53 protein-coding genes (1 of these 53 cut by a window edge) are annotated in these 57671 nt (G+C 61.2%); 27 read left to right on the forward strand and 26 right to left on the reverse strand.

The genetic code is table 11. The features are described from left to right. Both NF78_RS19260 and NF78_RS19265 read right to left on the reverse strand, forming a co-directional pair. On the reverse strand, positions 1–1002 hold the 5' portion of the coding sequence (locus NF78_RS19260; protein WP_081972766.1) for an efflux RND transporter periplasmic adaptor subunit. It extends 267 nt beyond the left edge of the window; only the first 1002 of its 1269 coding nucleotides appear in the window; the start codon lies at positions 1000–1002; its stop codon lies beyond the left edge, outside the window. 397 nt (positions 1003–1399) lie between these two features. After that, entirely contained in the window at positions 1400–2350 is a 951-nt protein-coding gene (locus NF78_RS19265; protein WP_081972767.1) for an SDR family oxidoreductase, read from the reverse strand. 48 nt (positions 2351–2398) lie between these two features. Here NF78_RS19265 and NF78_RS19270 point away from each other — a divergent pair, with 48 nt between their 5' ends. The 6 genes from NF78_RS19270 (at position 2399) to NF78_RS19295 (ending at position 8693) form a co-directional block, all read left to right on the forward strand. Then, positions 2399–3802, forward strand: coding sequence for a mechanosensitive ion channel family protein (locus tag NF78_RS19270; RefSeq protein ID WP_081972768.1), 1404 nt, complete (start codon positions 2399–2401; stop codon positions 3800–3802). A 186-nt stretch (positions 3803–3988) separates the two neighbouring features. Further along, entirely contained in the window at positions 3989–5062 is a 1074-nt protein-coding gene (locus NF78_RS19275) for an endonuclease/exonuclease/phosphatase family protein (RefSeq protein WP_052050754.1), read from the forward strand. After that, on the forward strand, positions 5059–6273 hold the full coding sequence (locus NF78_RS19280) for an anion transporter (protein WP_052050755.1): 1215 nt from the start codon (positions 5059–5061) through the stop codon (positions 6271–6273). Before NF78_RS19275 ends, NF78_RS19280 begins: the two co-directional genes overlap by 4 nt. Before the next feature lie 85 nt (positions 6274–6358). Then, positions 6359–7027, forward strand: a complete 669-nt coding sequence (locus tag NF78_RS19285) for a MarC family protein (RefSeq protein ID WP_035990925.1) — start codon at positions 6359–6361, stop codon at positions 7025–7027. Positions 7028–7361: 334 nt separating this feature from the next. Beyond that, a complete protein-coding gene (locus NF78_RS19290) occupies positions 7362–8027 on the forward strand; it encodes a hypothetical protein (RefSeq protein WP_035990927.1) in 666 nt (221 codons plus the stop codon). Between the two features lie 189 nt (positions 8028–8216). Continuing rightward, positions 8217–8693, forward strand: coding sequence for a YbjN domain-containing protein (locus NF78_RS19295; RefSeq protein ID WP_072016193.1), 477 nt, complete (start codon positions 8217–8219; stop codon positions 8691–8693). A 38-nt stretch (positions 8694–8731) separates the two neighbouring features. Here the strand turns inward: NF78_RS19295 and NF78_RS19300 are convergent, their stop codons facing one another. Together NF78_RS19300 and psaK are read right to left on the reverse strand one after the other, a co-directional pair. Continuing rightward, complete coding sequence (locus NF78_RS19300) at positions 8732–9943, reverse strand: site-2 protease family protein (protein ID WP_035990929.1); 1212 nt, start codon at positions 9941–9943, stop codon at positions 8732–8734. A 148-nt stretch (positions 9944–10091) separates the two neighbouring features. Beyond that, on the reverse strand, positions 10092–10364 hold the full coding sequence (gene psaK / locus NF78_RS19305) for a photosystem I reaction center subunit PsaK (protein ID WP_035990931.1): 273 nt from the start codon (positions 10362–10364) through the stop codon (positions 10092–10094). Between the two features lie 180 nt (positions 10365–10544). Here psaK and NF78_RS19310 point away from each other — a divergent pair, with 180 nt between their 5' ends. Next, on the forward strand, positions 10545–11222 hold the full coding sequence (locus tag NF78_RS19310) for a phosphoribosylanthranilate isomerase (RefSeq protein WP_052050757.1): 678 nt from the start codon (positions 10545–10547) through the stop codon (positions 11220–11222). Positions 11223–11245: 23 nt separating this feature from the next. On the opposite strand, the gene nblS is transcribed toward NF78_RS19310, so the two are convergent. Beyond that, entirely contained in the window at positions 11246–13264 is a 2019-nt protein-coding gene (nblS, locus tag NF78_RS19315; RefSeq protein WP_035990933.1) for a two-component system sensor histidine kinase NblS, read from the reverse strand. Between the two features lie 72 nt (positions 13265–13336). After that, positions 13337–13696 carry a hypothetical protein gene (locus NF78_RS19320; RefSeq protein WP_035990935.1) on the reverse strand — a complete coding sequence of 120 codons (360 nt, stop codon included), beginning with the start codon at positions 13694–13696 and terminating at the stop codon, positions 13337–13339. A gap of 348 nt (positions 13697–14044) precedes the next feature. On the opposite strand from NF78_RS19320, the gene NF78_RS19325 reads away from it, so the two are divergent. Continuing rightward, positions 14045–14629: a Uma2 family endonuclease gene (locus NF78_RS19325; RefSeq protein WP_035990936.1), complete on the forward strand. Its 585-nt coding sequence runs from the start codon at positions 14045–14047 to the stop codon at positions 14627–14629. A 331-nt stretch (positions 14630–14960) separates the two neighbouring features. Here the strand turns inward: NF78_RS19325 and ahcY are convergent, their stop codons facing one another. Both ahcY and panB read right to left on the reverse strand, forming a co-directional pair. Continuing rightward, on the reverse strand, positions 14961–16235 hold the full coding sequence (gene ahcY / locus NF78_RS19330; protein ID WP_035990938.1) for an adenosylhomocysteinase: 1275 nt from the start codon (positions 16233–16235) through the stop codon (positions 14961–14963). A 92-nt stretch (positions 16236–16327) separates the two neighbouring features. After that, entirely contained in the window at positions 16328–17113 is a 786-nt protein-coding gene (panB, locus tag NF78_RS19335; protein WP_035990940.1) for a 3-methyl-2-oxobutanoate hydroxymethyltransferase, read from the reverse strand. A 130-nt stretch (positions 17114–17243) separates the two neighbouring features. Here panB and clpP point away from each other — a divergent pair, with 130 nt between their 5' ends. Further along, positions 17244–17849 carry an ATP-dependent Clp endopeptidase proteolytic subunit ClpP gene (gene clpP / locus NF78_RS19340; RefSeq protein WP_035990942.1) on the forward strand — a complete coding sequence of 202 codons (606 nt, stop codon included), beginning with the start codon at positions 17244–17246 and terminating at the stop codon, positions 17847–17849. Positions 17850–17966: 117 nt separating this feature from the next. Here the strand turns inward: clpP and NF78_RS19345 are convergent, their stop codons facing one another. Further along, positions 17967–18689, reverse strand: a complete 723-nt coding sequence (locus tag NF78_RS19345) for a hypothetical protein (RefSeq protein WP_052050758.1) — start codon at positions 18687–18689, stop codon at positions 17967–17969. Positions 18690–18885: 196 nt separating this feature from the next. Between NF78_RS19345 and NF78_RS19350 the strand changes: the two genes are divergently transcribed. Continuing rightward, a complete protein-coding gene (locus tag NF78_RS19350) occupies positions 18886–19704 on the forward strand; it encodes a TerC family protein (protein ID WP_035990944.1) in 819 nt (272 codons plus the stop codon). 125 nt (positions 19705–19829) lie between these two features. On the opposite strand, the gene NF78_RS19355 is transcribed toward NF78_RS19350, so the two are convergent. Beyond that, positions 19830–20648 carry a sulfurtransferase gene (locus NF78_RS19355; RefSeq protein WP_035990945.1) on the reverse strand — a complete coding sequence of 273 codons (819 nt, stop codon included), beginning with the start codon at positions 20646–20648 and terminating at the stop codon, positions 19830–19832. Between the two features lie 172 nt (positions 20649–20820). Here NF78_RS19355 and NF78_RS19360 point away from each other — a divergent pair, with 172 nt between their 5' ends. After that, the gene (locus NF78_RS19360) at positions 20821–21405 is read left to right on the forward strand and encodes an HdeD family acid-resistance protein (protein ID WP_225885377.1); all 585 of its coding nucleotides are present in this window, start codon (positions 20821–20823) and stop codon (positions 21403–21405) included. Between the two features lie 15 nt (positions 21406–21420). Then, on the forward strand, positions 21421–22311 hold the full coding sequence (locus tag NF78_RS19365; protein WP_035990949.1) for a serine aminopeptidase domain-containing protein: 891 nt from the start codon (positions 21421–21423) through the stop codon (positions 22309–22311). A gap of 28 nt (positions 22312–22339) precedes the next feature. Here NF78_RS19365 and NF78_RS19370 read toward each other — a convergent pair whose 3' ends face one another. The 4 genes from NF78_RS19370 to NF78_RS19385 form a co-directional block, all read right to left on the reverse strand. Beyond that, positions 22340–23320 carry a hypothetical protein gene (locus tag NF78_RS19370; protein ID WP_035990951.1) on the reverse strand — a complete coding sequence of 327 codons (981 nt, stop codon included), beginning with the start codon at positions 23318–23320 and terminating at the stop codon, positions 22340–22342. A gap of 144 nt (positions 23321–23464) precedes the next feature. Further along, positions 23465–25312 (reverse strand): precorrin-3B C(17)-methyltransferase, encoded by a 1848-nt coding sequence (gene cobJ / locus NF78_RS19375; RefSeq protein WP_052050759.1) that lies wholly within the window; start codon positions 25310–25312, stop codon positions 23465–23467. 100 nt (positions 25313–25412) lie between these two features. Further along, complete coding sequence (locus NF78_RS19380) at positions 25413–25616, reverse strand: hypothetical protein (RefSeq protein WP_035990952.1); 204 nt, start codon at positions 25614–25616, stop codon at positions 25413–25415. Further along, complete coding sequence (locus NF78_RS19385; protein WP_035993358.1) at positions 25616–27340, reverse strand: diflavin flavoprotein; 1725 nt, start codon at positions 27338–27340, stop codon at positions 25616–25618. The genes NF78_RS19380 and NF78_RS19385 overlap by 1 nt, the downstream gene beginning before the upstream one ends. A 315-nt stretch (positions 27341–27655) precedes the next feature. On the opposite strand from NF78_RS19385, the gene NF78_RS19390 reads away from it, so the two are divergent. Then, positions 27656–28552 carry a tRNA (5-methylaminomethyl-2-thiouridine)(34)-methyltransferase MnmD gene (locus NF78_RS19390; RefSeq protein ID WP_035990954.1) on the forward strand — a complete coding sequence of 299 codons (897 nt, stop codon included), beginning with the start codon at positions 27656–27658 and terminating at the stop codon, positions 28550–28552. Between the two features lie 53 nt (positions 28553–28605). Further along, a complete protein-coding gene (locus NF78_RS19395) occupies positions 28606–29649 on the forward strand; it encodes an HD domain-containing phosphohydrolase (protein ID WP_225885378.1) in 1044 nt (347 codons plus the stop codon). An 11-nt stretch (positions 29650–29660) separates the two neighbouring features. On the opposite strand, the gene NF78_RS19400 is transcribed toward NF78_RS19395, so the two are convergent. The 3 genes from NF78_RS19400 to NF78_RS19410 form a co-directional block, all read right to left on the reverse strand. Then, positions 29661–31640: a DUF3352 domain-containing protein gene (locus NF78_RS19400; protein WP_081972769.1), complete on the reverse strand. Its 1980-nt coding sequence runs from the start codon at positions 31638–31640 to the stop codon at positions 29661–29663. 375 nt (positions 31641–32015) lie between these two features. Next, entirely contained in the window at positions 32016–33278 is a 1263-nt protein-coding gene (gene mutY / locus NF78_RS19405) for an A/G-specific adenine glycosylase (protein ID WP_318655491.1), read from the reverse strand. Continuing rightward, positions 33275–33622, reverse strand: a complete 348-nt coding sequence (locus tag NF78_RS19410; protein ID WP_035990958.1) for a DUF760 domain-containing protein — start codon at positions 33620–33622, stop codon at positions 33275–33277. Before NF78_RS19410 ends, mutY begins: the two co-directional genes overlap by 4 nt. A 548-nt stretch (positions 33623–34170) precedes the next feature. Here NF78_RS19410 and egtB point away from each other — a divergent pair. The 7 genes from egtB (at position 34171) to NF78_RS19450 (ending at position 42915) form a co-directional block, all read left to right on the forward strand. Next, entirely contained in the window at positions 34171–35454 is a 1284-nt protein-coding gene (egtB, locus tag NF78_RS19415; RefSeq protein ID WP_035990959.1) for an ergothioneine biosynthesis protein EgtB, read from the forward strand. A gap of 135 nt (positions 35455–35589) precedes the next feature. Then, the gene (gene egtD / locus NF78_RS19420) at positions 35590–36561 is read left to right on the forward strand and encodes an L-histidine N(alpha)-methyltransferase (protein WP_035990961.1); all 972 of its coding nucleotides are present in this window, start codon (positions 35590–35592) and stop codon (positions 36559–36561) included. 83 nt (positions 36562–36644) lie between these two features. Further along, positions 36645–37478, forward strand: coding sequence for a 1,4-dihydroxy-2-naphthoyl-CoA synthase (gene menB / locus NF78_RS19425; protein WP_035990964.1), 834 nt, complete (start codon positions 36645–36647; stop codon positions 37476–37478). A 136-nt stretch (positions 37479–37614) separates the two neighbouring features. Beyond that, positions 37615–38352, forward strand: a complete 738-nt coding sequence (locus NF78_RS19430) for a DUF4336 domain-containing protein (protein ID WP_035990965.1) — start codon at positions 37615–37617, stop codon at positions 38350–38352. Between the two features lie 570 nt (positions 38353–38922). After that, positions 38923–40344: an NAD(P)/FAD-dependent oxidoreductase gene (locus NF78_RS19440; RefSeq protein ID WP_081972770.1), complete on the forward strand. Its 1422-nt coding sequence runs from the start codon at positions 38923–38925 to the stop codon at positions 40342–40344. A 16-nt stretch (positions 40345–40360) separates the two neighbouring features. Further along, the gene (xylB, locus tag NF78_RS19445; protein ID WP_035993367.1) at positions 40361–41827 is read left to right on the forward strand and encodes a xylulokinase; all 1467 of its coding nucleotides are present in this window, start codon (positions 40361–40363) and stop codon (positions 41825–41827) included. Positions 41828–42117: 290 nt separating this feature from the next. Further along, complete coding sequence (locus tag NF78_RS19450; RefSeq protein WP_035990969.1) at positions 42118–42915, forward strand: intradiol ring-cleavage dioxygenase; 798 nt, start codon at positions 42118–42120, stop codon at positions 42913–42915. A 96-nt stretch (positions 42916–43011) separates the two neighbouring features. Here the strand turns inward: NF78_RS19450 and NF78_RS19455 are convergent, their stop codons facing one another. From NF78_RS19455 to NF78_RS19465, 3 genes are all read right to left on the reverse strand, one after another. Beyond that, the gene (locus NF78_RS19455) at positions 43012–43986 is read right to left on the reverse strand and encodes a carbohydrate kinase family protein (protein ID WP_035990971.1); all 975 of its coding nucleotides are present in this window, start codon (positions 43984–43986) and stop codon (positions 43012–43014) included. Between the two features lie 63 nt (positions 43987–44049). After that, positions 44050–45039 (reverse strand): sugar-binding transcriptional regulator, encoded by a 990-nt coding sequence (locus NF78_RS19460; protein ID WP_035990973.1) that lies wholly within the window; start codon positions 45037–45039, stop codon positions 44050–44052. A 256-nt stretch (positions 45040–45295) separates the two neighbouring features. After that, positions 45296–46096 (reverse strand): SDR family NAD(P)-dependent oxidoreductase, encoded by an 801-nt coding sequence (locus tag NF78_RS19465; protein ID WP_035990975.1) that lies wholly within the window; start codon positions 46094–46096, stop codon positions 45296–45298. Positions 46097–46287: 191 nt separating this feature from the next. Here NF78_RS19465 and NF78_RS19470 point away from each other — a divergent pair, with 191 nt between their 5' ends. From NF78_RS19470 to NF78_RS19500, 6 genes are all read left to right on the forward strand, one after another. Continuing rightward, a complete protein-coding gene (locus NF78_RS19470; protein ID WP_035990977.1) occupies positions 46288–47625 on the forward strand; it encodes an ABC transporter substrate-binding protein in 1338 nt (445 codons plus the stop codon). A gap of 225 nt (positions 47626–47850) precedes the next feature. Then, a complete protein-coding gene (locus tag NF78_RS19480) occupies positions 47851–48768 on the forward strand; it encodes a carbohydrate ABC transporter permease (RefSeq protein ID WP_035990980.1) in 918 nt (305 codons plus the stop codon). A gap of 1 nt (position 48769) precedes the next feature. After that, complete coding sequence (locus tag NF78_RS19485) at positions 48770–49591, forward strand: carbohydrate ABC transporter permease (RefSeq protein WP_035990982.1); 822 nt, start codon at positions 48770–48772, stop codon at positions 49589–49591. 104 nt (positions 49592–49695) lie between these two features. Beyond that, positions 49696–50898, forward strand: a complete 1203-nt coding sequence (locus tag NF78_RS19490; RefSeq protein WP_081972771.1) for an ABC transporter ATP-binding protein — start codon at positions 49696–49698, stop codon at positions 50896–50898. Beyond that, the gene (locus NF78_RS19495; protein ID WP_035990985.1) at positions 50852–52345 is read left to right on the forward strand and encodes a mannitol dehydrogenase family protein; all 1494 of its coding nucleotides are present in this window, start codon (positions 50852–50854) and stop codon (positions 52343–52345) included. The genes NF78_RS19490 and NF78_RS19495 overlap by 47 nt, the downstream gene beginning before the upstream one ends. 175 nt (positions 52346–52520) lie before the next feature. Then, on the forward strand, positions 52521–53414 hold the full coding sequence (locus tag NF78_RS19500) for a mechanosensitive ion channel family protein (RefSeq protein WP_035990987.1): 894 nt from the start codon (positions 52521–52523) through the stop codon (positions 53412–53414). A 192-nt stretch (positions 53415–53606) separates the two neighbouring features. On the opposite strand, the gene NF78_RS19505 is transcribed toward NF78_RS19500, so the two are convergent. The 6 genes from NF78_RS19505 to NF78_RS19530 form a co-directional block, all read right to left on the reverse strand. Continuing rightward, positions 53607–54038: a bacteriohemerythrin gene (locus tag NF78_RS19505; RefSeq protein ID WP_035990989.1), complete on the reverse strand. Its 432-nt coding sequence runs from the start codon at positions 54036–54038 to the stop codon at positions 53607–53609. A 103-nt stretch (positions 54039–54141) separates the two neighbouring features. After that, entirely contained in the window at positions 54142–54348 is a 207-nt protein-coding gene (locus tag NF78_RS19510) for a hypothetical protein (RefSeq protein ID WP_035990991.1), read from the reverse strand. Between the two features lie 2 nt (positions 54349–54350). Next, positions 54351–55226, reverse strand: a complete 876-nt coding sequence (locus NF78_RS19515; protein ID WP_035990995.1) for a DUF4388 domain-containing protein — start codon at positions 55224–55226, stop codon at positions 54351–54353. A 137-nt stretch (positions 55227–55363) separates the two neighbouring features. After that, positions 55364–55912: a GTP-binding protein gene (locus tag NF78_RS19520; RefSeq protein WP_035990997.1), complete on the reverse strand. Its 549-nt coding sequence runs from the start codon at positions 55910–55912 to the stop codon at positions 55364–55366. 86 nt (positions 55913–55998) lie between these two features. Further along, positions 55999–56370 carry a roadblock/LC7 domain-containing protein gene (locus NF78_RS19525; RefSeq protein ID WP_035991000.1) on the reverse strand — a complete coding sequence of 124 codons (372 nt, stop codon included), beginning with the start codon at positions 56368–56370 and terminating at the stop codon, positions 55999–56001. A gap of 78 nt (positions 56371–56448) precedes the next feature. Then, on the reverse strand, positions 56449–57003 hold the full coding sequence (locus tag NF78_RS19530; RefSeq protein WP_035991003.1) for a protoglobin domain-containing protein: 555 nt from the start codon (positions 57001–57003) through the stop codon (positions 56449–56451). Between the last annotated feature and the right edge of the window lie 668 nt (positions 57004–57671).

The raw sequence follows: 57671 nt of genomic DNA on the forward strand, positions 1-57671 counted from the left end.
GACGCGGGCCAGCAGACCGCTGCCAATGCGGCCGCCGGGGTTGGCGACGGTAATTTCTACGGGCAGCAGCCGGGAGGTGCTGTCGGCGACGGGCGAAATGCGGGTCACCTGGCCCGTGAAGCTTTCGCCGGGGAAGGCATCGATCGCGAGATCCACCGACTGCCCGAGATTAAATTCGCTGAGGTTGCTGTCGGCCACTTCAATCACGACCAGCACCTGGGACAGGTCGCCCAGGGTGAGCACGGCCTCGCCGGGGAGCACCAGGTCGCCGGGTTCGGCGGCCCGCTCCAGCACCACCCCAGACAGGGAGGCGGTGAGGTTGGCAAAGGAGAGGCGCTGCTGGGTTTCGCGCAAAATTGACCGCTGGGCCTCGACCCGCTGCTGGGCCGCTGCCACCGCCTGCTGCCGGGTCCGCACCTGCTCCTGAGCCGATTGCAGGGCCTGTTGGGCGGTCACCAGGGTGGTCTGGGCCTGCTCCGCCTCCTGGGCAGACACAGCCCCCTGACTGGCCAGGGTCTGGAGGCGCTGGGCATCGTTGCTGGCCTGCTGAAACCGAACCCGCGACTCTTCGATGGAGGTGCGAATGTCGGCCAGCTGGGCCTCGGCCTGGGTGACCTCAAACTGGCGGGCGGCGAGTTCGGCCTGGGCTTCACCCACGGCGGTTTGCAGCAGCACATTGTCAAGGTTGCCCACCACCTGGCCCTGCTGCACCCGATCGCCCACGTCGGCACTCAGGCCCAGCAACCGTCCTTCGGCCTGCGATCGCAGCGATACCTGCCGGGCCGGGCGCGTCGTGCCGGTGTAGGTGCGGGCAGTGGCTGCGTCGGCGGCAACGGCCACATCGACCACCACCGGTCTACCTTCCTGCTCGGCCTGGGCCTGGGCCGCTGGCTCTATCGGTTGGCCACAGGCGACGGTTACGATCCCAATGCCTCCGATCAGCAAAAACCCTGCCGTCCCCATCGGTGCACGCCCTGCCCATCGAAACTGTTTGACAACCATGGCTATTCCCCCTAACCGTTGCGTTTAATTTACTTTACAAATTTTGATTTGGGCTTCTACCTTTCAGGGGATGCTCAGTTGTGTGAGTTGAGCATGGCGGTGACCGGGTGTTGGCAGTAGCTACAAACCCAGCCGAGGGCTTGGTACTAGGGCTGGTCCGCTGGGCTACGGCTACCCCGAATCATCCCAGTCGGGGCAGCGCAGCGGTACTTGATTAAATTATTTGGTTGAGCAATATTAAATGAATTAAGGATGCCACAGGAAACGGTGATTCTGCTATCGATGCCCTAGGGCGTGTCATCAATTGTGGCTAAAAGCTCGGTATATCAAGCTTTGCCACGCCCGACCCAAACGACAGGCTAAGGGCTGTAACCCTTAGTTTTTGGGGATTTAGCAGCTAATTGATGACAGCCCCTAGGGCTTTAGTTGCTTTGAGCCCCGCCTCGACGTCCCGAGGGCAATAGCCCAAGGCAAAGGCGCGATCGCTGCGGGAGGACACATCCGGGGGGCGAGGGGCGGGCATGACGACATCGGCCTGCTTCCCCGGCACAATCAGGGCAGTCTCCAGGCCAAACACCGCCGCCATCCGCAGGCCAAAATCGTAGCGGCTAAGGCGCTCAGGGCCACCCAGATGCAGCAGGCCAGTCGCTTTTTCAAGGGCCAGCAGCAGGCCAGCGGCGACATCTTCAACGTAGGCGGGGGTCCGAAACTCGTCGGTAAACAGGTGCAGGGGCTGCCCCGCCCTCAAAGTGCGCACAAACCCCTGCAGGAAGCACTCCGCCGTCGGGCTGGGGGGACCGTAGAGCAGCGGCAGGCGACACACCGCAGCGAAGGGATGCAGGGCCTGAACCAGGGCCTCGGCCTCGACCTTGTGGCGACCGTACAGGCTGATGGGGCTGGGGGGAGAGTCCTCGCTGTAGGGGGCAGCCTGGCCGTCAAACACCTGGTCGGTGGAGGTAAAGGCGAGGGGAATGTTGGAGTTGCCGCAGAACTGGGCCAGCACCCGTGTCGCCTCTACATTCAGCCGGTGGGAGAGGTCCGGCTCCTGCTCGCAGCGGTTGGGCTGGGACAGAGCAGCGGTATGGATGACTGCATCGGGGGCAAGGGACTCTAGCCAGGGGGGGAGGGCCGCGAGGGCGGTGAGGTCAAGCTCGTATAGTTCCACTCCCGGCAGGGGTGGACGGTGGCGGTGGTAAGTGCCCACAACTTGCCAGGTGGCCTGGGCGGCGCGGCACAGGTGCCAGCCCAAAAAGCCGCTAGCGCCCGTAACCAAGAGCCGCCGGGGAGAGCTGGCGCTGCTGCCGGCAGGGAGCGCATCGTGCGGCGCTTTGGGGGATTGGTTTTCCATGGGGCCAGATATGGGATTGAATGGAAGCGGTCTAGCTGGCGGGTGGGTATGGCGCGGTATCGATGGGGGTTGCAGGGTAGACGGCCCTGGTCAGGAGTGCTCCGGGGCAGAATCGACCCCAAACGGGCCTCTCGTCCCGAGCGGCTGGTTTGGCGGTTAGCGCTGGGGCTAGCTTTGGGGCTAGCGCTGGGGCCTATGGGCGGGCTGCCCAGCTACTCTAGCGGTGCAGCTATTGCCCAGACACCCGCTGTCGAGGAGGCATTTTTTGCCGATGTGCTGGTGCGAGGGCAGCCGGTGTTTCAGGTGGGGGGCCTGCCCGATGTTAACGCGGCCGACCGGGCCGGGCAAATCAACCGCCGCATTGCCGCTATGCTCAACCAGGAGACCGATACAGCGCCCGTGACCGTCAGCGTGGACAACGAGCGCAACCTGGCCACGCTCCAGGTCAACGAGCGGCTGATCATGACCGTCACCGCCCAGGATGCCCTCGACTTCAATACCGACCTGGCCACCCTGGCTCAGCGCTGGGCCGACCTGCTCAACCAGGCCATGGCTCGCACCAACCTGGCGGCGGCGGCGGCCTACCGCATTCAAGGCACCGCCCTGCAGTTAGCCCGCAACACCCTGGACGGACTACCGGCCCTGCTGGGGGCTCTGGTGATGCTCGTGTTCACCTGGTTGGGGGCGGCGGCGGTGCGCCATGCCGTGCTGGTGTGGGCTCAAAAAACCGAGGGCGATCGCACCACCGAAGAGCTGATCAGCCGCCTGTGCTACGGGGCCGTGTGGACCCTTGGCAGCGTGGTGGCCCTGGGGGTGCTGGGGGTCAACTTCGCCGCCCTGCTGGGTACCCTCGGCCTCACCAGTGTGGCCATTGGCTTTAGCCTGCGGGATGTGCTGAGCAACTATATCTCGGGGGTAATTTTGCTGGCCACCCGGCCCTTTCGGATTGGCGACCAGGTGGTGATTGACAGCTACGAGGGCACCGTCACCCAAATTCAGCTGCGGGCCACCACGGTGCAGACCTACGACGGTCGCCTGGTGTTTATTCCCAACCAGGAGGTTTTCCAGCGCAGTATCACCAATAACACCGCCGCCCCGGTGCGGTTGAGTAGCATTACTATCGGCCTCGACTACACCACCGACCTGCCCAGCATTCTGCACCGCATCCAGCGGCAGATCATGGCCGTGGAGGGGGTGGAGCCCGACCCGGAGTCGGTGGTGCTGGTGCGGGAGTTGACCCCAAACACGGTCAATCTGGAGGCCCAGTTTTGGGTCAACTCCCGCAAGCAGTCCTTCCTACAGGTCACCTCCAGGGTGCTGGCGGCGATCAAGCTGACCCTGCCCCAGGCCCGCTCCGACGCGGCGATTGCCCCCGAGGACATGACCACGGAGCCGATTCCCGACGGCGGTGAGAGTCCTCCGGCGGGTGACCCGGCGGCAGCGGAACCCTAGAGCATGTCATCGATTGTGGTCAAAAGCTGGGTATATCATGCTTTGCCACGCCCGACCCAAACGACAGGCTGGGGGCTGTAACCCTTAATTTTTGGCCGTTTGGCAGCTAATTGATGACAGCCCCTAGGGGGGCGCTATGCTTAGGGGCACTGCTCCAATCCATCCTTATCCCCAGCAGCGGCTGCTATGGAACGCAACCAGTTTCGCGTCGGCACCTTCAACCTCAACAACCTGATGCTGCCCGATCGCGAGTTCTACCCCGGCGAAGCCCACTCCCAGGCCGATTACCTCAAAAAACTGGCCTGGATTGGCGGCCAGCTCGATCGCATGCGGGTCGATATTTGCGGCTTTCAGGAGGTGTTTCATCGGGGGGCGCTCAAAGAAGCCCTCCACCGCAGCGAGTACCACCAGCAGCACGAGATCGTTATGGCGGAAGGGTTTGGCCGGGGGCCGGGGGTGGCGCTGGCGACGGGGTTTCCGGTGTTGGGGCAGCGGGTGTACGACGAGTTTCCAGCCGAGAGCCTTTTAGATTTAGAAGGGGCTGAGATTCCGGTGCGGCGATTTTCCCATCCGGTGCTGGCGGTGGATCTGGCCCTGAGCGAGGCGATTCAGTGCACGGTATTTGTGGTGCACCTGAAGTCGAAACGGCCGATGATGGCCAACGGGGTAGACCGCAGCGACCCGATTGAAATTGCCAAGGGCCACGCCCGAGCGCTGATTCGCCGCACCGCCGAGGCCACCGCCCTCAGGTTTCTGCTGATGGAGGGACTGCGCGATCGCAACTACCCCGTCATCGTCGTCGGCGACGTCAACGACAACCACACCGCGGTCACCACCCAAATTGTGGCGGGCACCCCGCCCTGGGAATGCTGGCCCTACCGCAAAAAAGCGCCGGTGTGGGACGTGCTGCTGTACCAGGTCAAAGACATTCAGGCCCGCCTGGGCTACGGCGACCACTACTACACCCACATCCACAACGGCCACTACGACAGCCTCGACCACATCATGGTGAGCGAAGAATTTTCGGCCCAAAACCGCGATCGCATTGGCCGGGTCACCTACGTATCGGTATTCAACGACCACCTGTTCGATCAGACCCTGCTGGAGGACAATATCGAACCCTGGCAGTCCGACCACGGCCAGGTGGTGGCCACCATTGAACTCAACCCGCCCCTGTCGAGCCGGCCCCAGCTGGTGGAGCGCCTTAGCTCAGAGCGTCATGGGCCAGAGCGTCCTGGGCCAGAGCGCCCTGGACCATGACCACCCCGGTTGATCCCCTGACCCTGGTTCAGGGCCTGGTGCTGGCGATCAGCTACCTGAGTTTGGCTCTGGGCTACGTGCCGGGATTGCGTATGAACCGCGCCACCATCGCCCTGGTCAGCGCGGCGGTGCTGGTGACCCTGGGCACGCTGCCCCTGGACGCCGCCTGGGCCGCGATCGACGCCAACACCATCGTGTTTTTGCTCAGCATGATGGTGGTCAATGCCTACCTCTCCTACGCCGGTTTCTTTCAATTGGCCCTGGTGCAGCTGCTGCGCCTGACCAGCAGTCCCCTGGGTCTGCTGGTGCTGCTCACCGTGGGAACCGGGGCGCTGTCGGCGGTCTTCCTCAACGACACTCTGGCCCTGGTGAGCACGCCGCTGACCCTGCAACTGACCCGGGCCCTAAAGCTCAACCCGGTGCCCTACCTGCTGGCGATCGCAGGGGCGACCAATCTCGGCTCCCTCGCCACCCTCAGCGGCAATCCGCAAAACATTCTGGTGGGGTCGTTTTCGGGGATTGGCTACCTGGCCTTTGCGGGTGCGCTGCTGCCGGTGGCGCTGGTGGGGCTGGGGCTGCAGGTGGGGCTGCTGTGGTGCCTTTACCCGGAGCTGCGATCGCGGGTTCCCTGCCCACCGCCCCAGCTGCCCCGCCTGCGCCTGCACCGCCCCCTGCTGGTTAAAACCCTGGGGGTGTCTACCCTATTGCTGACCGCCTTTGTGGTGGGGCTGCCCCTGGCGGAGTCGGCGTTTCTAGCGGCGGCGGTCCTGCTGGTGACTCGCCGCATCAAGCCCCGGCGAGTGCTGGCGGCGGTGGACTGGTCGCTGCTGGTGCTGTTTTCAGGGCTGTTTGTGCTGACTGAGGCGGTGCAGTCGCTGCAGGTGCTGGACCGGGTGGCCCCCTGGGTGGCCCATCCAGCGGGGCTGCTGGCGGTCACGGCCGTGCTCTCCAACCTGATTTCCAACGTGCCGGCGGTCCTGCTAATTCAGGGGATGATTGACCCTGGCGATACCCAGAGCTGGCTGCTGCTGGCGGTGGGGTCGACCCTGGCGGGCAACCTTACCCTGTTTGGCGCGGTGGCCAACCTGATCATGGTCGAAGCGATCGCCGCCGAAGGCTACACCCTTACCTTCTGGCAGCACCTGCGCTTTGGCCTGCCCCTCACCCTGCTCACCCTGGCGATCGCCTACGGCTGGATTGTCCTGGTCTAACGACATAGACTGGCTATAGCGATAACTGATCCGAGCCGCTACAGACAGTATTCTGAGACAAAGACCTGTTGGGGGCAGTCCAGCGGTGCGCGTATTTTTTGACTTTGTCGTGGGCGGTATTGCGGCGCTGTTTCCGGTGGTAGACCCGATCGGCAGCGTGCCGATTTTTCTGGTGCTGACGACGGGGATACCCGCAGACCTGCGCCGCCGCTACGCCCTGCGCATTGCCCGCAACGTGGTGGTGCTGCTGGTGGGCACCCTGCTGGTGGGGGGCAGCGTGCTGCGGTTCTTTGGCGTTTCGCTGGCGGTGGTGCGCATCGCCGGGGGCATTGTGGTGTTCCACGCCGCCTGGCGAGCGATGAACTCCGACCCCAAGCTCACCAATGTCGATAGCCAGGAGGCCGTGCAACGGGTCGATGAGCACAAAGATATTGCCTTTATGCCGATGACCATTCCGCTGCTGGGGGGACCGGGGGCGATCGCCGTCACCCTGGGTCTCGCCGCCCAGGCGGGAGGCGATTTTTCGGTAGCCACAGCCTTGAACCTGCTGGCGATCGCCGCCGCCATCGGCCTGATCGGCCTGGCCATTTTTCTGTCGCTGCGATCGTCCACGCTGCTGCTCAAGGTGCTGGGAGCCAGCGGCATTCAGGCCATGAGCCGCCTGCTGGGGCTGTTCGTGATGGCGATCGGGGTGCAGCTCATTCTCAATGGCCTGGCCGACTGGATGGTGTCTTTGGGGTGGGTTACCCCTTAGTGGCCCGTGAACCTGCCGCCGCTGGGGCGAGGGGAGAGTTCTGCCTGGCGGCGCGTCGTCGTCGTGGTTTTGACTTAAACTTGGGGTGTTCCCTGAAAATGGCACTGGCGCGATCGCCTGGACAAGGGCTTAAGCAGCCCATCCAGCGCAGACTGACGACGATACGCCCTAAGGTTGGGTGCGGGTTAGAGACAGCAACCCGCTGGGGTTGAGCGAAGCCAGTAGATGGGCCGCTAACCATAGCATTTTCCCCATCATTACCCTGGGTAATTTGCAATGCTCCCTCGTTGCTGTGTCCTGTTTGCCGCAAGCCTTCTCAGGGAACCATTGACCCATGAGCTACCCGAGCTTTCACAGTTTTATTAAATTGCTGCGCAGTCTGCTCAAGCGCAGGCAGCCCTGGCTGTTTGAAGAATCTATCTTCTTAGCCGACCTGTGTCTGGCCTACGGCACCATTGCCGGGCTGAGCGATCGCGATAAAAAAACGCTGTTTCTCGCCGCCCACTTCAAAAACCTGGGGGCCATCTACCTCGAAGATCGCCTGCTCAAGCAGGAGTATACCGACCACCAGGATGCCGTGCTCCAGATGGAGGTCCTGTTTAGGGAAAGCGCCCAGCTGGCCCGCGATGCAGGGCTAGACGAAGTCGCCGACGTGCTGGAGCAGTACCACCTGCGGGCGATTCCACAAAACTCCCTGGCCCGCATTTTTCAGGTGCTCAACGCCTGGGTGTCGTGCCGTCAGCGCAAGGGGTGGCGCAGCTCCATGAGCGACAAAGAGGCGCTGATCATTCTCAAGCAGCGGGCCGAGATGAAGTGGTCTGACCCCAAGGTGGTGTTTCACTTTATTGAGCACCTCTGCCGCTACTCGTCACGGGCGGAGCGCCGCCAGGCCTGCACCATCACCGGCTTTGAGGTGCCGCCCGAAGTGCCGGAAATTCGCGATTACAGCTTTGATACCCTCGAAGACCAGTTTCAAGAGCAGATCGAAGCCGCAGGCTAACCCGGCCAAGACGGGGATGGTCAGCGGCAGTCCGAGGGGATACAGTTGGAGCAGGCATCGCCATCCCCCCCACAGGAGGTTGTTTCTGGGCCGGTTGGTCCTAGAATTTTGACATTACTGGGCCATACTGCGGTTTGCAGGCTGGCCCTCTGAATCAGTTCGTTTGGCAATAGCTACCAAAGGTTTGTCATGGCTAATGACGTGATCGATATGGAACTGTCCTACGTCAATTCGTTGACTGAGCAAGACATCGATGCAGTGCCTTGTGTGGAGACCGTGGAGGCGGTCATTGCCAGTCTTGACCAGGGCGATGGAGCGATGGTGAGCCAGACGACGGAGGGACACCTGTGGCGGTTTAAGTACGGCAGCGTCGATGTTTACGTGCAGCTCACGGGCGAAACCGAGACCGATACGCTAACCGCCTGGTCCCCTGTGCTGCGCCTGCCCGCCAAAGACGAACCCAGGCTCATGAAGCTGCTGCTGGAGAAAAACTGCAACGAAACCCTGGAGGCCCGCTTCGGCATCTCAGGAGATCAGGTGCTGGTGATCTCCAGCCGCATTCTCAAAGATATTTCCGCCGCCGAAATTTCTCGCCTACTCACCATTGTGGCCACCATCGCGGACGACTCGGACGAGGCACTGGTGGCTGAATTTGGCATGGCCTAGGGGTGAGGGGTGTTGGGTGATACCTATCCCCCAATCCCCTACGCCCTTGCCTCTTCAATCACGGCCTTGGCAATCGAAGGCAGCTGCAACCCCGGCGGGTACTGTCCCTCGTCTTTGATTCGCTGAATCATGGCGGGGGAGACGCGCAGACCCAGGTGGTCGGCGATCGCGCGTACCACATCCCCCCGGTCCAGGGTACCGGCGACGGCATCGGCGGGGGTAAGCACCGTGAGGCGAGGAATCTGAAGCGCTTCCAGCTGGTCGATGGCCTCGGTAAGGGGCGTCCCCTCCCGCACCGAGGGAATGTCTAGCAGCGGTTTGGCGATGTGGCTGAGGGGCAGCGTTTCCCACTGGCTGCGCTCGATCGCGCGCATGTCGTCAATGCTGACCAGGCCCCGGTAGCGCCCGTCGGAGGCGGCGAAGTAGGCGGGGGCGCGGTTCTCTTCGAGCAGGTAGGTGTCGGCGAACTGCCGCAGCGACAGGGTGGCATCGACCACCTTAAAGTCTCGGGCCATGGCATCGGCAGCGGTGAGGGCCAGCATGGCCTCTTGCAGGTTGGTGACCTGGTTATAGGCGGCGGCGTTGCGCAGGGCAAACCAGCCAATGGCGGCAATCCAGAAGCCCGAAAATGCCTGGTAGGCCAGGGCCATGACCAGGCCAAAGGTAATCGCCAACCAGCCCAGTAGCTGACCGGAGCGCGCCGCCCAGCGAATGCCCTTGATGCGGCTGCCCGTCCCTTTCCACACCAGGGCTTTGAGCACCTGACCGCCATCTAAGGGCAGACCAGGGATCATGTTGAACAGCGTCAGCACCAGATTGATCTGAGCGACGCTGCCGGTAATCACCGATACAGGGGTCGGCAGGGTCGGAATGTACGAGACGGCGGTGAGCAGCAAGAACAGGCCAAAGCTGACCAGCGGACCTGCCACGGCTACCTTGAGCGCATCTCCAGGGGTCTTGGACTCTTTGTCGATGGAGGCAATGCCGCCAAACAAGAACAGCGTGATCGAGTTGACGGCGATGCCCTGGGTTTTGGCGGCCAGGCTGTGGCCCAGTTCGTGCAGCAGCACTGAGGCAAACAGCAGCAGCGCCAGGGCAAAGCCCATCGCCCAGGCCAGGTTGCCCCAGGCCGAGTGCCAGCTCGGCTCCAGCCCGTAGGACACCGTCACCAGCAGCAGAATAATGAACCAGGAGCTATCGATAAACAGGGGAATACCCAAAATAGCCCCAATACGCCAGCTAGATTGCATTGCCTAACCCCTACTTAACAGCCGCAAAACAGTCTCAAATGCTAAACCAGACCCGGTACCCCATCGCAGAAATGGGCACTCGGGTCTGGGATATGACTCTATTGTATCAACTGGCCCATCACCCCGCTGGGCGGTGCAAGGGGGGATACTACAACAATCCGGCGTTGCCCAGACCGAGGATCATGCCGGCACCGAGAATGTGGCCAAAGCTGGCGATCGCCAGCAGCTCGGGCAGGCCAAAGCCTTCAAACAGCATCGGCAGGCCCACGGGCAGGGCTGGACCCGCCCCAGGCTTGCGGATGGCGTACTTGCCGATGGCCAGCACAAACAGGTTGCAGGTAATCATGATCAGCGCCACTTTGGGCGACCACTCAGGGGTAGTGGGCACGGTGTAGGCGGCAAGCAGGTTGGAAAACAGCAATGTTATTTCTCCGCTAGAGGTCTAAAATTGGGTCTTGAGAAACAAAATTTAACGGCGATCGCTTAACGCTTATGCTTGAGTGCGACGGCTTTAAGTGCGGCCTTAGCATGGGCATTTAAGCCTAGCTGGATTATAAAAATCCGGCGACACCTCCTCAGCGAAATGTTCAACAGAGTTAACATGCGGGTCAAGATTTGTGGCATTACTCAGGCAGAGCAGGCGATCGCGATCGCCCGGCATGGGGCCACCCACCTAGGGTTTATCTGCGTGCCCCAGTCGCCCCGCTACCTGACTCCCGCCGCGATCGCTGAAATTACTCGTGTTCTCGATGCCGCTGGAGTCGTGACTAAAACCGTGGGTGTGTTTGCCGATGCCCCTCTGGCGGAGATGTCTGACATCGCCCGGCAGGCCAACCTCAGCCACCTCCAGCTCCACGGCCAGGAAACCCCTGAGCAGTGCCAGCAGCTGCTGACCGAGCTACCCGGTATCTTTCTAATCAAGGCGATTCGGGTGCGCACCGCCGCCGACCTGGTGCGGGCCGAAACCTACGCTCCCTACGTCGATGCCCTGCTGCTCGATGCCTACCACCCCCAGCAGCTCGGCGGCACAGGGCTAACGCTGGATTGGGAGGCCCTGGTGTCATTTCGCCCCGCCTGCCCCTGGATGCTGGCGGGCGGGCTCACGCCAGAGAACGTCGCCACAGCGCTCTCGACCCTCCAGCCCGACGGTATTGACCTCTCCAGCGGCGTTGAACACCAGCCCGGTGTGAAGGATTTGGCGTTGGTTCAACACCTATTTGAGCAATTGCAGCCCTGGTTGCACCCCGCCGCTGAGGAATTATTGAACGCTAGTCAGTAACCGCTAATAGCATGGCTCTACCGTTAATTCTGGTCAGCTTTGGGGTTCAACAGTGAGGTTTCTGAAGAGGACGGGCTGATGGCGGCGATCGCCAGATCCTTGTCCTCTGCTCTCGCGTGGGTCGTGTCTTTCGCCAGCACCTCGATCGCATCGGGTTGATAGGCGGCGACATCGAACCAGAAGGTGGTGCCGATGCCCACCTCGCTGACCAGGTGGACCTGGCTGCTGTGCTTTTCGATGATATTTTTGACGATGGAGAGGCCCAGGCCCGTGCCCTCCAGGGTGTGGACGCGGTTTTCGACCCGAAAGAAGCGATCGAAGATGGCCTGCTGGTCTTCGGGAGCGATACCAATGCCGGTGTCAGAGATCTCAATGCGGATGTAGCCGCCCTCGTCGAGGCCTTCCCCTGGGGGCACGATCTGGTGCGCCCGCAGCATCACCTGGCCACCGGGTTCGGTGAACTTGAGCGCGTTGCCCACCAGGTTGCTAAACACCTGGAGCAGCAGGTCGTAGTTGCCGATTACTGGCGGCAGGTTGGGTTCGACATCCTGTAGCAGCTCGATCTGCTTGTCGCGGGCATTGAGGCGGTGGGTGCGCAGGGTCTGCTCAATGGGCTGAATGATATCCACCGCTTCGAGCTGGTACTGGCGGCTCGACTCCAGGCGTGACAGGTCGAGCACGTCGTTGACCAGGCGGGTGAGGCGATCGGTTTCGTGGTTGGCGGTTTCGAGAAATTCTTTGCGCTCGCCGTCGCTGAGGTCCTCGCCATACTCGTGCAGGGTCTCGATGAAGGATTTGATGTTGAACAGCGGCGTGCGCAGCTCGTGGGAGACATTGCTGATGAACTGGGCCTTGGCTTCGTTGAGGGCCACCTCGCGGGTGATGTCCTGCACGGTAATGGCCAGCCCCTTGACGTTTTCTCGGGCCTGGTCGAGCACGGTGTTGAGCAAAATGCGCAGGGTGCGGTGGCTGGGCTCGGTAATCGGCACCCGAAATTCCATCGCCTCTGAGTCGCCCTTGACTGCCTGAAACAGAGGCCGGGTGAGCTGCACCCGCACCGGAGCGGGGAAGTGTTCCAGAATGTTCTCGCCGTCAAGGTACTGGTGCTCCCAGCCGAAGATGCGGCGGGCAGTGGGGTTGACCAGCACCGCGTGCATATCGCTGTCGAGCAAAATTGCGCCGTCGGCAATGGTGGAAACCAGGGTTTCAAGCTTGGCTTTTTCGGCAGTAAGCTCTTCAATATTTTGCTCTTCGTAGCGCTCCAGGCGCTCGGCCATATCGTTGAAGCTGTAGATCAACTCGCCCAGTTCGCCCCCCAGGGGCAGGTCGATGCGCTGGTTAAAGTTGCCAGCGGCAATGTTTTTGACCCCCACTACCAGCTCTTTGATCGGTTGGGTAATGGTGAGGGCGTTGAACACGGCCCCCAGAATCACCATCACCCAGATCGAGACAAACACCGCAATGGTGACGTCGCGGGTCAGGTGCGACGAGGCGACCACGGTGGGGTTAGGGTTAATACCCAATGCCAGTACCCCCAGGTGCTGGCCGTTGTAGTTGAGCGGCACAAACACGTCGGTGACTTCGCCCACGGGGGTGAGGTGCTGGCGCACCAGGGGGCGATCGGTGTTTTGGGCGTAGCCCTCGGGCAGCTGCATCCGCCGCCTCAGGGTGAGAGAGCTTTGCACCGATGCCTCTGAGAAGGGAATGCCAAAGAAAATATCGCCGTTCTCATCGGCGTACAGCATGTAGCGGACGCTGGAGGTGCTCTGGTAGAAGCTGTAGGAGAACCGGGCCAGCTCGGTGCGATCGGCCTCGTTGACCAGGGGGGCGACATTGGCAGCCAGCAGCAGGCCCAGGTCGCGGGCAAAGCGGGTGTCGTTGAGGCGGGCATCCATCTGGATGGTGTTGACCGCCCAGAATGTGAGAGCGCTGGTAATCAGCGACACCACCAGGGTTGCCCCCGCCATTAGACGGGTTTGCAAAGTGAAGTCGCCCCACCAGCGCAGGAAGATATCGCGAATTTTTGCCAGAAGCCTGATCAACGGAACCTATCTGATGCTGGATGGTAAATTCAGCCTTTATTCTGGCATGTTCTTCGCATCTTGGCCCTGCTCCTAGCCGTCAAACAGGGTTTCAAACTCCTGGCGCAGGCTGTCGTAGTTGACCACGCGGGCCACAATCAGGTTTTGCTCCCCTGGATTTGGGGTGTTCTGGGCAGCGGCCAACTGCTGCTTCCAGTGCAGGACGTCGTTTTCCTGGCTGAGCCAGAAGTTGACGATGGTGCTGACGATCGCATCCCAGTCCCAGTTGGGCCGATAGTGGACGGCCTCGGTGGCGCTGATGAAGGCGTCGAGGGTGCAGCAGTAGCTGCCGAGGTAGGCCTGGGCGCGATCGCGCTTTGTCTCCACCTGTTGCTGGTGGTTGAAAAATTGCAGCACCGGGGTAATACCAATGATGTCGAAGCTATAGCTCATGGTTAAACAGGGAATTGAAAACGAAATTCATGGGTAACTCGCTCCACCGCTGGCGGCATCCCAAATAAACCAAACGCCCTGGACAGGCCAGAGCGATAGGAGGCAGGGGATATCGGCCCCATTTGACAGGTATAAATTGGGGAAACGCTGAGAAGATTGAGCTGAAATCGGTAACGAATCACGCTCAGAATCGGGCTCGGTAGCACAAGTTGGTGAATAGTTTAGACAGTTCACTCAGTGAAGTTGTTCGCCTGCAACGGTTTTTAGCGATTTTCACAAGATAGACGAATCGCTACCATAGAAAGCACTCCCCTCAGCTAGATATTGCCCCTCCCCTCGGAGCTGCCTGTGACCACCCTGGACTTACCCCTCGAAATTAATCTTGAGGCTGTTCATTTGACTGATGAGCAGTTTTATCAGCTCTGCATCCACAACCCAGAGATGGCGATCGAGCAAAATGCCCAAGGAGTATTAATCGTTATGCCTCCTGTCGGTGGTGAGAGCGGCAATCAAGAGATGGAGTTGGGAACTGATTTGGCTTTGTGGAATCGACAAAGCCAGCTGGGTGTGGTGTTTAGCTCTTCTACCGTTTTCCAACTGCCGATTGGCAGCAAGCGATCGCCCGACGCCGCCTGGATAGAACGATCCCGATGGGAAGCGCTAACTCCCGAGCAACGGCGCAAGTTTCCTCCCATTGCTCCAGATTTTGTAATGGAAGTGCGGTCGTCTACCGACAGTCTGGAGCTGTTGCAAGCCAAAATGCAGGAGTACATGGCTAGCGGCGTTCGTCTGGGCTGGCTGTTTGACCCCAAGGGTCAGCAGGTAGAAATCTATCGACCGGGGGCAGAGGCAGAGGTGCGATCGCTCCCCACCCAGCTTTCTGGTGAAACGGTGCTGCCGGGCTTTAGCTTAAACGTCGCCCTGTTTACTTAGCAGTGAGGGTACCACTCACTGCACAACCACTTTCTAGCTCGTTGGGTTGCACTGACTTGTAAGTGACAGGGGTCACAGTTTGCAAAACTCTCGAGAACCGCTAAGTCTGGGCCAACCTGCCGTAAAGATGGCAATTCGAGCATGACGCAGCCCTGGACTTAGGGCATTCTAAGTACAGATACGACAGACGCACGCAATTTATAGCTAACTCCTTATACTAAGCAGCCCCCGAAGCCTTGGCCTCGGGGGTTATTTAATGGCATAGGCCCCAGGGTTTTTCTAAAAACCCTGGGGCCTGCGGTTAGAACTCGGCGGGCGGAGCGACGATCGCCTAGGTGCCCACGGTCCAGGAGTTGATGTAGATCTCCTGTTCGGCGGTCAGGCTGTCGACTTCGATGCCCATGGCCACCAGCTTCAGGCGGGCGATCTCCTTATCGACCGCTTCAGGGATGGAGTGCAGACCGGGCTCCAGGGAACCCTTATTCTTCACCAGGTACTCGCAGGCCAGGGCCTGGTTGGCAAAGCTCATGTCCATCACAGCGCTGGGGTGACCTTCGGCGGCGGCCAGGTTGACCAGGCGGCCTTCGCCCAGCACAATCACCGACTTGCCGCTGCCCAGCATGTACTGCTGGGTAAAGTTGCGCACTTGCTTAACTTCGCTGGCCATTTCGCCCAGGGACTTGAGGTCGATTTCGATGTCGAAGTGTCCCGAGTTGCACACCATTGCGCCGTCTTTCATGGCCTCAAAGTGCTCGCGGCGAATGACGTGCTTGTTGCCAGTCACGGTAACAAACAGATCGCCCTGGGGCGCGGCCTCGGCCATGGGCATGACGCGGAAGCCATCCATGACGGCCTCGATCGCCCGAATTGGGTCGATCTCGGTGACGATCACATTGGCTCCCATGCCCCGGGCCCGCATGGCTGTGCCCTTGCCGCACCAGCCGTAGCCTGCTACCACAATGGTTTTGCCCGCCAGCAGCACGTTGGTGGCGCGAATGATGCCGTCTAGGGTCGACTGGCCGGTGCCGTAGCGGTTGTCGAAGAAGTGCTTGGTGTCGGCGTCGTTGACGTTCATGGCCGGGAAGCTGAGCACGCCGTCCTTAAACATGGCCCGCAGGCGGACGATACCGGTGGTGGTCTCTTCGGTGGTGCCGATGATGTCGCTGAGCTGATCTTTACGGGTCTGCACCAGGGTGGCGACCACGTCGCTGCCGTCGTCGATGATGATGTTGGGACGGTGGTCGAGGGCCGTCTCTACGTGGCGGTGGTAGGTGGCGTTGTCTTCACCCTTGAGGGCAAACACGGGAATGCCGTAGTCGGCCACCAGGCTGGCGGCGACGTCGTCCTGGGTGGAGAGGGGGTTGCTGGCAATGAGAACGGCATCGGCACCGCCATTCTTGAGGGCGATCGCCAGGTGAGCGGTCTCGGTGGTGACGTGGCAGCAGGCCGAAATCCGAATGCCCGCCAGGGGCTTCTCGGTGGCAAAGCGGTCTTGAATCTGGCGCAGCACGGGCATTTCTCGCCCGGCCCACTCGATCCGCTGTTTGCCCTGGGTGGCCAGGGAAATGTCCTTAACGTCGTACTTAAATTGGAGAGTTGTGCTCATAGCGAGGGTATCAACCGTAATAAACCGTTTCTGTTCTAGTAGCCAGCCTCCCTAGCTTAACGGAATTTTATGCCGGGGACTGCCCCTGTTGTCTATGCCGGGAAATTCCCCGATCGCACCTCCGTACAGAACTCGGCTGCCGCTGCGATCGCCTGCTGCCTGAGGTTGGCGTAGACCTTGGCAAAGGGCGGCTGCCAGGCCGACAGCCCCAGCACATCGGCGGTGACCAGTACCTGGCCGTCGCAGTGGGCCCCTGCTCCAATGCCAATGGTGGGAATGCTCAGGGCCTTAGTGATGTCCCGGGCCAGCGCCGCCGGAATGTGCTCCAGCACAGTGGAGAAGGCTCCGGCCTGCTCCAGGGCTTTGGCCTCAGTGAGAATGCGATCGCCCTCCGCCTCGGTTTTGCCCTGCTGGCGAAAGCCCCCCAACTGATTCACCGACTGCGGGGTGAGCCCCACGTGACCCATGACGGGAATGCCCCACTGCACCAGCCGCTCCACGGTGGCCACCGCCGCCGGGTGGCCCCCCTCCAGCTTCACCGCCTGGGCCCCCGCCTTCAGCATTTGCCCCGCCGCCCGCACCGCCTCTTCAACGCTGCTCTGATAGCTGAGAAAGGGCAAATCCACCACCACCAGGGCATTCTTTACCCCCCGCCGCACCGCCCGGGCCGCGATCAGCATGTCTTCCATCGTCAGGGGCAGAGTAGTGTCGTAGCCCAGGGCCACCATGGCCAGGGAGTCGCCCACCAGCACGATGTCGGCTCCCGCCCCATCGACAATCTGCGCTGACATCACATCCCAGGCCGTCAGCACCGCGATCGGCTGGGCCGGGCGGCCCGTCTGCTTCCACCGCAAAATTCGATCTACGCTGACGGCCATGGGCTGCGCCTACAGAGATTTCAAAAGGGCTCTGGTTGCCAGAATAGCAAACCCTGATTCGGCTATCCCTCCAATCTGCGGCTCCACAAGTCGCTAGAATTAGTGACAGCAGTGCAAGTGGCTTATCCTCATGATTCCAACCGTTATTGAGCAATCCGGGCGTGGCGAGCGCGCGTTTGACATTTATTCCCGGCTTTTGCGGGAGCGCATTATCTTTCTCGGCCAGGAAGTCACTGCCGATTCGGCCAACCTGATTGTGGCCCAAATGCTGTTCCTCGAAGCTGAGGATCCCGACAAAGACATCTATCTCTACATCAACTCCCCCGGCGGCTCGGTGAGCGCGGGACTGGGCATCTACGACACCATGAACCACATTCGGCCCCAGGTGTGCACCATTTGCGTGGGGCTGGCGGCCAGCATGGGGGCCTTTTTGCTGACGGCGGGTGAAAAAGGCAAGCGCATGAGCCTGCCCAACTCCCGCATCATGATTCACCAGCCCCTCGGCGGTGCCCAGGGTCAGGCTACCGATATTGAAATTCAGGCCAAGGAGATTCTCTACCTGAAGCAGCGGCTGAACGAGGCGATCGCCAACAACACGGGTCAGCCCCTGGCCAAAATTGCCGAAGACACCGAGCGCGACTTCTTTATGAGCCCCCACGAGGCGGTGGAATACGGCCTGATCGACCAAGTAATCGATCGCACCTCGGTGGGCTCTCGCCCCATGGTGGTGAAGTAGGCATCGCTAAGGCTGAGGCCGTTTAGACCGTTCTAACCCCCCCCACGCTCTGGCTGGGGGGGTTAGCTGCTTTTAGCTATGGGGTGGCAGGGTCTTGGCCAGACTTGACGGCACGTCCTAGGGACTACCAGGGGTGGGCTGGGTTTCGAGGTAGAGCAAAAATTCCAGCAGTTCGTCGTCGGTGAGGTCGTGGCGCGATCGCTTGCCGTAGGTCTTCTCCAAAAACTCGCGGCCCTGGTTCACGTCCCAGCCCAGCCGCTGGAGCTCCACATCGGTCTGGGCAATGATGTCCGAGAGATCCACGGCAAGGGCGGAGCCGGGGTCCAGGTCCATGAACTCGTTGGGCTCATCGTCCTCGGGATCTGGGGCCGGTGTCGGCGCGGCGGGCTCGGGGGCGGCCTCTGGCTGGGGTTGGGGCGGAATGGCCAGGGCGATGGGCGGCGGTGTGGCGGCCTTCATCGCGGGGGCAGGGACCACGGTCAACGTCCGGCCCCTGGGGTCGATCGCGTCAGGGGCCGGGCCGAGGAGGGTGGACTGAGGGGGGGGCACAGCCGCCTCGACGACGGGTAGGGAGGGGGGGCTGGGGGGCTGAAGGAGGCTGGTTTCGGGGCGATCGGGTGCAGCCGCTGGTAGGCAGAGCCGTTCCAGGGCGCGCGTGGTGGCGGTATCTTCGGCGGCTTCAAGCTTGGTATTGGCTCCCAATCCGCTAGCCAGAACGGTGCCCTCAACTCCGGCGCAGACTCGCACCACGTACAGGCCGTCATGGATAGTCAGCAGGTCTGCGGTCAGGCTGCCCTGGGGATACCGTTGTCGAAATTGGCTCAGCAGCGAACTTAGCACTCCGGGCGACTCCCCTGCGGGTGGATGGTAACCGTACTATTCTAAGGAAGTGGGGCACGTTAGACTAAAGCCATTGCGCCGCTGGTCAACCGCAGGCGGGGACTGTTCCCTGGATTGTCTGCGTCCTGCGGCCCGCTGAGCCCTGGGCTCACCCAAGACCTTTATTGATGCTGCCCTCGGTAGCTGACCTGAGCTAATGCTAGACCGCCTGCTGGATATTTCTACCAATTTTGGGGTCGACACCCTGCTGCTGTTGCCGGTGCTGATCGCCCTGGAGGCGGTGCTGTCGGCGGACAATGCGATCGCTCTGGCCGCGATCGCCCAGGGTCTGCAGGGCGAAACCCTCCAGCGCCGGGCCTTGAATTTGGGGCTGGTGGTGGCCTTTGTGCTGCGGATGGGGCTGATTTTGACCGCTGGCTGGGTGCTGCAATTCTGGCAGTTTGAGGTGATGGGGGCGGCCTACCTGCTGTGGCTGGTGTTCAAGCACTTTACCGCCAAGGGCGATGCCGACGAGCAGTCCTCCCACGAGCCTCGCTTTGCCAACCTGTGGCAGGCCATTCCGGTGATTGCCTTTACCGACCTGGCCTTTTCCCTCGACAGCGTTACCACCGCCCTGGCCCTCTCTAAAGATGTGGCGGTGATCTTGCTGGGCGGCACCATCGGCATCGTTACCCTGCGGTTTATGGCGGGGCTGTTTATTCGCTGGCTGGAAGAATTTGAGCATCTAGAAGATGCTGGGTTTATCACCGTGGCCTTTGTCGGTATTCGCCTGCTGGTGCGGGTGATTGACCCCACCCTGGTGCCGCCCGAGTGGGCCATGGTGCTGGTGATTGCCCTCGTCTTTGCCTGGGGGTTCTCCCAGCGCACCGTCGAGACAGACGCTGCGGCCCCGTCTCACCTGGACTCGGGCCAGGTGCCCACCGTGGCCGACCTGGAGGCCCAGGGCAACACCCCCGTAGAGGCTTCCTCCGGCAAAAAAGAGACTCCCCCCGTTCTGCCGCTGCCGAAAGATTAGGGCGCTGTCGGCTCTAGTACTTGACCAACCTGATTGTGACAGGCTCTAACGGTCTAAAGGTGCAGGGTACAAGGTGTACGGTTTAAGGCCTGCCGTGAACCGTATACCTTACACCGTGAGCCCCACTACAGGTAGGAGCACCAGTCGCTCCAGCCGCCGAGGTAGAGTTTGGCCATAGGGCGATCGGCCAGGGTTTGGGCCAGCAGGTTGACGCAGGCGGTGACGCCCGAGCCGCAGTAGACCATCACCTCGTCAGATCCGTTGAGGCTGGCCCAGTGCTGGGCCAGGGCGGCGGGGGGCTTCATCTGGCCGCTGGGCTCAGACACCTCCTGCCAGAAGTAGTTCACTGCCCCAGGAATGCTGCCTGCGACCGGGTCGATGGGTTCGACGTCGCCCCGGTAGCGTTCGGGCGATCGCGAGTCCACCAGCACCGTACCCTCGCTTCGAAGGCGCACGGCGTCGATGTCCACCAGCCAGTCCGGCCGAGGGGCTGGGGTAAAGTGGCCGGCGCGGGGGGGTGGGAGGTCTGGGGCGGTGGGGTACCCCTGCTGCACCCAGCCCGACCAGCCGCCATCCAGTACCGCCGCGCTGTCGTGGCCCAGGTAGCGCAGCAGCCACCAGAGGCGGGCGGCAAAGGCGAAGCGGGAATCGTCGTAGGCCACCACCAGGGTGGGCGGGGTAGACCTCACTCCGAGGGTGGACAGGGTCTGGCTAAAGGTCTCTAGATCGGGCAGCGGGTGACGCCCGCCGTGGGCCTCCACCGGGCTGGACAGGTCGCGGTTGAGGTCCAGGTAGTGGGCACCGGGAATGTGGCCAGCGGCGTACTGCTGCTGGCCCTGGTGGGGGTCGGCCAGGGCAAAGCGGCAGTCGACCACCACCACATCGGGGTCGTGGAGGTGCTGGGCCAGCCAGTCGGCGGTGACGAGGTTGCGGGGGTGGGCCATCGGGGAAAACGGGGGCAAAAGCGGGGGGCAGTCTATCTCCGGCAGAGGATAGCTTTGTATCACAAAAGTAGGGTATAAGGTTGCTGAATCGGTGGAATCGCTTCAGAGCAGGGTAGCTGTGCTCAAGCCAATTTAATCTACAGACCATACGCATCGAGGTGCTGTCGTGACTATGGACCCTCAATCGGCGGGTGAGCGGAGAGCGGCGACGGGCTGGATGATGGCCCTCAGCATTGGCTTGCTTGTCCTGGGGGTCTTGGCTATTTTAATGCCCACCCTGGCTTCGGCTCTGTTCACCTCGGCAATTGGGTGGATTGTCCTGGTGGGCGGCCTGGTGCAGGTGGGGCAGGCCTATCGGTCGCCGCTGGCGCGGACCCGCTGGCTCAACCTGGGGGTGGGGCTGCTCTACGCGATCGCGGGCCTGTATATTCTCTTTAACCTGGCCAGGGCCATGGCGGTGCTCACCCTGGCCTTTGGGCTGCTGTTTATGGCCGAGGGCATTTTCACAATTGCTATGGCCTTTGCCTACCGGGCTGGCCGCAGTATGTCCTGGTTTGTGGCGATCAACGGCATCCTTACGCTAATTTTAGGCATCCTGGTATTCAACCGCTGGCCGTTCAGCGCCCTCTGGCTGATCGGTCTCTACGTCGGCATTAGCCTGCTGCTGAGTGGGTCTTCGCTGCTGGGGGTGGCCCTGGCCCTCCGCCAGGCTGGGGCTGAGGAGCCCGAGGCCGGGGGCGAGGGCCTGGAGGAATAAGCTCGAAAGAATTCAATGGCTCAACCTTACATTCTCTTTGCTCAGCACGGCTGGGCCGACAGCAACCAGGCGATGCAGGCGCTGGCCCAGGCGCTGGCGGCAGAGGAGGCGCAGATTGTGGCGCCCTGCCTCAACTACGCCATGACCTGGCTACGCATTGCCCCTCTGATCGACGCGGTGGATGCTGTGGCCACGGCGACCCTGGCCGAGCAGCCCCGGCTGCCGGTGCGGATTGTGGGTCACTCCATGGGGGGGCTGATCTGGCTGGAGGTGCTCAACCGCCATCCGGAGTGGTGGCCACGGGTTGAGTCCTTGGTGCTGGTGGGTTCTCCGGTGGGCGGGGCCGACCTGGGCCGCATTCTGGACCCGCTGCAGGTGGGGCTGGGCATTGCCGCTGACCTGGGCCGCGATCGCCGCCCCATGGCCAGCCGCATTGCCGCTGCGATCGCCACTCTGTCCATCGCCGGGGATATAGACGGCGGCAGCGATGGCACCGTCCCGGTCGAGAGTACGCGGGTGCCCAACGGCCAGTTTGTCTGCCTGGGCGGCATTGCCCATGCGGCCCTGCGCTGCCATCCCCGCGTGGTTGAGCAAATTCAGCAGTTCTGGGGTGGCAGCAGCCTGAGTGGGCCACTGCTGCTCCATCCCCTGGTCGATCGGCTGCGCCAGATTCCGGGCATGACCGATGCTCACCAGCGGGATTTTGCCCGCGCCACGCCCTGGCACACCTTTGCCGATGGCACCAGCATTCGCCTGTGGCGCAACCCTATGGGCATTTACCACGTGTTTTTGGCCTCGGCCCAGGAGGTCTGCCTCTACTCGGGCTACGTGGGGTGGCTGCACACGGGGGACATGTGGCGGGGCCTGGGAAACTTGCGCACTGAGGGCGAGGCTGTTCCTGACTAGCCACTGACGGCCCAGGGAGCTAGACCCCCTAACCCCCGGTGGGTGAATCGGTGGCCAGCGGCGGCACTGGGCGGCGACGGGAGGTCAGCGGGCTGGAGATCGAAAGCCCATCGCCACTGAGGAGGCCAGCGGTGACATCAAGGTTTGCTCCGTGGGTGCTGCGGTATTGCTCGACGGCGGTGTTGACCTGGGCCGCGATCGCCCAGGCGGCCTTGGAGGGGGGTGGCGACTGGCGCAAAACGTTGAGCTGAAAACTGACCTGTTCAATCAACAGCTGGTCGTCGGCGACGGTGAGCTGGGTGTTCAGGTCAAAATCTACCTGGTTTTTGAGGACGGCGCTGAGGGCGGTGGCGATCAGGTCGGCCCCAATGGTGGTGAGGGCAGGGGCGTAGCGCTCCACATAGGCGGTGACGGTTTCGCCGACGGCTTCGGCCATGGGGCGTTGACTCAGGGCGGTGGCGAGGGTTTGGGCCAGCGCCCAGGAGGAGGCGTTGAGCACAGCGGCGAGTTCCTTGGGGATGGCCCCACGCCGCACCTGATCTAGGTCAAACGTTTGCACCACCAGGCTCACCAGGCCCAAGACCTCCGATCGCGTCATCGCGCCTTCGCCCAGCAGCGGAATCACCGTTTTGACCACCCCGGTCAGCGTATCTGAGGTCAGGGTTGGGGCGTAGCGCTGCACATAGGCGGTCAAAACGCCCTGGACCTGGTCGCTGAGGTGCCGCTGCCAGCGGTTAGCCTCCTTCGCCAGGGCGCTGCTGGTGCGATCGACAATGGCATTGGTCAGGGCGGCGGGAGTGAGGCCGTCGAGCACCTGCTGGGCCACGGCATCGACGAGGGAAGCGGGCTGTTCGGGGCGGTACAGCCGCAGCAGCGTACCCAGCAGTCCCTGCATCTGTTCAGGGGAGTGGGGCAGCCCATAGAGTCGGCCGTAGGCGCTGAGCCCCCCAATCAGAGTGTTGACTACATCGGGGGTGGGATCGGCAAGATTTGTGGCCTCTGACGACATCGGCGGTGACCTCCCTGGGCAGCAGTGGGGGAATCGTCAACAAACCTGGAGGGGTGGGCCGGATTGACCGCTATTCTCTATCCCAGGGTAGTTGACAATGGTTTGAATGGCACGACTTTTTGGCAGTGGCGTTTTGGCCTGGCCCTAACCGCCGAATTGACCGTTGTAGCCGCGGGGGGTGATCAGCCAGGGGCCGTGGCGCTGGGTGCTCTGGTTGCCGACGAGCACTACCGTCAGCATGTCGATGGGGGCTTCTAGCATGGCGGACAGGGTGGTGCGGTGAATGGTTTCGTCCGGACGATACACCGACTTGACCACCGCTACGGGGGTATTGGGGGAACGGTGGGCCATGAAAATCTGGTGGGCGATCGCAATCTGTTCGGTGCGCGTTTTCGACTTGGGATTGTACAGGGCCACCACAAAGTCGGCCTGGGCGGCGGCTTCCAGCCGTTGCACGATCACCTTCCAGGGGGTGAGCAGGTCGCTGAGGCTGATGGCACAGAAGTCGTGCATCAGCGGGGCTCCCACCCGCGCCGCCGCCGCCTGCAGGGCCGAAATGCCGGGCAGAACCTCTACCGTAGGGGTTTCACCGTCCCAGCCGCTGGCCTGGAGCTGCTCCAGCACCAGCCCCGCCATGCCGTAAATGCCGCAGTCGCCCGATGACACCACCGCCACATCTAGCCCCCAGCGGGCCAGGTCAATGGCGCGATCGGCCCGCTGGCGCTCCTGGGTGATGGGCCAGGGCTCGACGATCTGGCCGGGGCGGCAGAGGGGGCGAATCTGGTCGATGTAGAGGCCGTAGCCAATCACCGCGTCGGCCTGGGCGATCGCCCCTTTGGCCGCCGGGGTGATCTGGTTCAGGTCGCCAGGGCCGGTGCCCACCAGGGCCAGGTGGCCGGGGTGGGGAATGTACTCACGCTCCGCCTGGGCGATCGCCACCGTCACTGCCCCCGGCTGGCCCTCCACACGCACCACCTGCTTGGTCACCCGCAGCTTTCCCCCCGAGGTCTCTGTCGCCGCTAGAATCGCCGCCGCCTCGGCCACGCTGGGGGTCTGCACCGCCGCTTCCACAACCGTGGATGGGTTGGGCACCGCGATCGCCTTCAGCTCCTCGGCGCTAAAGCAGCGCAGGGGCCACTGACGTTCGGCACAGAGGGCAACTAACCCCACCTCGTCGGCCTTGAGGTCGAGGCTGGCAATGCCCGCGATCGCCCCCAGGGAAAAATGCCCCGCCCGAAAAATTCGCTCAATTGCCGCCGCGATCACCGCCTGGGGGGTGCCCCGTTCGCAACCGATGCCCACCCACAGCACCCGCGGGTGCCACTGGGCCTTGGGAAAGCCACTGTCGGGGTCAAAGCGCCGCTGAATCGGGCTAATCCACAGGCGTGCGACAGGGTTGCGAACCGAGTCAAACACAAATGAGTGGGTGGTTGGCAGGTGGTCCTGCCAGAGGGATGTGCCGCAGTCTTGAAGCACTTCGACGGGTTTGCCGTGGGCAAGGGCCGCGCTCACCCCGGTCCAGTCGCCGCTGCCCTTGCTCCAGCCAAAGGGCTTCCCCAGTACGTCTACCCCCGGTAGTCCGTGGGCTTGAGAGGATCCAGTAATGATGGGTTCGGCATTGAGCAGATGGGCCACCTGACGGGTCAGGTGATCGCCGCCGCCCTGGTGTCCGCCGCAGAGGCTAATCGCCTGCGCCCCCGTCTCGCTGACGACAACTACGGCCGGGTCGCTGGCCTTATCGCTTAGCAAGGGCGCAATCAGCCGCACCACCGCCCCGGTGGCCAGGGCCAAGATCAGTCCATCGTGGGCGATCCAGAGGTCAGCCAGGGTGTCTTTGAGGGAGCGATCGTAGACTCGAACCTCGGCATTCCACGCCTCTGCATCGACCACCAGGCTGGGGGGAACCCACAGCTCAGCGGGAAGACCGGTGGCCAGGGGCAGCAGGGTTTTGAGCCCGGCGGGGGTAAGGGCGATCGCAGCAAAGGACGACAACAGGAGACCTCAACAGCTCAGAGTCTCCCATCTTAGAAGACCTGGTTGCCCAAAGCACCGATTGTTTTTTCCGCTAGTTTTGGCCCCAACCTGAGTTCACTCAGTTGCTCGACTGCTGGCGTTGGGCAATCTGCATTAACAGCCGCAGCGCTGCATTGACAGATGCAGCGGTCGGAAACGCCTGGGCAACATCAGGATCCAGAAGCACAAGGTTCGTACCAGCGCGATAGAGCTCGGCATACTTGCCCCTCATTCCTCCTGCCATACTCGAAAAGTCGTACTCTGATCGCAGGTCATCATCCATCAGTAATAGTTGCCCACCTTGCGGTGGTGGACGGCGGTTTGGCCGTCGGGGTCCGACACCTTGCCGTCCTGCACGGTGCAGTACACGATCCAGTGATCGCTCACCTCCATGCGGCTGGTGACCTCGCATTCCAGGTAGGCCAGGGCGTCGGCCAGCAGGGGCGAGCCGTTGGTGGCGGGGCGGGTGCGCACTCCGGCAAAGCGATCGGCACCGGGGGCAAACCGCTTGAGGAAGTGCTTCATCAGGCCCAGGTGCTTGCCCTCTTCGAGGATATTGAGCACAAAGGTGTCGCCCACCTGCATCAGCGACTCAATGGCGCGGTCTTTCGCGACCGCCACCGTGAAGCCCAGGGGCTGGAAGCTGGCCTGGGAGACCCAGGAGGCCAGCATGGCGCTGGAGACTTCCCCTTTTTGGGCGGTGATGATGTACAGCCCGCTGCTGATCCGGCCCAGGGCCTTCTCCAGGTCGGCGTCGAGGGCCTTGAGCTTTTTCAGCTTGCCCGCCTGGGCCAGACCCTGGCCCAGGTCGGTGCCCGCCTCTTCGCAGGACTGGTAGAGGCCCTCGCCGGGGGTGTCCTTGATGCGGATCGGGGTAAAGGCGGCAATCAGATCGAGATCCTGAAACTTGGTGGCCAGGGTGTCGATGGGTTCGTCGTCGCCGCCGTAGGACTCAAACAGGCCCACCGTCTGCTTGCCGTGGACCGCAGCCAGCACCGTGCCCAGGGTGGCCTGGGTTTCGCTGGCCCCGGTGCCGGATGCGGGGGGCATGCCGATCACCAGCCCCTTGGCGCGGCCCACTAGCTCCGTCACCTCCTGGGGGTCGGCGGATCGCATGTCCATCATCTCGACGGCGACGCCGGTTTTGGTAATGCCGCGGGCAATGGATTGGGAGAGGCGATCGCTATAGCCGTAGTCCGACACGTAGAACACCGCCACCAGATCCTCGGCCTTGGCCTTCTCCTGGCTCCAGCGCTGGTAGCGCCCGGTCAGTTCGGCCACGTTGTAGCGCAGCAGGGGGCCGTGGCCGGTGGCCACCATCGCCACGGGGGGCAAGGCGTCCATCCGCTTCATGGCCCCCAGCACTGACCTGGCGTTGGGGGCCATCAGGCACTCGTAGTAAAAGCGAAAATCTGGGGAAATCAACTCCAGGTCTTCGTCGTAGGTGGCGTCGCTGCAGAAGTGCAGGCCAAAGGCATCGCAGGTGAACAGCAGGCCGGTTTTGTGGTCGTAGGTAAAGATGGTGTCGGGCCAGTGCAGGTTGGGGGCGCTGACAAACTCCAGGGTGTGGCCGTTGCCCAGATCCAGGGTGTCGCCGTTTTTGACGATCAGGCGCTCAAAGGGGCGGTGCACCAGGTCTTCGAGGAAAGCGATCGCCACCTTTGCCCCCACCACCACCGCCTGGGGGGCCAGCTCCAGCACGTCGCGCACCAGCCCGCTGTGGTCCGGCTCGGTGTGGCTAATCACCAGGTAGTCGATGGTTTTGGGGTCAATTTCGCCGGTCAGCGTCTTCAGGTACAGCTCGCGAAACTTGGCGTGGGAGGTGTCCACCAGGGCCACTTTTTCGCCGCGAATGATGAACGAGTTGTAGGTAGTGCCGTTTTGCAGGCCAAACTCGATGTCAAAGCGATCGCGGTCCCAGTCGAGGGAGCGAATGGTGGTGGTGTCTTCGGCCACCGCCTCAACCTGGATGGTAAGGCGCTTTTGTGCCGGTGCCGCTGCGACCATGAGAACCTCCTGCAAAATTTGGGTGCCAACCGAAGGCAAACGGTTAAGCCCTGGGTTTAACAACAAAAACGTTTCTTAATATCTCTATTCTCGCTTAAAACCCCAGTGCCAGGGGTTAAAATCCCTTATCGCTGCGATTGCGATTGGTAACCATTGACAATGGTTAATGTCGTTAGCCCAGTGTGTGGGGCGTCACTCCCCCATTCTAAGACACAGATCTAAGGCACAGACAGACGGGAATCGGTTTGCGCCTTCTGGGGCATTCCAGCCGTTCTCAAAGTGCCTGTACTCCTGTTCCTGATGCCACGCCCGCCTATGTCAACGCCCACTGGAAACCTGGTGCTCGAACCCACTGCCGATGGCTCGATGACGCTATTTTCAGAGGATTTTGGCGAGTGGTTTCACAGCCGCCAGGGGGCCTATACCGAAGCCTACGCCACCTACGTCGAGGCCACCGACCTGGCCAGCCTGGCCCAGGCCCCTGCCCTTACCCTGCTGGATGTGTGCTACGGGCTGGGCTACAACACGGCGGCGGCCCTGGATACGGTGCTGCGGGTCAACCCGGCCTGTCGGGTGCGGCTGGTGGGTCTGGAACTCGACCCCCGGGTACCGCGCCAGGCGGTAGATCAGGGCCTGATCGGTGGCTGGTCGGCGTCAGTGCAGGCCTGCCTGCAGGATTTGGCGATGGCTGGTGAGGCCCAGCGGCCCTGGCTGGAGGCTAACCTGCTGTGGGGCGATGCTCGGCAGCGGATTGGAGAGCTAGACCCGGCAGGCTTTCAAGCCGATGTGATTTTCTTTGACCCCTTTTCGCCACCCCACTGCCCCGAGCTGTGGACGGTGGAGTTTATTGAGCGGGTGGCGGCCTGTCTGCACCCTGAGGGCAAACTGGTCACCTACTCCTGCGCGGCGGCGGTACGAACGGCAATGCAGGCGGCGGGGCTATCAATTGGACCGATCAGTGCGGCGGGGCGGCGCTGGCCGGGTACTCTGGCTCAGGTAAACCCCACGGGGCTGGCCCCACTGTCAGACCAGGAGCGAGAGCACCTGCTGACTCGGGCGGCAGTGCCCTACCGGGATCCAACCCTGGGGGACAGTGCCGACGCCATTCGCCAGCGTCGCCAGCGGGAACAGGCCGTCTCAAATCTAGTACCAACGTCGCGCTGGCGCAAGCGGTGGCTGCCCCCACACCAAAAAGTTCCCCCCGCTCGATAGGCTAAAGATTTCGTAGTTCTACCATCGGTCATTGCCTTTTTCAGGTTGTTGCTGTGCTCTACCAAAACCCCTCACCACCCCGTGTCCTTGTCGTCGATGACCACACCCCCAGCCGCATGGCCGCCGTAGCGCTGCTGTCGGTCGACGGCTACCAGGTGGAGCAGGCCCACTGTGGGCAAAGCGCCCTCAGCCGAGTGTTTCAGCACCAGCCCGACTTGGTTTTGCTGGATGTGATGATGCCCGGCCTCGACGGGTTTGAAGTCTGCCGTCAGCTCAAGCAGAACGAAAACACCCGGCTGATTCCGGTGGTGTTTGTGACCGCCCTGGGCGATCGCGAGGCCAGGCTGCGCGGCATTGAGGCGGGGGGCGACGACTTTCTCACCAAGCCCTTCGACCAGCTGGAGCTTTCGGCCAGAGTCAAGTCGCTAATTCACCAAAAGCGGCTCAACGAAGACCTCGACCACGCCGAACAGGTGCTGTTCTCCATCGCCCGCACGATCGAGAGCCGCGATCCCAATACCGGCGACCACTGCGATCGCCTGGTGATTCTGGCCCGCAGCTTTGGCGAATACCTGGGCCTGGCTCCGGCCCACATTCGCGACCTGGCCTGGGCGGGCTACCTGCACGACATCGGCAAGGTGGGCATTCCCGATGCGGTCCTGCTCAAGACCGCTGCCCTCAACGAGGCCGAGCGGGAGGTGATGGAACAGCACGTCGCCATTGGCGAACGCATCTGCCGCCCCCTGCGTACGATGCAGGGGGTGGTGCCGATCATCCGCCACCACCACGAGCGCTGGGACGGCAGCGGCTACCCCGACGGCCTAACCGGCGATGCTATTCCCCGGCTGGCGCAGATCTTTCAGCTGATCGATATTTTTGATGCCCTCACCCACCATCGCCCCTATAAACCCGCCTTTTCCGTGGAGGAGTCGCTCGCCATCATGCGCCAGGAGGTGGAGCGCGGCTGGCGCGACCCAGTCCTGATGGCGCAGTTTGAGGCCTTTATTCAGAGCTACCAGGCTCAGAAGACCGCCACAGAAGTCACCGGTGCCCTCGATCCGCAACAGCCCATCAGGCCACGGTACGGGTTGGCTTGACCTCCGCCTGGTCAATGGCGGCGGCGGGCCAGGCCGAGTTGGCCCTGAAACTCCAGGTAGTTGGGGGTCTGGGCGGTGGTGGCGCTGAGGCTACGAACGCTGCCCAGATAGGGCTTGGCAGCATCAAAGCCGGGGGTGCTGTGGAGGTCAAACACCTGGTAGGCGAGGGCCAGGGTCGCCCCCACGTTGAGGTAGAAGTAGCCGTTGTTGGGGTTGGGAAAGGCCGCCGTGGCCTGGTCAAACAAAAAGAAATCGGCCAGGGGATCGTGGGGCGAGGGGGCCAGAACCCTGGCCATGGGTACCGTCCCCGAGGTGATGGCAAGGGTATCGGCGCTGACCCAGCCGTGGCTAGCGAAGCTGCGCTCGGGGACGTAGTCCTGGCGGGGCTGGTTGAGGTCTAGCTCCCAGCTGGTGGCGGGCTGCTGGTTGATGGAGCGGGGCTGGGCAGAGAGGCCAAAGCTCGACACCAGGTCGTCTAGGGCCGCGAGGGTGCGCTCGGCGGTGGGGCGATCGCTGGTCTGTAGCAGCAGCCCCAGCCCCACGTACCGCAGGGGGCCGCCCTGGGTGGGAAATGCCGCGATCGCTACTTCCCCGTCCATCCAGCCAAACACATCCTGGTCGAGCTCCAGCCCGGTGGCCAGGCCAAAGAACGACCGAGCCGTAGCCAGTCCCTCGCGGGTGAAGTCGCTGGCATTCTCCAACACATTGCGCAGCCCACGCCAGAACCCGGCCAGATCTCGACCGCTCATCAACAGCAGGGTGGAGGCGGGCAGCCGCGTCAGGGGGCTGTCGGCGTTGGCCGCAGTGGGGGTGAGGCCAAAGTTGAAGGGCATGGTGTCGTAGTAGTAGCGGCCTCGAAACTGCATTCCTGTCGCCAGGGGATAGACCAGCGCCTCCAGGGTGCCGCCAAAGTTGAGCGATCGCAGGGTTTGTAGGGTATCGGCATCGAGTTGGGGGGCGGGGGGCAAGGGCAAGGGTAGCGGCAACTGGGGCAAACCTGCCGGAGACAGCTCGTAGTTCAGCAGCTCCAGGGCGTTGCCGTAGACCGCCACCAGCGCCTGACTGCGCTCACGGTTGACCAGCGTGCGCTGAAACTCTCGACTGGTGGCCAGCGTTGCCGCCTCCCCCGCCTGGCGCAGGCGCAGGTACTGCTCGATGGCGGCGGGGCTTTCGGCGGTGACCAGTACATCGGGCAAAAAGGCGACGGCCAGACCGCCGGGGCCAAAGCTGGGCATGGGCACAGGGATTTCTACCTCCAGCTCCTCGTCCCCATCGTGAAACGAACGGGCGGTGAGCGGCAGTCCCACCCCGCTGGCCCCCAACCGCCAGATCTTTGGGGCAGCGGCCCGCGTCTCAGACGGAAAGGCTTGGGTTCCCTCAAGGCAGAGGTCTGCCTCTACCTCAGCGGGGTCACAGGGGGCAGGCTCGGTGTCGGGCCAGTCCTCTTGGGGCCAGTCATCGGACCAATCATCGGACCATTCGGGCCAGTCTTCCAGTTCAGGGGCTGGCCAGTAGTAAATTTCGGTGCCATCGGCGGAGGTGACTTCGGGGTCTACCTCCTGCAGCTCAAAAAAGGTGGCCTGAAAGCCCTCGAAGGCTTCGGCATTGGCCACCGGAGCCACCATTACGGTGTAGTCGGTGAACGGAACGGCGGTATCGGAGCGGGCGGGGAGAAGCGCCACCAGGGCCGTATCGCCCACCCAGGGGGCGACGTCGAGGCCAAAGTCAATGCCGTAGGGCAGGTAGGGCAGGCCGGGCAGGGCAGGGGTGAGTCCCTGTTCGGTGGCCAACAAATTAAAAAGCTGAAACTGGCTGAGCTGCTCCCAGGTGTCGGCGGTGGTGTCGAGCAGCATCACCAGGGCGGTGTCGGCGGGCAGGTGATGCCAGGGGGTTGCTTCGTCGGCGTGGGTGGTGGTGGCGTACAGGATTAGCCCTGCTCCTACCAGACTTCCTGGAAGAAGGCGTTTCCATGCTTGCCTGTGCCTGCCCATAGTCGCCTGTGCTCCACAACGCTTTTCTATCAATACCCGAGCATTGGGGCGAAGTTCGTAAAGATGCAGGTTTTTGTTTACGTTCGTGGGCTAGCGGTGGCGGAGGTGGGGGTGGGAAGCCAGGTCTGCTGCTGGGGCCATTTCGCTGGCCCCAGACCCCCTGCTCCGCGCGTCCTGCTTCGCACGGGCTTCGCCCTACGGCCTACGAGAAGGGCGTTCCGCCGCCCTTCACCCCACGGAAAGGACAGATCGATCATCGGTTTCCCCTGTTCTGCAAATGGGCCTTTTGGCGGCGGCGATCGGCCTCAAGCCACCTCCCCCACCCTCCTCATCACCGCCCCATCACCTCCTTACCTCACCTTCCTCATCACCCCATCACTCCACCTCCCCCATCGCTGCCCCCGCTGCGTAGGCTCGCAGGGCGTTAATGATGTGGATATTCGCCTTGGGGAAGGGGTATTCTTCGATCGCATCCAGACCCACCCAGCGCACTTCGTCGCACTCGATGGGCTGGGGGTCGCCGCTGAGGTGGGTGCAGTGGTGGACGTTGAGGGTGACTTTGAAGTGAGAATAGGCGTGGGTGACGGTGCAGAGGCGATCGCCCACGGCGATCTCGATGCCCAGTTCTTCTAAAATTTCGCGGGCGATGCAGGCTTCGATCGTTTCGCCCGGCTCAATCTTGCCGCCGGGGAACTCCCACAGACCGCCCAGCAGCCCCTCCTGCTTGCGGCGATCGATTAAAATCTGGCGCTGGTCGTTCCAGATTACGGCGATGCCGATTTGCTTGTGGGGTAGGGGGCCTTTGGGTTCTGACATGGGCAGCTCCGACTGAATACTGCGATTATAGGCCTGACAGTGGCCCTGCCAGGGGCAGCGATCGCAGTCAGGCTTGCGCCGTGTACACAGCGTTGCCCCCAGATCCATCAGCGCCTGGTTGAAGTCGCGGGGGCGATCGGGGTCGAGCAGGTGCTCAGACAGCCGCCACAGGTCGTTAAGGGCGCGGGTCGGGGGCACGGGCAGCGCCACTAGCCGGGCCAGCACCCGCTTCACGTTGCCGTCGAGAATGGCGTGGGGCAGGTTGAAGGCCGAGCTGAGAATGCCCCCGGCAGTGGTTTTGCCAATGCCGGGCAGGGCGGTGATGGCGTCAAAATCCTGGGGAATCTGGCTGTTGTGGTCAGCCACAATTTGCTGAGCCGCCCGGTGCAGGTTGCGGGCGCGGGCGTAGTAGCCCAGCCCCTCCCAGGCTTTGAGCACTGTTTGCAGGTCGGCGGCGGCCAGGGCCTCCACTGTCGGGAACTGCTCCAGCCAGCGCTGGTAGTAGGGCAGCACGGTTTTCACCTGGGTCTGCTGTAGCATCATTTCTGATACCCAGATGGCGTAGGGGCTGGCGATGTTGCGCCAGGGCAGGGTGCGGCCACAGTCGCCGTACCAGCTCAGCAGGGCCTGGCGCAGCCCCTCAACAGGAAAATCCGGCCAGGGCTGGTGCGCCTGGGCCGGATTGGGGGAAAGGGGGTGCTGATTTAGAACCCTCGTTGTGTAACTCGCCTCGGTATCGCGTGCGGTATCACGGCGATCGAGGTTAGGGGAGGAATAGGGGCCAGCTGGGGCTCCCTGGTTTAGTCTTGGGCGATCGCTCACTCAGCTTCAAAGGACGACTCTGCTGACATCAGCGAATTCTCAAAGGCCATTCGCTGCTCAGCACCGCGCAGAAAATACCCGCTCATCATAGCAGAGGCCAGCAGGCGGCCCAGGCTTTCGCGGTTGGTAGTAATTTCTACGTCAAAGTGCTGGGAGGGCAGCCCGCCGAGCAGGCCGATGATATTGTGCTCCATCATCTGCTGAACTTCGGTGGAAGTCGGGTTGGAGAGCTGAGAGATGGTTTCGGGGCTCATGCTGTGGACGTACTGCATGAGGGAGTTGGGATGCTCAGAGTGCTTGAAGCCGTTGAAAAGGTCTTGGGCTTTACCGGAAGAATTGCTCACAGTGGATACCTCGCTTGGCTGGCAGTAAGTGCGGCCTGGGTCAATCGGATTGAGCTGGATGTGGTTAGTATTCCCTGCTGAAATGTAGAAGACACTATTCTTTGTTGTCTACATCACAATTTACGTCTACAAGTTACTTCTACAGGGGAGAAAGGCGTCATTCCTGAAACCCATGGGCCTGAAACCCATGTGACTAAGTTAACAGGCCAGGTTTGAACGCTGGGTAGGTAGAACCGTACTCGGGGTGGAGGGGTTTTGCCCCCGCCAAACGAATTTAAATGCCGCCCTGTGGGTAGATGTTTGCGCTGCGCTGGGGGGTCAAGCTGAAGCGAGACTTTCTGAAAGGATTTCACCTGATTTCGACTATCCGTGGCTAAAATCCAGATTCCTGGCGATTGAACTGAGCTCATCGTAAGGAATTTGGTCAAACGCGAAAGGCTTGATTAGCTGGAGTCTGCTCAGCAAGGTTTAGGCAATTTAAGGCAATCATCATCTTTAGATGGGCCCAATCTGCCACAATGGCCAAAAAGTCCCCAAAAGCTCTGATAATGACGCTTTCTCCCCCAATTTCTCCTTCCCTAGAGGCTGATTTAGCCAACCATCGGCCGACCGCCCAGTACCGGGCTGTACGTAGCCTCAGCGAAACCCTCTGTCAGCCCCTCGAAATTGAGGACTACGGCCTGCAGGCCATGGCCGATGTCAGCCCGCCCAAGTGGCATCTGGCCCACACCACCTGGTTCTTTGAAACCTTTCTGCTGCGCCCCTACCTGCCGGACTACCTGGAGTTTCATCCGGGGTTTGGGTATCTGTTCAACTCCTACTACGAGGCGGTGGGCGATCGCCATCCCCGACCCCAGCGCGGCCTGCTGTCGCGGCCAACGGTGAAAGAGGTCTACCAGTACCGCGCCCATGTCGATGGGGCTATGACCACCCTCCTGCAAAGCCAGGGCGATCATCCCGCTGTCAGAGAACTGACGGCCCTGGGCCTGCACCACGAGCAGCAGCACCAGGAGCTGCTGCTGACCGACCTCAAGTACAACCTGGCGATCAATCCCCTGCGCCCCGCCTACCGCCAGGATGTGGCCGTGGTGGAATGCGCCTGCCCCACACCCCTGGAGTTTGTGGAGTTTGCCGGCGGACTGCACACCCTTGGGCACCAGGAGTCAGGCTTTGCCTTTGATAACGAAGGCCCAGCCCACCGGGTTTACCTGCAGGACTTTGCCCTGGCCAATCGCCCAGTGACGAACGGCGAATACCTGGAATTTATGGCCGACAAGGGCTACCAGACCGCCGCCCACTGGCTGGCTGAGGGTTGGGCCATGGTGCAGAGCGAAGGCTGGCAGGCCCCCCTCTACTGGGAGCAGCGCGACGGCCAGTGGTGGATCTTTACCCTGGGCGGCCTACAGCCCGTCAACCTGCTCGAACCCGTGTGCCACCTCAGCTACTTTGAGGCCGATGCCTTCGCCACCTGGCGTGGCTGCCGCCTGCCCACCGAAGCCGAGTGGGAAGTGGCCGCAGCCCAGTTCCCCAGGCAGGGCAACCTGCTGGAGGCAGACCACCTGCACCCCCAGCCTGCCTCTGGAGCCCAAACCCTGCAACAGCTCTACGGCGATGTCTGGGAATGGACCCAGAGCGCCTACCTGCCCTACCCCGGCTTTCGACCCGCCCCCGGTGCCGTCGGCGAGTACAACGGCAAGTTTATGTGCAACCAAATGGTCCTCCGGGGCGGATCCTGCGTCACCCCACCCGGCCACATCCGCCCCAGCTACCGCAATTTCTTCCCGCCCACCGCGCGGTGGCAGTTTAGCGGCCTGCGGCTGGCGAAGGGGTAGATGGGTGGATGGGTAGGTGGGTAGGTGAATATTGCTTCAACGCTTCACCTTTTCACCCTCACCCACCCGCCCACTCACTTACCCACTCACTCACCCACCCTCCCACTCACCCACTCATCCACCCACCCACTCCCCATGCCCCCCACCTCCCCCACCAAGCCCTCTCCCGTCAAGCTCTACGACTTCCACCCGCCGGTGGAGGATTTTCGCAGCGCGGTACTGCGGGGGCTGAGCCTGCCCCAGAAGAGGCTGTCACCCCAGTTTCTCTACGACAAGCGGGGGTCGGAGCTGTTCGATGCCATCTGCCAACTGCCGGAGTATTATCTGACCCGAACGGAGATGGGGATTTTGCGGGCCCATGCGAAGGATATTGCGATCGCCCTGGACCACCGTGCCCTGGTGGAACTGGGCAGCGGCAGCAGCCAGAAAATTCGCATTTTGCTCAAGGCGGCCCCTCAGGTCAAAACCTACGTGGGGGTAGATATTTCGCGGCAGCATTTGCAAGAGGCCTGTGGGGCGCTGATGGCGGATTTTGAAGGTCTGGAGGCGATCGCGGTCTGTGCCGACTACACCAAACCCCTGCCCCTGGGGACGATTCCGGAACTGCGCGATCGCCCCACCATCGGCTTTTTCCCCGGATCTTCTATTGGCAACCTGGAACCGGCGGAGGTGATCACCTTCCTCAAAACTGTCGCGGTGCTGGGCGATCTAATCGTAGGCGTAGATCTAAAGAAATCTGCCGCCATTCTGGAACCGGCCTACGACGATGCCCAGGGGGTATCTGCCGCCTTTGCCCTGAATGTGCTGACGCGCATTAACCGAGAGTTGGAGGCCGATTTTGACCTCAGCCAGTTTGAGTATCGGGCCCACTACAACGAGAAAGTGGGGCGGATCGAGATGGCGATCGCCAGTCTGTGCGATCAAACCGTCCACCTGGGTGAGGCCAAGATCCCCTTCACGGCGGGGGAGACCCTGCGGACGGAGCACTCCTATAAGTACACCGTCGATGAGTTTCAACTGTTGGCCATGGAGGCCGGGTTCCAACCTGTGCAGGTGTGGACGGACGGGCAGCAGCTGTTTAGCCTCCACCACCTGAAGCAGATGTAGGAGGCCATTACCTAAAGTCGCTAATCCAAAATCCGCAGTTGGTGTGAGAGGCTAGAACCCAGTGTTAACTGGACTCGCCCCCTATGCAGGTTGCTTGGCAAGACGTAAAGCCCTACGAAGACATCATTTACCAGAAGGCCGATGGCATCGCCAAGATCACCATCAACCGGCCCCACAAGCGCAACGCCTTTCGCCCCAAAACCATTGTCGAGCTGTACGAAGCGTTCGCCAATGCCCGGGAAGATAGCCGCATTGGCGTGGTGCTGCTGACCGGGGCGGGCCCCCACAGTGACGGTAAGTATGCCTTTTGCTCCGGCGGCGACCAGAGCGTGCGCGGCCACGGCGGCTACGTGGACGAGGGTGGCGTGCCCCGGCTGAACGTGCTGGATTTGCAGCGGCTGATCCGCTCCATGCCCAAGGTGGTGATTGCCCTGGTGGCGGGCTATGCGATCGGCGGCGGCCATGTGCTGCACGTAGTTTGTGACCTGACTATTGCCGCTGATAATGCCGTGTTTGGCCAAACCGGGCCTAAAGTGGGCAGTTTTGACGGCGGCTTTGGCGCTAGCTACCTGGCCCGTATGGTGGGCCAGAAGAAGGCCCGCGAGATCTGGTACCTGTGCCGCCAGTACAGCGCCCAGGAGGCCCTGGATATGGGCATGGTGAACTGCGTGGTGCCGGTGGATCAGCTCGAAGCCGAGGGGGTGCAGTGGGCCCAGGAAATTCTAGAGAAAAGCCCGATCGCCATTCGCTGCCTGAAGGCGGCCTTTAACGCCGACTGCGATGGCCAGGCGGGGCTGCAAGAGCTGGCGGGCAACGCCACCCTGCTCTACTACATGACCGAGGAAGGGGCTGAGGGCAAGCAGGCGTTTCTGGAGAAGCGTAAGCCGGATTTTCGGCAATATCCCTGGCTGCCGTAGGGAAGTGGATGGGTGGATGGGTGGATGGGGAGGCGTAGGGTGGGCATTGCCCATCATTCCCAACTGGGGCGATCGCGCTAAACTCGTACAAACAACAGGACGATCGCCCAGTATCGCCAGGGCCAAACCGTCGATCATGCTCAGAGCAACTGATCAAAATCTTTGGGTGGCTGAGCAGCCCTTCCGCTACTTTGGCCTGGGCATTGGCACCCGGATGACGGTGGTGCGGCTGGGCAGTGACGAGCTGGTGGTGATTTCGCCAATTCAGGTGAGTGAGGCGCTGGCGGGGGAGCTAGATGCCCTGGGGACCGTCGCCCATATTATTGCGCCGAACCTGTATCACTACCGGTTTGCTGCTGAGTGCAAGGCGGCATACCCAGGGGCGACATTTTGGGCGACGGCGGGGCTGCGGGTGAAAAGACCAGAGCTGGCGATCGATCGCGCGATTTGCCACAGGCAAGGCTTCGCCAACGCCGCCGATGCGGTCAGCCCCTGGCCGGGCCTGGAGTACCTGTTTTTTGACGGGTTCAAAACCCTGGCCCCCAGCGGCCCTGACCCGCTGGAGGAGTGGGTGTTTTTCCACAGTGCCAGCCGCACGCTGATTTTGACCGATACCGCCTTTTGCTTTGACGAAAGCTTTCCCTGGCTGACGCAGCTGGTGACGAAGGTAGGCGGCGGCTACAAATACTTGAGCCCGTCCCTGCTGGAGCGGGTAGCAACAACCGAGAAAGCCAAGGTCAAAGCCGCCGTGGAGCAGGTGTTGGGCTGGGATTTTGAGCGGGTGATTGTGGGCCACGGTCGCGTTGTCGATCGCGACGGCAAAGCGCAGTTCAAACGCGGGTATGAGAATTTTTTGGGGTGCTCCCTTAGGTGATGAGTTGGGCCGGTCTATAGGGGCAAGGTACAGGCGACATAGTCTGTTTTGGAACACATGCCTTGCCCCAGAGAGCAGGACGAGTTTAGACCGAGCGAGCCTGGGCAGCGTGTTTGCCTTCGCAAAATTCTTTGCCTATCTTGCTGTTGAAGGCGGGCAAATCCTTGGAGTTGCGGTTGGTGACTAGCCCCTGATCGACAACGGGTTTGCTAGCGGCAAAGGATTCTCTGAAAAGTTGAACGGATTGACTGTTGGCGCGGAGCTGATCGGGGTTGAAGTGCCCCTTGGTCGCACCAGGGCGTCGTAGTTGCTGACGCTGACTTCCCACAAGCCCCTTTGGAGTATTTACACTAAAGCTAGTCCAGCGTGAGTGCAGACCATGGCTTTTCTGGCAAAGCAGAAGTTAGCTATGCCTTTTGGCCGATAGAGCTAGCTACAGTGCTCCTAAGTCGGCTGAAATAGTCTGTCAATCTGTCAGATAAAGCGATCGCACCCTGTGCTGAAAACAGCGTCAAACAGCGGTATTCTCCCCAGCGATCTTTAGAGACTATTTGTGATGGAGTGCATTCCATGAAAAGTACCGCTAGTGAGACTAAGCCCCACCAGGTTGTAATTGTGGGGGGCGGGTTTGGTGGGCTCTATGCCGCTAAGGCCTTAGGTAAAACTCAGCATGTTGAAGTTACCCTCATCGACAAACGCAATTTTCATTTGTTTCAACCGCTGCTCTATCAAGTCGCCACTGGCAAGCTATCGCCTGGGGATATTTCATCCCCCTTGCGAGCGATTTTAAGCCGCTATCGCCGCGTCAGGGTCTTGATGGACACCGTAATTGATATCGACCCCGAGCAGCAGCAGGTAACGCTAAACCACACAACCCTGCCCTACGACACCCTGATTGTGGCTACGGGGGTCAGCCACCACTACTTCGGCCATGACCAGTGGGCCGAGGCTGCACCGGGGCTCAAGACCCTGGAAGATGCCCTGGAAATGCGGAAACGAATTTTTGGGGCTTTTGAAGCGGCGGAAAAAGAGTCGGACCCAGAGCGGCGGCGGGCCTGGCTGACCTTTGTGGTGGTGGGCGGCGGGCCAACGGGGGTGGAGCTGTCCGGGGCCTTAGCCGAGCTGGCCTCTCATACGCTCAAGGACGAATTTCACCACATTGATACCACCGAAACCCGCATTCTGCTGCTAGAAGGGCTCGATCGCGTGCTGCCGCCCTACCCCGCCAAACTGTCGGCCAAAGCCGCCGTGGCCCTAAAAGACCTGGGCGTAACGGTGCAGACCCAATCGCTGGTAACCGACATCGACGACGATGTGGTGACGGTGCGCCAGGGCGATCGCACCGAGCAGATTCGGGCCAAAACCATTCTTTGGGCCGCCGGGGTACGGGCCTCGGCCATGGGCAAAGTGCTGGCCGCCCGAGCCGGTGCCCAGCTCGACCGCGTGGGTCGGGTGATGGTGAACCCAGACCTGAGCCTGCCAGGGCAGCCCAACATCTTTGTGGTGGGCGATCTGGCCCACTTTGCCCACCAGGTCGATGGCGCAGCCTCCCCGGAGGAGAAACAGCCCCTGCCGGGGGTCGCGCCCGTGGCGATGCAGCAGGGGGCCTACGTCGCCAAGCTGATTCAGCAGCGGCTTCAGGGCAACGATTTGCCCGCCTTTCACTACAACAATGCGGGCAGTCTGGCGGTGATTGGCCACCACGAGGCGGTGGTGAATATGGGACGGCTCAAGCTGTCGGGCCTGCCGGCCTGGCTGATCTGGATTTTCGTCCACATTTATTTTCTCATTGAGTTCGACAACAAGCTGCTGGTGATGATTCAGTGGCTGTGGAGCTATTTCACCCGCAAGGGCGGCACTCGGTTGATCACCTGGGAGGAAAGTCGCCTGGATGAGCCGGTGGTGGTGGAGCAGCCCCCTCAGGGCGTCATAGCTGCCGAATCGCCCCATAGCCCAGGGAAGCTAAAGGCACCACTGGTTGCAGAATCGTAGATTGGGGGAGGCTGAATTGGCAGATGTAGTCATTGGTTTGGACCTGGGAACTGGTGGAGTGCGGGCGATCGCAGTGGATCTACAGGGCCAGGTAGTGGCCCAAACTACCCAGAGTTACCCGCTGCTCACCCCCCGCCCCGGCTGGACGGAGCAGCACCCTGCCGACTGGGTAGAGGCTAGCTTGAAGGCTCTGGGTGAGGTAGCCGAGCAGACTGAGGGGCAGCAGGCCATTGCCCTGGGGCTGTCGGGCCAAATGCACGGCATGGTGCCGCTGGATGGGGATGGTCAGGTGATTCGCCCGGCGATTCTGTGGAACGACCAGCGCACAGGGGCCGCCGTGGCAGAAATTGAGACGGCGGTACCCCGAGCAGAACTGATTCAGCGGACGGGCAACCCGGCGATTACGGGGTTTCAGCTGCCGAAGCTGGTGTGGCTGCGCAATCAGGAACCCCAGGCCTACGCACAGGTGCGGCAGATTTTGCTGCCCAAGGACTACCTCGGCTACGTGCTGACTGGGGCAGCGGTGAGCGAGCCCTCCGATGCCTCGGGCATTGGCTGTTTGAACCTGGCCAGCCGCCAGTGGGATAGGGAGATCCTAAACGTCCTAAACATTAGCCCTGACCTGTTTCCTGAGGTGGTCAAGTCAACCGCCGTTGCTGGAAGGTTGAAATCTGAGCTAGCTGAGCGCACTGGATTGCCCGCCGGGCTCCCCGTGGTGGTGGGGGGCGGTGACAACGCCGCTGCAGCCATTGGTTTGGGGATTTCTGAGCGCAACCTGGGCCGGGGCAGCCTCAGCATTGGCACCTCGGGGGTGATTTTTGCCCCCTGCGATCGCCCCACCCCCGACCCCGAGGGGCGGGTGCACCTGTTTTGCCACGCCGATGGCGGCTACCACCTGCTGGGGGTGACCCTGGCGGCGGGGGGTGCCCTGCGCTGGTACCGCGACACCTTTGCCCCCAATATGGCCTTTGCCGACCTGATGGCGCTGGCAGAACAGTCTGAACCGGGGGCGCGGGGCGTGCTGTTTTTGCCCCACCTGGCGGGGGAGCGCAGCCCCTACCTCGACCCCGACACGCGGGGGGCCTGGGTGAATCTGTCGCTGGCCCACACCCAGGGCGACCTGATTCGGGCGGTGCTGGAGGGGGTGGCCTTTAGCCTGCGGGCGGCCCTGGAGGTGATTCAGGACATTGCTCCAGTGAAGCAGCTGTTGGCGACGGGGGGCGGGGTGCGATCGCCCCTCTGGTTCCACCTGCTGGCGGATGTGCTGGGCACCGAACTGGTGGCCCCCAAGGCGGAGGAAGGGGCGGCCTACGGGGCGGCGATTCTGGCGATGGTGGGGGTGGGGGCCTACCCTTCGTTGGAGGCGGCGTTTGAGATTTTGCCGGAGGCGATCGAGGCGGTGCAGCCCCGAACGCACACGGCCTATGAGGCGGCATTCGATCGCTACACCCCGCTCTATGAGTCGCTGAAGGCTGTCAGATAGAGAGTTCCCTTGCCCCTCGTTCCCATGCTCTGCATGGGAATGCCCGTCGGAGGCTCTGCCTCCAAAATCAGCGGCGGAGCCGCAAGACCAGGGTGCCCAGGCAGAGCTAGGGCACCAGGGATGGGGCTGTCATTTGGTCTAGTTTATGCCCCCCAGGCGCGGTATCCCCCGTTGCTGGATGACAACGCTGTAATGCAAGCTTGGGGTAAGGCGTCATTTTGGTTTGGCCCCATAGAAGCTGTTGAAGTAGCAACGTCCCTGATCCAATGTCTAGACAATACCTATCCAGCATGAACGGCCCTAGATTCAAGCGTCGAGATGCCCTGGGCTTCATCGGCGGCAGCCTGATGGTTTCGCTGCTGAGCTGTGCTCGCAGGCCATCGGCCTCGGCTGACCTCAGCGACACCTTATCTCAAAACTCGGCCCCAACAGCGGGCCAGCCCGCCTGCACCGTGCGCCCTCAGCAGACCGAAGGCCCCTTTTTTGTCGATGCAGAGCTGAATCGCTCTGATATTCGCTCTGATCCGGCGACGGGCTCGGTGACACCGGGCGTTCCCCTAACGCTGCAATTTCGGGTTTCCCAGGTGGGGGCCAATGCCTGTGTGCCTTTGGCCGGGGCCATTGTCGACGTCTGGCACTGCGATGCCGCTGGGGCCTACTCAGATGTGCGCGATCGCCAGGCCAACACCCTGGGCCAAAAATTCCTGCGCGGTGCCCAGACCACCGCTGCTGACGGCACCGCCGAGTTCACCACCATTTACCCAGGCTGGTATCCGGGCCGAGCGGTGCACATCCACTTCAAGATTCGCGGCAATACTGCGGCAAATCAGGGCTACGAGTTCACCTCGCAGCTCTATTTTGACGATGCTTTGAGCGATCGCATCTACGCCCAACCTCCCTACAGCGCTCGCGGCGATTTCGGCACGGATACTCGTTCCGAATCGGTTCCCGAACGCTTCGCGAATCGCCCCACCCGCAACGCCGATGACGGCATCTTTCGCAGCGGCGGCGAGCAGCTCGTGCTGCCGGTGAGTCAGGATGGGGAGGGCTACAGGGGCCGTTTTGAGATTGGGCTGGAGCTGGTTTGATTGGCGATCGCGCTAAATTTTCGTGATTGGCCCTGGTTTGATTAGGGCAAACAGCGTTTGCCCCTACGGGTTGTCTTTGGCATGCGTCCTGGGGGATCAGGCAGCCGCCTGGTGGTGCAAAAAGGCATCGACCTCTTGAGGGGTGGGCTGGGCGGCGATCGCCCCCGGTTTCAGCGTCGTCAACGCCCCCACCGCGCTGGCGTAGCGCAGCATCTCCTCAAGGGTGCCAGTTGATTGCAGGCTCTCCCATCCTCGCTGGCAGAGCTGGTGCAAAATTCCGGCGAGAAACGCATCTCCAGCTCCCGTGGTATCAATGCTGTTCACACCAAAGGCGGGTAGCGAAACGCTGTGCTGTTTCGTAGCGCAGGTGCTGCCGTGGCCGCCGTCGGTGAGCAGCACGGCCTCAAAATTGGGCATTTGCTGGCAAATTTTGGCGGCAGAATCTGTATCTAACAGCCACAGGGCTTCTTCTTTAGAGAGCTTGAGCAGGTCAGCGTTTTCCAAGAAGTCGCGGATTTTTTGAGGGGCGATCGCCTCGTCAGGCCAAAACACGGGCCGCCAGTTTAGATCGATCACAATCTTGGCCCCGGCCTGCTGAGCCTTGTTCCGCGCTCGCTCCATAGCGCTGGCGGTGGTGGGGTAGGCCAGCCCCAGGGTGCCCATCACCAGATACTTCACCCTGGCAAAATCGACGGCATCGATCCACTCAGGGGCAAGGTGGGCATCGGCAAAGGCGGCGGGGTCGGGGGCGCTAAAGCCGATGAAGGTGCGATCGCCCGTTTCATCCCGCTGCACCAGCACCGTGCGGGTGGGCCAGTCGGCTACCCGCTGAATTTGGCAGGCCACTCCCTGCTCCTGCAACACCTGGATCAGCCAGTCGCCCAGGTCGTCTTGGCCCAGGGCGCTAATTAGCTGGGTGGGGGTGCCGAGTTTTGCGATCGCAGCGGCCACATTGGCGGGGGCACCACCGGGGTAATCGGTGCCCTGGGTGGAGCCAGCTTCCGGCGTTTCACCGACCTCAAACAGGCGATCGACTAGGCATTCTCCTAAACAAATCACGGGCTCGGTCATGGTTTTCTCCTCAATTGCTCTCAACCCATCCATCCGAGCCAGCCGCGCTCGGGCAGATAGCCGTCATACCTTCTTCAAAATCGCCGTGGCCGCCGCTTCGTCGGTAATCAAGCCGCTGACCAGCTGGCCGTGCAGGGCGGCGAGAATGGCTTCGGTTTTGCGAATGCCTCCGGCGACGCCGATGATCAGGCGCTGGGCCGGTTGCTCTAGGGGCACGCCAGCCACGCGGCTGTTGGTGCCCGCTTGCAGCAGCTTTCCTTGGGCATTAAACGCCCAGCCCGCAATCTCGCCGACGGCCCCCAGCTCAATCAGCTCGGTCAGCTCGGCGTCGTTGATAAAGCCATCCTCATGCAGGGGCGCATTCCAGGCGATGTGGCTAATGCCGACGAAGGTGACCTTGGCCTGCTCCGCCAGGGCCTTAACCGTCAGAAACGATCGCTGGGTTTGCAGCAGATCGCGCTCTTCTACGCTGGTGGCCACCGCTGGGGTGGGCACCGGGTAGGTCTGCGACCCCACCCGGTCAGACAGGTGCATGACCACCTCGTGGCGACCGGCCAGCCCGTAGTGCGACATGTTGCCCACGATCGAGACGATCTTGTGCTGGGGCTGATTCATCGACGGAATTTGATCGACCATGGCCCGCAGGGTGCGCCCCGAGCTAAAGGCCAGAATGGAGGGGGTTTTGGCCACCAGGTAGGTCTCCAGGTAGGCGGCGGCGCAGACGCCCAGGCCGCTGTACAGGTCGCCGCCGACGGCGGGGTCGGGCACGACTTCACACATCGATAGCTCAAACTCGTCCCGCAGGGCCTCGGCCAGGGCAATGCAGTGGCTGAGGGGATGGTCGAGGCGAAATTTGATCAACTTTTCGCTGACGGCCAGGGCCACCAACCGCTGGGCCGCCTGCCGCGATACGTTGAGCTTGCAGGCGATTTCTTCCTGGGTGTTGCCCGCAATGTAGTAGAGCCAGGCGGCGTGGGCCGCCAGGTCAAGTTTGCGATGGCCCTGCTGGGCCGGTCTCCGACCATCGCGCTTCTCTGCATATAGATCTCCCATCACTCACCTCATCCGCCGCTACTGTCTCAAGCGGTATTTTATTAAATTCAAAGATCTTCCCCAGGGTGTATTGAGCATATATCTATAGCTTGACTTTTTGCTCAACTCGCCCTAAAGATCTGTCAAGTCTGAACTTGTAGGTTGGGTGGCGCAATAACAGAACCCAACAAGACTTAATGCGATTGGGTTTCTCCGCTGGAACGCTGCGCGAACGCTCTGCTGCACCCAACCTATGAGACCTGCCGCCTCGGTCACGCTACTGCCCCCCGGTGATATCTAGATTAAACCCGGTGATGTAGCTGGCTTCATCGCTCATCAAGAAAGCCACCCCGTTGGCGACTTCTTCTAAACGGCCCAAGCGGCGCAGCGGCACTGAGTTTATCATCTGTTGCTCTACGACCTTGGGGTCGGCATCAAAATACTGCGAACCGGTCCCCGCCTGGAGTTGGGTCTGGCGGGTCCACATCATGCCGGGGCCAATCAGCGACGGCGACAGGGCATTGACGCGAATGCCGTGGGGGGCCAGGTCTTTGGCGGCCGTCTGGGTCATGCCAATCACCGCAAACTTGGAGGCGGCATAGGCCAGCATGTTGGGCGGCCCATCGACCCCGGCGTGGCTGGCCATATTCACAATCGCCCCGCCAGCCTGCCGCAGGTGCCGGGCAGCGGTCTTGAGAATGTGAAACACGCCCACCACGTTGATGTCGATCACCTTTTGAAAATCTTGCTCAGGATACTCGTCGGTTGTGGCAAACGCGCCCTGGTAACCCGCATTGTTAAACACATAGTCGAGCTGGCCCACCTGGTCAACGGCGATCGCAAACGCCTTAGCCACCGCCTCAGCCTGGGTAACATCACAGCCCAAGGTGTAGACGGGGTTGCCATAGTCCTTGAGCGCCTGAGCGACTTCTGCCATCTTCATTTCGTTAATATCCAGCAACACAACGGCAGCCCCGTTGGCGGCGAAGCGGTGGGCGGTGGATTTGCCAATTTCCCCCGCGCCGCCGGTAATCAGAATGGTTTTGCCCTGGAAGGCATAGGTTGCCGTCGCGCTCATACAGCTGACCTCAAGATTAGAACTGCAATCAAGAATTGTTGCGAATATTGCCGAACGCCTCACCCCTGGGAAGCGAGATCAGTATGATTCCATTATTGGGCTTTTGCCCATAGAAAGAGCATAAATTCAACTTAGTTTATTTTTTTAGCAATCCGAGGAGCCGTGCGATGCGCCTATTTCGCCGCGCCTGAATGCGCGCCAGAGGGCTGGCGGCATTTTTCATTGGCCTACTGGTGGTGCAGCTGGTCAATGCCTGTACCCCAGGTCCCCAGGCCGAGGGCCAAACTCGCCTCACCATTGCCACCGTCAACAACGGCGACATGGTGGTGATGCAAGACCTGTCGCGCCAGTTTGAGGCCGACAACCCCGACATTCAGCTGCGCTGGGTCATGCTGGAAGAAAACATTCTGCGCCAGCGCACCACCACCGATGTGGCCAGCCAGGGCGGTCAGTTTGATGTACTGACCATTGGGTCTTACGAAACGCCAATTTGGGCCAGGCGGGGCTGGCTGCGATCGCTCGACGGGCTGCCCGCTGAGTACGACGTTGACGACCTGATCGACCCGATTCGCACCGGGCTTTCCTACGAAGACACCCTCTACGCGGTGCCCTTCTACGGCGAAAGCTCAATGCTCTACTACCGCACCGACCTGTTCGACGCGGCGGGCATTACGGTGCCCCCCAACCCCACCTATGCCCAGGTGGGCGAATGGGCCAGCCAGGTGCATGACCCAGCCAACGGTGTCTACGGCATTTGCCTGCGGGGCAAACCGGGCTGGGGTGAGAACATGGGCTTTCTTTCGACCCTGGTCAATACCTATGGTGGACGCTGGTTCGATATGGACTGGAACCCCACTATTGATACTCCCGAGTGGCAGAACGCGATCAGTTTTTACGTGGACATCATGCAACAGTACGGGCCGCCCGGAGCCAGCTCCAACGGCTTTAACGAAAACCTGGCCCTGTTCTCCACCGGCAGCTGCGGCATGTGGGTTGACGCTACCGTCGCCGCCGGGCTGCTCTCTAACCCCGACCAGTCGCAGGTGGCCGATCGCATCGGCTTTGCCCGCGCTCCGGTGGCCTCTTACCCCAATGGCTCTAATTGGCTGTGGTCCTGGGCGTTAGCGATTCCCGCAACCTCCCAGTCGCCGGAAGCCGCTGAGCGGTTTATCGCCTGGGCCACGTCCAAGGAGTACATCCAGCTCGTAGCGGAAGAAAATGGCTGGGTTGCCGTGCCGCCGGGCACCCGCCAGTCCACCTACGAAAACCCGAACTACCGGGAGGCGGCCCCCTTCGCCGACATCGTGCTGAACTCCATTCAGTCGGCCGATATCACCAACCCCTCCCCCGAACCGACTCCCTACCAGGGCGTGCAGTACGTGGATATTCCTGAATTTCAGGCGATCGGTACCCAGGTCGGCCAGCGCATGGCCTCTGCCCTGGCCAATCAGGTCAGCGTCGATCGGGCGATCGCCCAGTCGCAGACCGTCGCTGAGCGGTTTATGCGGCACACGGGGTATATCGAGTAGGTGGGTAGGCGGGTAGGTGGGTGGATGGGTAGGCGGGTGGATGGGTAGATGGGTAGACGGGTGGATGGGTAGATGGGTTGGCGAGTAGTTGCTCTTTCTCAATCCCTAATCCCCAACACCCAACCCTCCCACTCTCCCACTCTCCCACCCTCCCACTCATCCACCCTCCCACTCTCCCACTCATCCACCCTCCCACTCTCCCACTCATCCACCCCTTTTCCCGTCATGACCTCATCTATCGCAACCCCTACCCACTCGCCGCCGCCTGCGCGGGCGCGATCGCACCGCTCGATCCCTGCCCGGCTGCTGGTAGCCCCTTCGGTGATTCTGCTGGTGCTCTGGATGGTAGTGCCGCTGGCGATGGCGATCTGGTTTGCCTTCCAGCGTTACAACCTGCTGATTCCCGAAAATCGTGAGTTTGTCGGCTTTGCCAACTTCACCTACATTCTCACCGACCCCACCCTGTGGATTTCCATCGGCATCACCCTGGTGCTGGTGGTGTCGGTGCTGGCCATTACCATCGGCCTGGGCACCGTGCTGGCGGTGCTGTTTAACCAGGAGTTTCCCGGTCGGGGCGTGGCGCGGGTGCTGGCAATTTCGCCCTTTTTTGTCATGCCCACGGTCAGCGCCCTGATCTGGAAAAATATGCTGATGCACCCGGTCAACGGGCTATTTGCCCAGGTCACCCGAGGGCTGGGCCTGGGGGCGATTGACTGGTTTGCCAACTTCCCGCTGCTGGCGATCATCATCATCGTGGCCTGGCAGTGGCTGCCCTTTGCCCTGCTAATTTTGCTGACGGCGATTCAGTCCCTCGATACCGACCAGATGGAAGCGGCCCGCATGGATGGTGCGAGCGCGATCCAGCTGTTTCGCTTTGTGGTGCTGCCTCACCTCAACCGGGCGATCGCCGTGGTCGCCATGATCGAAACGATTTTCTTCCTCACCATCTTTGCCGAAATTTTCGTCACCACCGGGGGCGGGCCTGGCCTGGCCACCACTAACCTGGCCTACTACATCTACCTCAAAGCGCTGCTGGAGTTCGACGTCGGTGGAGCTTCGGCGGGCGGCTTGATTGCCGTCGTGCTGGCCAACATCGTGGCGATTTTCTTAATGCGCAGTGTTGCTCGTAATTTGGACACCTGATATGGCAACTAACCGATCCCACCGCTGGTGGATTCCGCTGCTGGGCTGGCTGGTGGCCTGCCTGCTGTTCTTCCCGATTTTTTGGATGTTTCTCACCAGCTTTAAGACCGAGGTGGCGGCGGTGGCCACCCCGCCCCAGCTGTTCTTTCGGCCCACCCTAGAGAACTACGTGGAGGTACAGACCCGAGCCTCGTACTTCAACTTTGCCCTAAATAGCGTGGTGATTTCCCTGGGGGCAACGATTGTGTCGCTGTTGCTGGCGATTCCGGCGGCCTACGCCATGTCGTTTTTCCCCACCAAGCGCACCAAGGGCACGCTGGTGTGGATGCTCTCAACCAAGATGCTGCCCGCCGTGGGCGTGCTGGTGCCGATTTACATCCTGGCGCGGGAGACGGGGCTGCTCGACACTCGCATTGGGTTGATCATTATTTACACCCTGATCAACCTGCCGATTGTGGTGTGGATGATCTACAGCTTCTTCAAAGAAGTGCCGAAGGAAATTCTCGAAGCCGATCGCATGGATGGCGCGTCCACCTATCAAGAACTGGTGCATGTGCTGATGCCTCTGGCCCTGCCGGGAATCTTTTCCACCGCCCTGCTCTCGATCATTTTGTCGTGGAATGAAGCCTTCTGGAGCCTCAATTTGACCACCTTTGATGCGGCTCCATTGACGGCGTTTATTGCGTCATTCTCTAGCCCCCAGGGTTTGTTTTGGGCCAAGCTGTCGGCGGCCTCTAGTATGGCGATCGCCCCCATTCTCATCTTCGGCTGGTTCAGCCAGCGGCAGCTGGTGCGAGGTCTCACCTTTGGGGCCGTCAAGTAAACGTCCACAAGAGCCGTGGGGTGGGCACTACCCACCAGCCTTAATTAAACGACATTCCACCCTAAAGAAATTATCTTTTCTCCCATCAATAAGGTGAGCCACCCATGTCAACCGTCACGTTACGAGATATCCATAAAACCTACGTCGATAACGAAGTGATCAAAGGCGTCGATCTCGACATTCACGACAAAGAATTTGTCGTCTTTGTCGGCCCCTCTGGCTGCGGCAAATCGACCCTGCTGCGCATGATCGCCGGGCTCGAAGACATCACCTCTGGCGACCTGCTGGTCGATGGCGATCGCATGAACGATGTGCCCCCCGACAAGCGCGGGCTGGCCATGGTGTTTCAGACCTACGCCCTCTACCCCCACATGACCGTGGCCGAAAATATGGCCTTCAGCCTGCGCCTGGCCGGGGTGTCTAAAGAGCGGCGCATGGAGCGGGCGCGGGACGTGGCGCGGGTTTTGCAGCTAGAGCCCCTGCTCGATCGCAAGCCCAAGGCCCTCTCCGGCGGCCAGCGGCAGCGGGTCGCCATCGGTCGTGCATTAGTTCGTAACCCGAAGGTATTCCTGTTTGACGAGCCCCTGTCGAACCTGGATGCGTCTTTGCGGGTGCAGATGCGTATCGAGCTGGCGGGGCTGCACGAAAGCCTGCAATCGACCATGATCTACGTCACCCACGACCAGGTGGAGGCCATGACCCTGGCCGACAAGATTGTGGTGCTCCAGGGCGGCGTGGTCGAGCAGGTGGGCTCGCCCCTGGAGCTGTACCACCATCCCCGCAACCTGTTTGTGGCCGGGTTCATTGGCTCGCCCAAGATGAACTTCATGGCGGTGCAGACCGTGGGCGTGCAAGATTCTGGCACCACCGTGCGCTTGCCCGGTGATGCCACCGTCACTATTCCGGTGCAGCCCAGATCTCTGTCGGCGGGCGATCGCGCCACCCTGGGCATTCGCCCCGAGCACCTGCGGATCGATGCCAGCAACCCTACGCTGATGGGTGAGGTCTTGGTGGTGGAGCGCCTGGGCGGCGAAACCTACCTCTACGTCAAGATCGCGGGCGGCGACACCTTTATCGTGCAGACCGACGGCGACAGTCGGGCCAAGGTGCGCGATCGCGTCCCTGTCGCCATCGACGGCCACCTCTGCCATCTGTTCGACGGCGCAGGCCAGGCGATTCCCAAAGCCGAGCGCCATCACCTCACCCTCACCCACCATCCCGAAGTACCCCTACAAACCGAAGCCCCCCTAGAGCAGACCTATGAACAGCCCATCCAACCCCACCAAATCCCTCGTCAAGCTGAATGAGCGATCGCTCGGCCAGCTCAGCGATCGCGTGCGCGTACCCCGCTATGATCGCAGCGCCGTCACCCCCGGCATTGTCCATATTGGGGTCGGCGGTTTCCATCGCGCCCACCAGGCGCTCTATATGGATAATTACCTGGAGCAAAACCCCGGCAGCGACTGGGCCATCTGCGGCGTCGGCCTGCTGGAGTTTGACCAGAAAATGCGCGATGCCCTGGAGTCCCAGGATTGTCTGTACACCCTGGTGGAGCGATCGCCCCAGGGCGACAATGCCCGCGTGATCGGCCCGATCACCCAATTTCTGTTTGCGCCGGATGACCGGGAAGCGGTGATCGAAACCCTGGCCGACCCCCAGTGCCGCATCGTCACCCTGACCATCACCGAAGGCGGTTACTACGTGGTCGAGGGTACGGGCGAGTTCGACGTGAATCACCCCACCATTCAGCACGACCTGCAAAACCCTGAGCAGCCCTACGGCGTCTACGGCTTTATCACCGCAGCCCTGAAGCGGCGCAGGGATAGAGGAATCAAACCCTTTACCGTGCTCTCCTGCGACAACATTCAGGGCAACGGCGACATGGTGGGCCGCATGCTGACCACTTTCGCCAACCTGCAAAACCCCGAGCTTAGCCGCTGGATTCAAGAAAACGTCGCTTTTCCCAACTGCATGGTGGATCGGATCACCCCCGCGACCACCCCCGGCGACCTGGAAATGGTGGCCAACCAGTTTGACCTCGACGATGCCTGGCCCGTGGTGGCCGAACCCTTCTTGCAGTGGGTGGTCGAAGATCGGTTCTGCAACGATCGCCCCGATTGGGAAAGCGTCGGCGTGCAGATGACCGACGACGTCTACCCCTACGAGATGATGAAGATTCGGCTGCTCAACACCAGCCACCTGCTGTTGGGCTACCTGGGGTCGCTGAAGGGCTACACCTACGCCCACGAGGCCATGGCCGACGCTCAGATTCGCCAGGCGATCGAGCGGCTGATGGATGAGGTCACCCCCACCCTGCACCCCGTCCCCGGTATCGACGTCACCCAGTACAAGCAAACCTTGGTCGAGCGCTTCTCGAACCCGAAGATTCGCGATCAGCTAGCCCGGCTCTGCCTCAACAGCTCGGCCAAGCTGCCCAAGTGGGCGCTAGGTTCTATCCGAGACAAGCTGGAGCAAAACGGCTCCATCGACTACCTCAGTCTCACCATCGCCGCCTGGTTCCGCTACCTCAGCGGCAACGACGATCAGGGGCAAGCCATGCCCATCGACGACCCCATGGCCGATACGCTCACAGAACGGGCCAGAGCTGGCGGCAAAGACCCCATGCCGCTGCTGAATCTGACGGATGTCTTCGGCGATCTCTCCCAGTCGGTGCGATTTGTCGAGGCGGTCACCCAGCACCTGCACCACCTCCATGAGTCGGGCACCGAAGCCACCCTGGCCAAGCTGCTATAGCGACCCTGGTTAGGATTCGGTATAAGTGGTTGAAGGCTGAGATCTAGGCAACATCTCGACTAAACTGGCGGCGGCACTTTCTGGTGGCGGGCAAGCCCACTGGGGCAGATGACGATCGCATGCCTCAGTGATAAGCTGCGGAAAGTTTGTCTCGATAGATTAATCACTTAGATCCATGAATCCCCTGATTGAGCGCATCCAGACCAGCCTGCTTGATTTGGTTGGGCAGTTCATTCAGCTCTTGCCGGGGATCCTGATTGGGCTGGTGGTGGTGCTAATGACCGGGTATGCCGCCAAGGTGACCCAGCGGCTGGTGCGAAAGATGACCCAGCGACTGGTGCCCAGCCGATCGCTACAGCTGCTGGCCGTGCAGGTGACGCGCATTGGCACCTGGGTCGCGGGCATTATCATTGCGGCGGTGGTGGCGTTTCCTGACCTGCGGTTGGGCGATGTGATTGGGCTATTGGGGCTGGGTTCGGTGGCGATCGGCTTTGCCTTTCAGGACATTTTTAAGAACTTTTTGGCGGGCATTTTGCTGCTGGTGGAAGAGCCCTTTCGCCTGGGCGATCAGGTGATGATGTGCGACTTTGAGGGCACGGTAGAAGCGATTAAAATTCGCTCGACCCAGCTGCGCACCTATACCGGGGAGTTGGTCGAAATTCCCAACGCGATCGTGTTTACCAACCCGGTTCGGGTGCTGACTGCCTACGGCAGCCGTCGTACCGACCTGGCGATCGGGGTGGACTACACCACGCCTCTGCCCCTGGCCAAGCGGACCTTTCTGGCGGTGCTCGATCGCGCCGAGGGGGTGCTGAATGACCCGGCCCCGGAGGTGGATGTGGTGGGCTTTGGTGACAGCTCCATCGACTTTAAGGTGCGATACTGGACCACGCCCCAGATGGCGGTGGTGCGCCGCATTCAAACCCAGGTGGCGATGGCGCTCAAAGCCGCCTGCGACGAGGCCGGGATTTCGATTCCCTACCCCATTCGCACGGTACATCTGTTTGATCAGACCCAGTTTGAGGAGAGCAAGCGCCTGGGCAACGGTGCTGGAGATCTGTCTAGATAGTAGGGGCGCAGCATGCTACGCCCCTACGAGGTTCCTGAGTATGAATTGAGGTCTCCTGAAGCGGCTTTTGGTTGGCCTGATTGATTCACGCTCGGAGCAGACGGGCCGGAGGCCCATCCCATAAGAGGCTGGCCTTTTGGGCCTCAAGGGCTTGGGAAAAAATCTTGTGAGATAGCTGTCTCGGCTGTCCACCTACGCGGGCGCTGCGCTGCGAATGCAGCGGCCAATGTGGGTGTCGATTTTGAGAATGTGGCTGGTCAACCAGTCCACCAGTTTTTCGTAAATCTCCAGGGCAACGGCATCGCTGGCGTCGCTGGCTTTGTACTGATCGTGCAGGTGGCCAAAGGTTTCGATGAAAGTGGCGTGGGCCTGCTGGTTGACCTCGGCAATCGGGCATTTGTGCCTGGCGGCGCAGGCTTCTTCGTGCTCGAAGTGCCACTCGGCGTAGAACTTGAGAAAGGCAAACAGCTTTTTGATCGCGGTAGCGCCTTTGCGGTGGGCGATCGCCTGTCCCAGATCGTTGACGGCGGCGATCAACTCCTTGTGGTGGGCGTCGATCATGGGGACGCCCGTGCTGAGGGAGTCGTCCCAGGTGAAGGTTTGGATTGTGGTTGTAGGGTTCATGGGGAGAGGGGGGTTAGGGAGCGATGGGGATGAGGAGATAGAGGGGTGGAGAAGTTTTGAGTGCTTAATTTTGAAGTAGGGCGTAAACCCTGAAATTCAACGCTCACAACCTATCTTTCACGGCTTCATGATTCGCCATCAGTAGCGGTACGAGGGTAGTCAGCCAGAGGGCCAGGGCACTGTCGTAGGGCAGGGTGAGGTTGAGCCAGATCCACAGCATGATCCCCAGACCGGGCAGGCTGGTGATCCAGTCGGCCAGTTTGAGCAGGCCCAGAAAACCTTGCAATAGTCGCAACGTGCCGTGGGACATGGCTACACCTTACCTTTGAGAAAACCAACCAGGTTTTGCAGAAACGACTGACTCACCGGGGGGGCCGCACCAGCGGCGATCGGGTCGGGGCCGGAGGCGAGAGGGGGTTCGGGGTCTGCCTCTAGCAGGTCAAGGGCCGATGCGGGGGGAGCAGCCATCAGCGGCATTTCTTCGGCCAGGCCAGTGACAATCAGCCGAAAAGCAATCTGCTGAGCCTTGGCCACGGGCAGGTTGAGCTGTTGAGCAATGTCGGCCAGGGCCATCGTGCCGTTGGTAAATTCCCACACCTGCCACTCGTTGGGGTTGAGGCGCAGGTTGGGTTTGCTCTCGACCACGCTGACTAGGGCTGAGGAGGGAGCGGGCAGTTTTTCCTCAAGGGCATGCCAGTCTTTCAGCGCCCGCAGCCCGGCCAGGGTGACATCGGTAGCCGTGGCAATCAGCCCGGTCATTTCCGTCCTGGCAATGGGCGCTTTGGGGTCAAATTGAAACCAGCCGTCAGAGAGGGCAAACAGGGCGCACACCTGGCGCATCACCTGAGTGTAGAACAGCAGCTTGAGCTGTTCGGCGGTCAGCACGCCCTGATTTTTGAGGCACAGCCCCAGGGGAGTGTTGATCTGGCAGGTCTGGGCCAGCCGGGAGACGGCGTTGTCGCCCATCCAGCCCCGCTGGGCAATCAGGCGCATGAGGCCGCGCTGGTCAAGGGCATTGCCAGCGGCCACAATTTGTCCCTGGTTGAACCAGATGTGGTGGTTGTGGCGTTCGGTAGTCTGGGTGTCGGCCAGGGTGCAGATGGTGAGCAACCCGGTTTTGTTGCCCTGTTCCAGTAGCTGAAACAGTTCTGGCAGGGAGAAATCGGCGAGGTATCCAGTGACAGTCATGGGAGGTATCCCTTTGGCTGGGAGAGAGAAGGGGTGCTGGGGTGCTGGGTGCTGTACTGGGATGTCTTCAACGTGGCATCCGTAAATCCCGCAGGGTGACGGGTGATGTTGCAGGATTGCAAGGGGGCTCTGAGGGGTTATGGGGTGGGGGCCAGAACGGTGGCCCAGGTGTGCTGCACCAGGGCAATCACGGCCTGGGCCACCGAGGCGGTTTCGTTAGCGTTGACCGTCACCAGGGGCGGGCGGCGGCTGGGGTTGGGGTAGCCCAGGGCAAGGGCGATGTTGGCCGCATCCCAGGCTCCGGGACAGTCGGTGTGGGTGAGGCCGATGATCATGGGCACCGGCGATCGCTGTTTCATGAACATCATGATTCGACGGGCCTCGCGGAACTCGTGGGGCCGATGGGCCGCCACCAGCAAAATGTAGGCGTGGGCCTTTTGAATCAGGATGTCCCACATGAAGTCGAAGCGCGACTGGCCGGGGGTGCCGTAGAGGTGCAGGGCCATGTCGGGGCCAAACTGCAGACGGCCAAAGTCAAAGGCTACGGTGGTGCGCTTTTTGATCAGAAGAGCTTCGTCGGTGGCGCGGCGGTCCGTATCTACCACCTCAATCTCGCTCACCGATCGAATGAAGGTCGATTTACCGGCTCCCACGGGGCCAGTGACCACTAAACGCATGATTTCCATGGCTGGAGGCGGCAATGAAGGAATTGGTGAGGGCGGAGCAAACTGCTAAACCGGGGGGGGCAACCCACTCCGCCAGGGGCAAAGGGCTACATCAAAACGGCTTTCAGATCGCCTAGGGTGCGCTTAATTTCAAGCATCAGCAGGCCCTGCTTAGCCGCTTTGTCGGCCAGCACCAGAAACACCGCATCTTCACCGCAGCTGGTGAGAATGCCGTAGCCTTTATCGCCTTCTACAAAAATACGGTCAATGCCGCCGCGAGCCAGTTCGCTACCAATGCGATCGCCCAGGGAAAGCATAGCCGCCGACATGGCTGAAACCCGCTCTTCATCCATACCGCCGGGCAGGCTAGCGGCCAGGGGCAGACCGTCGGGGGTGACTACCGCCGCCCCTTGAATATCGGTAGTAGAGGTGACAAAGCTCTGCAGAATGTGGGTTAGTTTTTCGGTGCTAATAGCCATGGTAAGTCTCTTGAATTAAGGATGAATTTGAGAAAAAAGGGAGGAAATTGAATTAGCTGAAACTTAAATCAGCGCCTGCTACATGGCCGCTGCGCCAGTCGCTACCAGCCGTCGAAAAAGACCCTCAGACCAGCCTGTTTCTTTCAGCACCGCCGCTGACGATACTTCGATATAGGCCTGCTCAATAAAGGCCAGATCGACCATGCAAATCTTGCTCAGAGCGTCACAGAGCTGCTGATCCTTGCCATCAACCTTGGCTCGCTTGCCCGCTTCATGGACGACCACGGCCATAGCGGGCACGACATGCTGAGGGCCAATGCCAATGCGAACGTGAATCAGGCCAATACGCCAGCGCCTGTCGGCGTAGTCGCCGCCCCAGTTATCCATGCCGGTAAACATTTCGTGAAACCAGGCGACAAAGGTTTCGCGCAGGCGATGAATGCGGCCCTCGGACTCATTTAGAATGGCACTCATTTCGGCATCGCGGCCCATATAGTCATAGAAATAGTTGGCCATTTCAGGCGCAATTTCTAAGCCCCAAGCAGCGGCGTCCTGAAGTATTTTCTTGTCGTCGGCACTGAAGCCAGTACGCGACACCATTTTGGTCATAAACTCGTTCGGCTCAAGGCTCATTTAGCTAATCCTTCAAAGATGACTTCGAATCAACATCCTTGTTTTAGCTGTTGAGCCCCATGGGTCAACATCGAAGTAACACCTAAAGTTTCGCCCATGGCAGATCTTGTTGCTGTTCCCGAGAAGGAACGGTGATCTTTATAGTTTGATAACGGTTTTGGCGGTTATGTATTAAAACGGGGAGTGCTTTATTTCTTAAGCAATGGCCTAAAGCACACTCGTTGAGATGAAGGATTGTAAACCAATTAAACAATCTTGAGCGTGTTAATGTCGGTGCGAAGAATGCCAAAGTCACGTTAGAGCGATCGCACTTTGACAACTCCCAGCTTGTTTATTTCGGGATCGCGGTGCAGCAAAAATATGTTTATGAATAAGCATGGCTTTTTCTCAGACTCAAGGGTTCTAAATTAAGGCTCAGTGGATTGTATCGAGTCGCTAAAATGGCGTTAATAATTGGCTTCTTTAGCGATATGTAAATCAGTTGGCTGAACGGTCTGGTCAAAAGCTTCGTAGATCTACGGAATTGTTCAATACATTTCTTCACATTGACAGAACGATCGCAACATCAGCTCAGTAGCTTCCGGTACGCTAACCGTGAAATACCTCAGCGAGTTGCCCCAGAGGAAGTGTCATTAGTGAGCTAAACATCTGTCGTTCTGGTGCGTGGG

Source organism: Leptolyngbya sp. KIOST-1 (assembly GCF_000763385.1).
Taxonomy (GTDB): domain Bacteria; phylum Cyanobacteriota; class Cyanobacteriia; order Phormidesmidales; family Phormidesmidaceae; genus Nodosilinea.

Coding starts and splice junctions, on each gene's coding strand:
- NF78_RS19400 (WP_081972769.1), bottom strand. CDS start 31,640: ATGGGCAGGCACAGGCAAGCATGGAAACGCCTTCTTCCAGGAAGTCTG.
- NF78_RS19485 (WP_035990982.1), top strand. CDS start 48,770: ATGGCAACTAACCGATCCCACCGCTGGTGGATTCCGCTGCTGGGCTGG.
- NF78_RS19495 (WP_035990985.1), top strand. CDS start 50,852: ATGAACAGCCCATCCAACCCCACCAAATCCCTCGTCAAGCTGAATGAG.
- NF78_RS19270 (WP_081972768.1), top strand. CDS start 2,399: ATGGCGCGGTATCGATGGGGGTTGCAGGGTAGACGGCCCTGGTCAGGA.
- clpP (WP_035990942.1), top strand. CDS start 17,244: ATGATTCCAACCGTTATTGAGCAATCCGGGCGTGGCGAGCGCGCGTTT.
- NF78_RS19530 (WP_035991003.1), bottom strand. CDS start 57,003: ATGAGCCTTGAGCCGAACGAGTTTATGACCAAAATGGTGTCGCGTACT.
- NF78_RS19480 (WP_035990980.1), top strand. CDS start 47,851: ATGACCTCATCTATCGCAACCCCTACCCACTCGCCGCCGCCTGCGCGG.
- NF78_RS19295 (WP_072016193.1), top strand. CDS start 8,217: ATGGCTAATGACGTGATCGATATGGAACTGTCCTACGTCAATTCGTTG.
- NF78_RS19265 (WP_081972767.1), bottom strand. CDS start 2,350: ATGGAAAACCAATCCCCCAAAGCGCCGCACGATGCGCTCCCTGCCGGC.
- NF78_RS19300 (WP_035990929.1), bottom strand. CDS start 9,943: ATGCAATCTAGCTGGCGTATTGGGGCTATTTTGGGTATTCCCCTGTTT.
- NF78_RS19320 (WP_035990935.1), bottom strand. CDS start 13,696: ATGAGCTATAGCTTCGACATCATTGGTATTACCCCGGTGCTGCAATTT.
- egtB (WP_035990959.1), top strand. CDS start 34,171: ATGACGCTTTCTCCCCCAATTTCTCCTTCCCTAGAGGCTGATTTAGCC.
- NF78_RS19385 (WP_035993358.1), bottom strand. CDS start 27,340: ATGGTCGCAGCGGCACCGGCACAAAAGCGCCTTACCATCCAGGTTGAG.
- NF78_RS19360 (WP_225885377.1), top strand. CDS start 20,821: ATGGACCCTCAATCGGCGGGTGAGCGGAGAGCGGCGACGGGCTGGATG.
- NF78_RS19430 (WP_035990965.1), top strand. CDS start 37,615: ATGCTCAGAGCAACTGATCAAAATCTTTGGGTGGCTGAGCAGCCCTTC.
- NF78_RS19490 (WP_081972771.1), top strand. CDS start 49,696: ATGTCAACCGTCACGTTACGAGATATCCATAAAACCTACGTCGATAAC.
- NF78_RS19520 (WP_035990997.1), bottom strand. CDS start 55,912: ATGGAAATCATGCGTTTAGTGGTCACTGGCCCCGTGGGAGCCGGTAAA.
- NF78_RS19525 (WP_035991000.1), bottom strand. CDS start 56,370: ATGGCTATTAGCACCGAAAAACTAACCCACATTCTGCAGAGCTTTGTC.
- NF78_RS19455 (WP_035990971.1), bottom strand. CDS start 43,986: ATGACCGAGCCCGTGATTTGTTTAGGAGAATGCCTAGTCGATCGCCTG.
- NF78_RS19310 (WP_052050757.1), top strand. CDS start 10,545: ATGCGGGTCAAGATTTGTGGCATTACTCAGGCAGAGCAGGCGATCGCG.
- NF78_RS19515 (WP_035990995.1), bottom strand. CDS start 55,226: ATGACTGTCACTGGATACCTCGCCGATTTCTCCCTGCCAGAACTGTTT.
- NF78_RS19355 (WP_035990945.1), bottom strand. CDS start 20,648: ATGGCCCACCCCCGCAACCTCGTCACCGCCGACTGGCTGGCCCAGCAC.
- panB (WP_035990940.1), bottom strand. CDS start 17,113: ATGGCCGTCAGCGTAGATCGAATTTTGCGGTGGAAGCAGACGGGCCGC.
- NF78_RS19440 (WP_081972770.1), top strand. CDS start 38,923: ATGAAAAGTACCGCTAGTGAGACTAAGCCCCACCAGGTTGTAATTGTG.
- NF78_RS19380 (WP_035990952.1), bottom strand. CDS start 25,616: ATGGATGATGACCTGCGATCAGAGTACGACTTTTCGAGTATGGCAGGA.
- NF78_RS19500 (WP_035990987.1), top strand. CDS start 52,521: ATGAATCCCCTGATTGAGCGCATCCAGACCAGCCTGCTTGATTTGGTT.
- NF78_RS19510 (WP_035990991.1), bottom strand. CDS start 54,348: ATGTCCCACGGCACGTTGCGACTATTGCAAGGTTTTCTGGGCCTGCTC.
- NF78_RS19280 (WP_052050755.1), top strand. CDS start 5,059: ATGACCACCCCGGTTGATCCCCTGACCCTGGTTCAGGGCCTGGTGCTG.
- NF78_RS19390 (WP_035990954.1), top strand. CDS start 27,656: ATGTCAACGCCCACTGGAAACCTGGTGCTCGAACCCACTGCCGATGGC.
- NF78_RS19450 (WP_035990969.1), top strand. CDS start 42,118: ATGAACGGCCCTAGATTCAAGCGTCGAGATGCCCTGGGCTTCATCGGC.
- menB (WP_035990964.1), top strand. CDS start 36,645: ATGCAGGTTGCTTGGCAAGACGTAAAGCCCTACGAAGACATCATTTAC.
- NF78_RS19290 (WP_035990927.1), top strand. CDS start 7,362: ATGAGCTACCCGAGCTTTCACAGTTTTATTAAATTGCTGCGCAGTCTG.
- egtD (WP_035990961.1), top strand. CDS start 35,590: ATGCCCCCCACCTCCCCCACCAAGCCCTCTCCCGTCAAGCTCTACGAC.
- NF78_RS19470 (WP_035990977.1), top strand. CDS start 46,288: ATGCGCGCCAGAGGGCTGGCGGCATTTTTCATTGGCCTACTGGTGGTG.
- NF78_RS19460 (WP_035990973.1), bottom strand. CDS start 45,039: ATGGGAGATCTATATGCAGAGAAGCGCGATGGTCGGAGACCGGCCCAG.
- NF78_RS19465 (WP_035990975.1), bottom strand. CDS start 46,096: ATGAGCGCGACGGCAACCTATGCCTTCCAGGGCAAAACCATTCTGATT.
- NF78_RS19370 (WP_035990951.1), bottom strand. CDS start 23,320: ATGTCGTCAGAGGCCACAAATCTTGCCGATCCCACCCCCGATGTAGTC.
- NF78_RS19350 (WP_035990944.1), top strand. CDS start 18,886: ATGCTAGACCGCCTGCTGGATATTTCTACCAATTTTGGGGTCGACACC.
- ahcY (WP_035990938.1), bottom strand. CDS start 16,235: ATGAGCACAACTCTCCAATTTAAGTACGACGTTAAGGACATTTCCCTG.
- NF78_RS19365 (WP_035990949.1), top strand. CDS start 21,421: ATGGCTCAACCTTACATTCTCTTTGCTCAGCACGGCTGGGCCGACAGC.
- NF78_RS19275 (WP_052050754.1), top strand. CDS start 3,989: ATGGAACGCAACCAGTTTCGCGTCGGCACCTTCAACCTCAACAACCTG.
- NF78_RS19505 (WP_035990989.1), bottom strand. CDS start 54,038: ATGAACCCTACAACCACAATCCAAACCTTCACCTGGGACGACTCCCTC.